The sequence below is a fragment of the Streptomyces brasiliensis genome (assembly GCF_014647875.1).
Classification (GTDB): domain Bacteria; phylum Actinomycetota; class Actinomycetes; order Streptomycetales; family Streptomycetaceae; genus Streptomyces; species Streptomyces brasiliensis.
In genome coordinates this window covers 227,869-283,909 of sequence record NZ_BMQA01000001.1, presented here as the reverse complement: position 1 = coordinate 283,909, position 56,041 = coordinate 227,869, and the positions used below count along the sequence as shown (strand labels likewise).

Genomic DNA, 56,041 nt, shown 5'->3' with positions numbered 1-56,041 from the left:
CGTTTCCTCAACTGCTGGACAGGGACCGCGACCAGGAGCGACGGATCGCGGGGAGAGCCGTGTGCGGGCCGCATCCGCCGTCGAACACGGCCGGACACGGTGCCGCGCTGCCTGAGGGGTGGGGCGGGAGACCAGGGTCCTGCCCGAGCACCAAGTGGACGCGTCCTCCGAGCTGTCGGCAGCCACCGACTCCCGGCCGTGCGGGCGGCGTGCTCCGGCCGTCTGGTCCGCGAGGCAGGACTCCAGCGCGCTCCGGCTCGGTCAACCCCGCACGCGCAGCACCAGCTTGGCGGTCGGCCGGTCCCGCTCCATGCGACGGTGGGCCTCGGCCGCCGCGCCGAGGGGCAGCTCCTCGACCGCGCGCGGCCTCAAGTGGCCAGCCGCCAGCAGGGAGTTGATATGGCGTGCGGCGCCGGCGAGCTGGACGGTGTCCGCGTGCGAGATGGCGAAACCGCGGATCGACCGGTCCCGTGTGTACAGCGCCCCCACGGGCAGTACCGGACGGCTGTCGAGACCGGACATCACGACGATCCGCCCCCGGTCCGCGAGGAGTTCTACCATCGTCCCGAGGTCGTTGCGCCCCGACGTGTCGACGAGTACGTCCACGCCCTCGGGAGCGGCGGCCCGGATCAGGCCGGGAGCGTCGGGGGAGCGGTAGTCGACGAACCCGGCCGCGCCGAGCAACCGTACGTACGTCTCGTCCCGATCCGAGGCGACGGCGATCACCCGGGCACCGGAGCGCGCCGCCATCACGACGAGTGCGCTGCCCACGTTGCCCGCCGCACCGAGCACGGCGACCGTCTCACCGGTGCGCAGCCCTCCGTGCGTGAACAGCGCGAGATGCGCCGTCGCCGCCGAGTGGGCCAGGGCCACCGCGTCGACGGCCGACACCCCCTCGGGCAGGCGGTAGAGCCGGTCCGCGGGTACGACCGCCCGCTCGGCGGCCGCGCCCTGCCGTCCCGCGTGCCCCAGGCTGTTGCACCAGACCCGGTCCCCGGGCCGGAAGCAGCCGCCCGCCGGACCGGCTTCGGCGACGGTGCCGACGAGGTCGCGGCCGATGACGAAGGGGAACGGCAGCGGGGTGCGGTACGCCCCCGAGCGGACGAATCCGTCGACAGGATTGACGGCGCTGACCTCGACGTCGACCAGGACGTCATGGGGGCCGGGCCGCGGCGACGGCAGTTCGCCGCACCGGATGACATCGGGTCCACCGAGCTCGGTGATGTAGGCGGCGCGCATGGACACGACCCTGGCACGGAGCCGGCCCGCCCGCTCCCGGGCACGCGCACCGGTGCGGCACGGTACGCCGGAACGGCTCCGCCGCAGAGTCCATGGCAGAGCCGTTCCGGCACCCTGCCACCGCTACGGCGCGATGCCGATGCCGTCGACGCGGCTCCAGGCCTTCTCCTGCCGCGCGCTCATCGCGGGCCACCCGACCGTCCTGATCGCGGCCCTGTTGCTGGAGGTCGTCGCAGCGGTGCTGTTCCTGGCCGCGCCCGCACTGCCGGTGCTCGTCGTCGCGCGGCTGGTCACGGGCTTCGGAGTCGGCATGCTCACCGCGACCGCCACCGCGCATCTGCACGATCTGCACACGGCCCACCGGCCCGGCGGCTCGTCGCAGCGCTTCGAGATCGTCTCGACCGCGGCGAACATCGGCGGCGGCCTGGGCGTCGGCCCGCTGGCCGCGGGCCTGCTGGCGCAGTACTTCGGAGCGGCGGTGACGAACACCGCCGCGATGGTCCAGAACCCGGCTCCGTACCGGCGGGCGGACCGCCGCTCCTGCGGCACCGGTGCCTCGGCGGCCGAGGCGCCGTGTGCGATCGACGACATGGACATGGAGACACTCCGAAATCCCGTGACGGTTGGATCGGCGGCCCCGTCGCCGCACATGCTGCCCAACCGCGTCCGCCGCCCCCTGCTTCCCGCTTCCGGCAGATGAGAAACGATGACGGTAATCTCGATGGGAGATGAGCGGCGGAGTCGGAGGGCGGCATGGAACTGCGGCAGATGGAGGTCGTCGTGGCGGTCGCCGAGGAGGGCGGCTTCAGCGCGGCGGCACGCAGACTGTACGTGGTGCAGTCCGCGGTCTCCGGAACCGTGCGCGCGCTGGAGCGGGAGCTGGACACGCGTCTCTTCCACCGCACCACCCACCGCGTGTCACTGACCCCGGCCGGCGAGGCGTTCGTGTCGGCCGCCCGGGCCACCCTGCGGGCGGCGGGCCAGGCCCGGCTGGCCGTCGAACGCGCCAAGGGGGAACTGGGCGGCGAGATCACGGTCGGCGTGATGCAGGGCCTCTACACCGGTGTCGCCGCCGCGCTGGCCGGCTTCCACCGCGAGCACCCGGCCGTCGTGGTCCGCCTTCGGCAGGCACCGACCGGCGGGATCCCGCAGGCGCTCCGCGACGGCACGGTGGACCTGGCCGTGGGCGCTCTCGACGCACCCCAGACACGGGGCCTCGCCTCGCATCTGCTCGCACGGGAGGAGATGGTCCTCGTCACGCCAGCCACAGGTCCGCTGCGCGAGGAGGGACCCGTGACCCTCGCCGAGACCGCCCGGATGCCGCTGGTCGAGTTCGTCCTGGGCTGGGCGGTCCGTCATTCGGTGGACAGGGCGTTCCGCGCGGCGTCCGTCGAGCACACGGCGGCCTTCGAGGTGAACGAGGTGATGGGAGCCGCCGACCTGGTCCGCCACGGCCTGGGTGTCTGCATCCTGCCCCCGTCCCTGGCAGCCCACTTCCCCGACCTGCGGCTGCGCTCCTTCGCCGGGAACGCGCCCACCTGGACGGTGCGGATCGTCCACCTCAGGGGCGAGCATCCGCCGGCCGCGGCGGCCCTGCTGAGGCACATGATCGCGCAACGGGCCTGATGTGTCGTGCAGTTCACAAGGAGCGGTAGAACTCCGGATGGCGGCGGGCGCGGGTCCCAGGTGTGGGTGGACACCGGGTCGCGGCCGGCCCCACGGCGGGTCGGGTCGTCGGTTTCGATCACTGCCGTGAGTTCCGTGGCCGGGTCCGAACGGGTCGTGGCGAAGCGGGCCGCTCCGGCGAAAGACCTCGCGCGGCACCGGCAGGTCGCGGACGACCAGGGGGACGCCGGCGTCCAGGGCCTCCATGGCGGCGAGGCCGAAGCCCTCCTTGAGGGACGGGAGGGCGAAGGCGGTCGCGGACGAGACCAGGGACGGCAGAGTCTCGTCCGGGACCGGGCCGAGGCGAGCGGATTCGACACCGAGTTCCGTGGCCCGGACCTCCCAGCGGGCCCGGTGGTCGCGGTGGTCGAACGCCGTACGTCGGGGCGCGCGGCGCGCAGCAGCGCGTACGCCACCGGCTGGTCCGGTGAACCCTTGCGGGGTTCGATGCCGCCGACCGTGAGGACATGGCGGCCCGGCCGGGCACGCCACTTCGCGGCCTCGGCCGCATCCGTCGTCGCGAAACGGGCGTACGCCACCCCGTTCGGGATGACCTTCGCCGACGGGCCTCATTCGTCGCGGAGTTCGTCCGCCGGGAGGCGGACCTTTGCGGTGGGCGGCCGAGGATGCCGTCGCCGCTGACGCACACGCGGTGTAGCGTTCCGTGCCGCCGTCCTCACACGCTACGGGAATCGGTGCTGTTCAGGGCCGCAGTGGCGTGCCAGGGCCCTCGTGCTCGGCGCGGGCCGCGAGATGGCGCCACAGCGATGCCACGTTGAACGCCGGGCCCAGGTCCGGCAGCTCGGCGAGATCCTCGGCCGGGATCGGGCGCAGCGGGGCGCCGGTGGCGGCCGCGGCGAGGGTGATGCGGGCCAGTGAGTCCACGGCGAGGGCGCGGGTGACGGCTTCGGCGACGGCGTGGGCCGGCTCGCCGCTGCCCACGGCGACGAGGCCGTGTCCGCGCAGCACGACGACGGGGCGGTGACCGAGCGCGGACACCATCTGTTCTGCCAGGTCGCGGCGCCGGATCAGGGCGGAGCGGGGCCAGACGGGGATGCCGTCGTGGGCGAGCCGGGCCGCCGGGATGTCGTACGAGCCCACGAGCGGGAGCCACGGAAGGTCCGCGACCGACGCGGCGACGACCGCGGGCGGATGCGCGTGCACCACGGCCGTGACATCGGAGCGTGCGCGCAGGACCTCGGTGTGGATGGGCAGTTCGCCCGGCGCGCTCCAGTCGGCCGGAACCTCGCCCGAGCCGTCGAGACGGACTTCCTGTACGTCGTCGACGACGGTGAAGGCCAGTCCCCGCTCGACGGGTCCCCGCCCGCGCACCAGGAGCGAGTCGGGCCCGGTCCGGGCGCTGACGTGGCCGAGGATGTGCTCGACGAGACCGGTGACGGCCAGGACACGGCAGGCGAGAGCGATCCGCTCGCGCAGGCCCTCGACGTCCGGAAGTCCCACGACGGCGGTCCTCCTCGAAGAGTCGACGGCGACTTTGGTCTGTTGGTATGACTTTAAGCCATTGTGAGAGTGCACGTCAACGAAGCCCCTGACCATGGGAGAATGCGGTTATGTCATCGCGACCCAACCGGTCCCCGCGTACCGAGACCGGAGACGAGACCTCCGCAAAGCGTCCCGCCGCGCCCGAGGGCCTGTTCAAGACGGTCTCCTCGAGCCGTGTCTCGCAGCTGATCGTGGATCAGATCCGCCTCCTGCTGAAGGAGGAACGGCTGCAGCCGGGCGACCGGCTGCCCAGCGAGCGTGAGCTGTGTGTGCAGTTCGGCGTGAGCCGTGTCACCGTGCGCGAGGCGCTGCGCAGCCTGGAGGCCAGCGGGCTCGTCGAGATCCGGGTCGGTGCCCGCGGCGGCGCGTTCGTGACGGCGCCGTCCTCGCGCCGGGTCGGCGAGGGCCTCGCCGATCTGCTGTCCCTCTCGCCCGTGACGGCGTCCGAGGTGACCGAGGCCCGGCTGGTCTTCGAGCTGGGCATCGTGCCCCTCATCGTCGAGCGCGCCACGGAGGAGGACCTGGACGCACTGCGCGCGCTGTGCGACGAGCACGCCGAGGCAGTGAAGCAGGGCACCTACGACATGGAGATGTCCGCGGACTTCCACACCCGGGTCGCCGCGTGTACGCACAACGCCGCCGTCGAGATGCTCGTTCAGTCCTTCCACGGCCCCCTGCTGATGAGCCTGCGCGAGGCGCAGAGCGTCTCGCCGCAGATGGGGCAGCGCGGATCGAAGGAGCACCGGCAGTTCGTGGAGGCGATCGCGGCGCGCGACGCGGAGGCCGCGGCGGAGATCATGCGCACGCACCTGAGGCGGACGGCCTCCCGGGTGAAGACCGACGGCCCGGCCAAGTAGTCCGCGCCGGCGGTGACATGCGAGTCCCGGGTCCTGCTGGGCCCGGGACTCTTTTGTGCCCGCGCTGAAGGCATTATGGTTAGACCATCAGGTGATCAGAGAGGGCTTCGGCCATCACAGGAGGCACCATGGGCAAGAAGGGGCGAGTCTTCGTCCGCGGCCTGACCTCGGAAACGTACGGACTCGGCGAGTTCCGCCGCAGGCAGCTGGCGGTCAAGCGGGTGCGTGACGACTCCGTGGTCGTCGACGACGCGAAGGTGGCCCACTCCGGCGACAGCGAGAAGTCCCGGACGTGGTGGCGGGTGGGCCCGGGGGACGAGGACTTCCTCACCCAGACCATCCAGGTCCACTTCGTCGAGCTGCCGCCGCAGTCCAGCAACCACGGCCACGGCCACCAGAACGAAGCGGCCTTCTACATCCTCGAGGGCCGCGGCTACGAGATCCACGACGACCAGCGGTACGACTGGACCAAGGACGACCTCGTCTTCGTCCACACCGACTCCGTGCACCGCCACTTCAACCCGTACGACGAGACCGCCACCGCCCTCGTCGTGAAGGCCAAGAGCACCTGGATGTTCATGGGCCTGTGGCAGCAGGGACGCAGCGGCCCGGTCGAGCGCGAGACCGAGTTCGGGCCCCGCGAGGACTGGTCCCGGATCTGGACGCCCGGTGTGCAGGACCGCAAGAAGGTCATCAGCCTCGCTGACACCACCTGGGAGAACACCCCGCTCGGGCGGGTCCGTGTGATGTCCTCGCCGGAGCGCACCGATGCCCGTATCTTCTCCATCGACGCCTTCGAACTGGACATCCCGGCGGGCAGCCGTTCGGGCAAGTACTGGAAGATGGCGGACGAGGTCTTCTACGTCCTCGAGGGCAGCGGCTACGCCCTCCAGTGGGAGGTCGAGGCGGAGATCGCCGAGAAGTACTACGCGCGCGTGGCGCTGGAGCCGACCCGGCACGAGATCACCAAGGGCGACACGCTGTACGTGCCGCAGAACCACGTGTGCCAGCTGTTCTCGTACGACGGCACACCCCTGCGCCTGCTGTCCGCGCAGAACCGCGTCTTCAAGCACCTCGGCTACGACACGGTGCACTTCCTCGAGGACGCGCCCGAGTACGAGGCGCCGCAGCCGTCCTGACCGTACGACACCGCATGAACGGCTTCGGCCCCGCACCTTTGCCGACGGGTGCGGGGCCGAAGTCATGTGCGGAGCACGCTTCACGGGCGGTCCGGGGCTGCCTCCTCCGCCGCCGTGACCAGGTCGTCGGCGCTCAGCAGTCCCGGCTCGCGCGCCGTCTCCAGGCGCAGGGCCAGAGCGCCGTGAACGGTCTTGCGGATCCGGCGGCCGTCGAGGCCGGCCAGCAGTTTGCCCATCCGCTGGTGCAGCGCCGAGTCCTCCGCCAACGGCCGCAGTTCGGGCCACTGGGCGGCGAGTCCGTACAGCGAGTCGGCGACGATCCTCGGCACCACCGACTCGTCGGGCAGCTCGGTGTGCACCACGAGGTCGGCGCGGGACAGGAACGCGTCGTCGACGGCCTCGGCGAAGTTCGTCGTCACGACCAGCAGCGTGCCGGGGCGCTGGGCCCGCAGCACGTCGAGCCCGCTGAGCACGGCGTCCGTCGCCCGGTGCACATCGACCGGGTTGGTGTCGAAGGACGCCGAGTGCCGACGTACGGCGAGCGCCTCGACCTCGTCGACGAGGACCAGGGTGTGCGGCCGGCGGGCGGCCAGCTCCGGCAGGGTCTCGCGGAACAGCCGGGAGACGGCCCGCTGGCTCTCGCCGAGCATCTCGCTGGGGAAGGCGTGCGGATCGACCTCGACGAGGGTCGTCGCCCCGTGCGGGGCCAGGGTCCGGGCGGCGGCCTGGGCCAGCCCCTGCGCCAGGGTCGTCTTGCCGGTACCCGGTGGTCCGGCGAGGACGACCAGCCCGTGCGGGGCCACGGGCGAGCCCGCGAGCCGCCGCCCGTGCCGGAGCACGAGGACGGCGGTCGCGAGCAGTCGCTCCTTCACGCGCGGATCCACGATCACCGAGTCCCACGGGCCGTCATGGTGGTCGGCGGGCAGGGCGTGGATCCCGGCCACGCCCTGCGGCAGTGCGCTGCTCACCGCGTACGTCCCCCGTTCACGGCCAGGTGGGGCGCGTCAGCGCCGGCCACTCGATCGTCGACGGGTCGCCGGCCTGCGCGTCACGGATGTGGTCCGGCGGCTCCTCGAACAGCACCAGCGGATCGCACAGCGCCCGCATCGTCTCCAGCAGGCTGTCGAACATATGGATGCGGACCACCTTGGCGGTGTGTTCCGGGTGCGTGTTGATGTGCTGGTGCCACAGGAAGTGATCGACGACGATGATGTCGCCCTTCTTCCACGGGTGCCGCTCGCCGCCTTCCGGCTCGGTGCCCAGATAGCTCTCGCCGCTGCCCTCGACGACGTACAGCCACGCCTCGCCCGGATGCCTGTGCATCGACTGCGCGCGTCCGGGGCCGATCTCGAACATGGCCATCGTGATGCCGGACGCCTGATAGCCGATGGCACGGTCCAGCAGGAACGTCGTACGGGTGCCGCGCGGGGTGTTGCGCAGCTCCAGCTCGTCCCAGCTGGTGTGCAGCCGGCCCGAGCGGCGGGCCTCCTGGTCGCGACCCAGGCGCCGCAGTCGCGTGGCATACGGGTCGGCGCCGTCGCGGCCGGGGGAGAACGGCGGGCGGGGTGCCAGCTCGGCGACCGGGGTGTGGCCCGCGTCCTCCAGGACGGCCATGCCCATCGTCTCCAGGAGCGGCCCGCTGGAGAAGGTGAGGTAACGGGCCGTCTCCTGCCCCTCGTTGCCGCTGCGGTGCCAGGACCAGGACGGCAGGTGCAGCGAGTCGCCGGGCCCCCAGTCGATGCGCTTGCCGTCGATCTCGGTCCAGCCCCAGCCGGCCACGACGAACACCATGGCGTCCCACGAGTGCCGGTGGACGGTCGTCGTCACTCCGGGGTCCAGTTCGTGGGCCAGCGCGTCCATGGTGCGCGTCGGGCGGTCGCCGTCGGCGCCGACGTACACGCCGACCCGGCTGCCGCGTTCGGTCGGGTGCATGACGACGTCCTCCAGCTCGACCACCGTGCGCTGGTTCTTGCGCCACTCCTCGATGAAGGCGGCACGCCGTCGTTTCTGCACGTGATAGTGGGTGACCCCGGTCGTGGTGTGCGTACTCAATGTGTCTCCCAACAGCAGGACATACGGGGGAGGTGGAGATTCAGGAGGTGGCGGGCTCCGCCTTGGACACGCTGTACTCGCGCACCGTGCGGCTGCGCACCGCGCTCGCCGCGGAGACCGCCGTCGGCACCAGCCCGCCCAGCGTGAGCGCGACGACCGGGCCGAGGGCACCCGCCGCCACACCCATCAGGGAGTCGCCGATCGCGGGACCGCCCCGCGAGCACATCTGGTAGATCGCCGAGACCCGCCCGCGCAGCTCATCCGGCGTCTCCACCTGGACGGCGGCGTGCCGCACGGTCGTCGCGACCGCGTCCGCGGCGCCCAGGGCGAGGGCCATGACGATCGCCACGGGGAACGTCCGCGACTGCGCGAGGCCGACCACGGCCAGGCCGTACGCGGCCGTGCCCCACAGCACGATCCGCCCGGCGCGTGCCGTGCGCACCAGCCGGAACACCCACACCGAGCCGATCAGCGCGCCCGCCGAGGGGGCCGCGGACAGCAGGCCGTAGCCGGTCGGGCCGACGTGCAGGATCTGCGCGGCGAAGGCGGGCAGCAGCACCCGGTAGGCGCCGAACACCGTGGCGGTCATGTCCAGACCCATCAGCTGCCAGACGACGGGCCGTTCGGCGACGTACCGCACACCCTGGCGCATGCTGTGCCACAGCGACCGCCGCTCGCCGTCGACCTTGAGCGGCGGCACCCGCACCAGGGCGAGGACGACGACGAGCGCGCCGTAGGTCACCGCGTCGAAGACGTACACCGCGCCGGGCCCGCCGACGGCGATCAGTACACCCGCGAACGCGGGACCCACCAGCACGGCGAGTTCACGCGACGGGTTGAGCAGGGCGAACGCCTCGACGAGCCGTTCGCGCGGCACCATCGCCGGGATCAGCGCCTGCCGCGCGGGCTGGTCGAAGGTCGCCGCCGCCGTCGCCAGCAGCGAGGAGACCACGACCGCCCACACGGTGGCGGCGCCCGCCAGCGTGATGGCCGCGAGCGCCACCGACACCGCCAGGGCCACGCACTGCGTGACCTGGAGCAGCCGGCGCCGGTCCAGCCGGTCGGCGTAGATCCCGCCGATCGGCGAGAGCACCAGCAGGGCCACCGCCTGGGCGAGGCCCACCAGTCCCACCTGGGCGGTGGAACCGGTGAGCTGGTACACCTGGTAGAGGTTGGCGGCGACGGCGCCCCGGGTCCCGATCTGGGAGAGCACGACGCCGCCCCAGTAGAGGGCGAAATCTCGATTGCGCAGTACCTGAGGAAGCGCCATCGGTCAGTCGACCGGGACGAGCGTCACCTTGTCCGGGGCGACGGAGAAGTGCACCTCGGTGCCCGGCGGGATCGACAGCGTCGGGTTGGACCGGTTGCGGATCTCCAGGTTGCCCACCCCCACGATGTGGTCGACCACGTCCCCCATGAAGGCGCGGGTCAGGACCGTGCCCGACCACTCGTTGGGGACGTCGCCGCGCCGCTCGCGGGTCAGGTCCACGCACTCGGGCCGGATCGAGATCAGCACCGTGTCCCCGACCAGCGGCACCTTCTCCACCTTGTGGGCGAGGAGCCGGCCCTGCGGGGTGTCGACCTCCACCTCGTCACCGCGCACCGACGTCACCTTGGCCTCCACGAAGTTGGAGGTGCCGATGAACTCGGCGACGAACCGGGTCGCGGGCCTGGTGTAGATCTCGCGGGGCTTGCCGATCTGCTCGATGCGGCCCTGGTTCATCACGGCGATCCGGCTCGACATCACCAGCGCCTCGGCCTGGTCGTGCGTCACATAGATCGCCGTGAGGTTCAACTCGCGCTGCAGTCGCTTGAGTTCGAAGCGCATGTTCTCGCGCAGCTTGGCGTCGAGGTTGGACAGCGGCTCGTCGAGCAGCATCAGCTCGGGACGCGTCACCAGGGCGCGGGCGAGAGCCAGGCGCTGCTGCTGGCCGCCGGAGAGCTTGGTGGCGGGCCGGGACGCGTAGGCGCCCAGCTCGATCACCTCCAGGACCTGCTCCACACGCTCCTCTATCTCCTTGCGGCCGGGGCGCTTGGCGCGGGGCATCACCTCCAGTGGGAACGACACGTTCTTGAACACCGACATGTGCGGCCAGATCGCGTACGACTGGAACACCATGCCGAGGCCGCGCCGGTTGGCCCCTATGTTGATGCCCTGCTTGTCGTCGAACAGCACCCGACCGCCGAGCGTGACCCGGCCGCCGGTGGGCCGTTCCAGGCCCGCCACCGAGCGCAGGGTGGTGGTCTTGCCGCAGCCCGATGGGCCCAGCAGCGTGAACAGTTCGCCGTCGTGGACCTCGAAGTCGACCCCGCCGACGGCGAACACGCGGCTGCCGTCGTCGGAGCGGCGCTTCGACCTGCGCACGGCCGTGTCGTCGTAGCTCTTCTTGAGGGATTCGACCGTCAACATCGCTGAGGGTCCCTTCGATCAGTTCGCGGAGTCGTTCTGCAGCCCGAAGCGGGCGCCGAAGCGGTAGGCAACGGAGACGAGGAGGAAGAGCAGGACGACCATGCAGACGCCCAGGGCGGCGAGCGTGGTGAACTGGCCGTTCTCGAACTGCTCCCAGATCAGCACCGACAACACCTCCTTGCCGGGGCTGTACAGCAGGATCGTGCTGGACAGCTCGCGGAAGGACACGACGAGGATGTAGACCCAGCCGGCCAGGATGCCGCCGCTCATCAGCGGCAGCAGCACCCGGCGGAAGGTCTGGAACCACGAGGCGCCGTTCACCGCGGCCGACTCCTCCAGCTCCGGGGACATCTGCGCCATCGCCGACGAGGCGTAGCGCATGCCGTACGGCAGATAGCGGGTGCAGTACGAGATCAGCAGGATCAGCAGCGTGCCGTAGATCGGCAGCGGGGTGCGCAGATAGACGAAGGACAGCGCGAGGCCGAGGACCAGCCCGGGGATCACGATCGGGGTGAACGCGAGCAGGTCGAGGAGCCGCCGCCCGCGTGCCCTGGTGCGCAGCACGACCCAGGAGACGATCGAGGTCAGGACCATCACCGCGGTCGCCGCGCCGATGCCGACGATGAGGGAGTTCTTCAGCGCGGTGAACGCCAAAGGCTGGTGCCACACCGTGCGGTAGTTGGCGAACGTCATCTGGCTGAGCGTCTTGCTGCTGGGCGCCGCGTAGTACTTGAGCAGGGACGCGTAGACCAGGACGGCGACCGGCAGCACCACCGTGATCAGGAAGTAGAGGATCACGCCGGCGCCGACGAACGGCCGGGCCCGGCCGAGCTCGACCGGACGCGGCCGGAACGCCTTTCCGGTCACCGTCTGGAAGTTGCGCGAGGAGCGCTGCAGCCAGCTGGAGAACAGCACGCCCGCCGCCGCGATCAGCAGCAGCCCGATGGCGTAGGCGCCGGCCGCGCCGTAGTCGATCGGGTAGGCCCGCAGCACGAAGTAGATCCGGCTGGTGAACACGTAGATGCCGTTCTGCAGCCCGAGCAGGCCCGGCACCTCGAAGCTCTCCAGCGACTGCACGAACATCAGCAATGCCCCGGAGATCATCGCCGGGCGCAGCAGTGGGACGGTCACCCGGCGCAGCACGGTCAGCCGGGACGCGCCCGACATGGCGGCGGACTCCTCGAGGGAGGGGTCCATCGCGCGGAACGCGGCCACCATGAGCAGGAAGGCGACCGGGGCCAGATGCAGCCCCTGCACCCAGATCATGCCCCAGACGCTGTAGATGTTGACCGGACTGGAGCCGAACAGGGGCTTGAACACGAGGGAGTTGAGAATCCCGCTGGACGGGTCGCCGAGGAAGATCCACGAGGTGGCGTAGAGGATGCCCGGCACGATCAGCGGCACCAGCGACGCAGCGAAGAACAGGCCCTTGAACGGCGTGTCCGTGCGCACCTGGATGTACGCCAGACTCGTGCCGAGGACCAGTGCGAGCGCGGCGGAACCCAGGGCGAACCACAGGGAGTTGAGCAGCATCTCGCCGGACTGCGAGTTGCCGCCGTAGGCCCGGGAGAACGCGGCGAAGGAGACGCCCCGGCCGTCGGCGCTCAGGAACGTGTCGTGGATCAGATAGCCGAGCGGCACCACGGCCAGATAACCCACGACGACGACCGCGCCGCCGACGAGGAGGCCCTGGAGGGACAGTGGCCGGCGCAGCAGCCGCAGGAGCCGGGCGCCCGCCGCGGCGCCGCGGGGCGGTGGCGCGACGCCGTGCCCGGAGCCGGGCCCGTCGTCACGGGAGGTGGTGGGAGCGGGTACGACGGTCATGGGCGGTCACTTCTCCACGTCGGCGACACCGCGCAGCAGCGCGTCGTACTTCTTGTCCCAGGCGTCGCCGTTCTTGCTGAGGCCCGCCACGTCGAAGGGGACGAGGGTGATGCCCTTGAGGCTCTTGTCGCCGGGGACCTTCGTCGACGGGGTGAGCCCGAGCTTGACCAGTTCCTGCTGGCCGTCGGTGAGCAGCCAGTCGTAGAACAGCCAGGCGGCGGCCGGGTGCTGGGCGCCCTTGATCATGCCGACGCCGTTGGGGCGCGGGAAGGCGGGGATCTTCGAGACGCCGTCCGGGGGCAGGTGGGTGACGGGGGCGCCCTGCTGGGCGGCCCGGTCGGTGATGTAGGTGTAGTTCATCGCCTCCATCGGGGTCTGGCCGGCGGTGAGGAACTGCATCATCGTCGTGTGGCCCTTGGCGACCTTGGCGTTGGCGACGATGCCCTTCCACAGCTGGTCCACCTCGGACTGGCTCTTGCCGTGGCTCAGCCAGTACTTGGTGACGTTCTCGAACCAGTCGCTGTCGCTGACCTCCAGGGTCAGCTTGCCCTTGTACTTGGGCAGGGCCAGGTCCTCCCAGCTGTGCGGCTCGTCGCCCGCCTTGATCAGATCGGTGTTCCAGGCGGGCTGGAACACGTTGAGCCGACTGGCGGTCCAGTCCTGGAACTTGGCGGCCGGCTCGACCTCGTCGACGGCCGAGCCGTTGAACGGCACCAGGTAGTGGTTGTCGGACAGGGCCGTCATCTCGAGGAAGTTGGTCTCCACCGCGTCGGCGCCCGCCTTCCCGGCCTGCTCTTCCTGGAGGGCGCGCTGGAGCACCGTCTCGGAGTTGCCGCGGAAGACGCTGACGTGGATGCCGTACTTCTTCTCGAAGGCCTGTGCGACCGGCGTCGCGATGTCCGCGGTCATCGACGTGTAGAGGGAGAGGGTTCTGCCCTCCTTCTTGGCCAGCTCCTCGGCCTTCGCACGCTGCTGGTCCTTGGGGAGGTCGGCGATCTGCTGGTAGACGCCGTCCGCCTTGCCGTTGCTGCCGCTGGACGCGGTGGTGACCGCACCCCCGCAGCCGGCGGTGACGGCCGTGACCAGCAGTCCGGCCAGGGCGAGGGTGGTGTTACGGGTCCTCATGCGGTGCTCTCCTGGAAGAGATGCGAAAAGGGGGTCGTGCTCAGCCCGCTGCCGGGACGCCGCGCAGCAGGGCGTCGTAGGCGGCGTTCCACTTCTTGGTGTCGGTCTCGGCCGACTTGGAGAGGGCGTAGGTGGTCGTGCCCGGCGGGATCGGGTCCTTGAAGCCGGGCACGCTCTTGGCCGCCGGGATCCGCAGGGACTCGGCGATGACCTTCTGCCCTGCGGTGAGGACCCAGTCGGTCCACAGCAGCGCAGCCGCGGGATGGCGCGGACGGGCCATCAGGGCGATGCCGTTGGGGCGCAGGATCACCGGCCCGACCGCGGGCCGCCAGGCCACGGGCGCGCCCTTCTTCGCCGCCTTGTCGACGGTGTGGCTGTAGACCGACAGGGCCACGGCGAACTGGCCCGCGCTGAGCAGTTCTCCTTGCACGGTGTGGCCCTTGGTGACCTTGACGTTGCGGGCGATCTTCGCGAAGAGCGCGTCGACGTCCGCCGCGCTCATGCCCTTCTCGTCGGTGAGGTACGTGTGCATCGACGCGTACCAGTCCCAGTCGCCGACCTCGACGGAGAGCTTGCCCTTCCACTTGGGGTCGGCGAAGTCCGCGAAGTCCTTGGGCTCCTGGCCCTTCTTGACCTGGTTGGTGTTCCAGCCGACGACGAAGGCGTTGAACCGCTCCGCCGTCCAGCCGCCCAGGCCCTTGGCCGCGTCCTTCAGGCCGTCGAGCGCGGAGCCCTGGTAGGCGTGCAGCAGGTGCTGGGAGTCGAGGGCCCGCAGTTCGAGGTCGTTGGTGTCGATGACGTCGTTCTGCGGCTTGTTCGCCTGGTTCTCCTGGAGAGCGCGCTGGAGGACGGTCTCCGAATTGGCCCGGAAGGCCTGGACCTTGATGCCGGGGTAGGCCTTCTCGAAGCCGTCGACGAGGTCCTGGATGTCGGTGTTCGAGGTGTAGAGGTCGAGCGTGCCGCCCTCCTTCTTGGCGTCGGCCAGCAGCTTGTCGGTGCGGTCCTGGCCGGTGAGGGACTCGTAGGCGGCGTAGGGGTTCTTGTCGGGAGCGGATCCGGCCGTGCCCGCCGTGGTGGGCGAGCCGCCGCAGGCGGTGAGGAGAAGACCGCCGGCCAGCAGGCCGGCGGGGAGAGCACCTTGACGCATCGCACACTCCTTGGACGAGGCGGATGGCTCGCGGGGCGGACGGAAGGGCACGGAGCGTGGGGGAGGGTGCGATCCCGCCGACGAGGGGGGAGGGGAGCCGTCGGCGGGTCGACGAGCGGGTGCGGTTCGCGTCCGTCCGTGTGCCGGGGTTCCTGCATGAAACAGCAGGTTCGGTCTTATGGTCTAACCATCGGACGAGAGATTTACCCTATCGTTACCGGCCAGGGGCGCCACGGTTCACACCTGTGACGCGGGTGCCGTGTACGGGGACGGTGCACCGTGGCCGGGGTCGGGTCCGAAGACGAGGGACTTGATCGTCACCGGCACCGTGTTCGACGGGAAGCGCACCCGGCCGATGTCGACATAGTCGAAGTCGTGCAGCGCGATCCCGTCGACGACGAGCAGGTCCGCGGTGACGTCCAGCTCCTCGCGCAGCAGCCGGCCGAGCGTGAGCGCCACGTCCCCGTCGAGCACGACGTACAACGGCCGCCCACGCGCGGTCCGCTCGGCGAGCGCGTCCCGGACACCACGGGCGAACGGCAGCAGCCGCGCATGGCTCGGCGGGCCGCTCCACGTGAGGGCCAGCACGACGTCCGTGTCGCTCGCCGCCACGTCGAGCGCGACCAGCCGTCGGCGGATCGCCTCCTCGACCGCCCGAGCGTCCACCGTCGCGCCCAGCTCGTAGACCGGTCTCACGACCTGGAGGCTGCGGCGCGGCAGCAGGGCACCGGGATCGGTGATGCAGCCCGTGTTCCCGCTGAGCTGCACGCTGTACTCGGAGGCGCCCAGCGCCGTCGCGCGGATGCACTCGCCCGCCGGCAGCAGCCGGAAGGGCAGCGCACCGCCGTCCAGCCGCCGCCGCAGCGTCCGGCCGAGCCGGCGGCCCAGGTCTCCGAAGTCGGCCTCCTCGCGCCCGTACACGTACTCCGCGACCCCGCCCGAGAACATCACCCCGTCGATCCCGCTCAGGTCCGGCAAGGGCTCGGTGAGGTACAACGCGCGGACGTGCGCGGGGAGCGGATCGGCGGTGAGCGCTGCCACGATCACGTCCGCCATCGACTCCGCAACCCGGTCCAGTTCTGACCCGAGGACCGTGTCCCCTGCCCTCCAGGTGAACCCGGCGCGTGCCGCGTGCGCGCCGCCCGCCGGATCGAGCCGCACGATGCGCCCGCCGTCGTCGACCACCTGCAGCCGGCCGCCGACGTGCAGCGCGGCCGTCGCCGTGACCCGGCCCGCGTCCAGCACGGCGAACTTCGTGGTCCCACCGCCGATGTCGACGGTGAGGACGCGCCGCCCGGTGTCGTACGACGTCTTCGCCGCGCCCGAGCCGTAGGCCGCGAGCATGGCCTCCATGTGGTGGCCGGCGGTGGCGGTGACCAACTCGCCCCCGCGTTCGGCCAGGACGCCCGCGATCGCCTCCGCGTTGCGGCGACGCAGCGCCTCGCCGGTGAGGATGACGACACCGGTGTCCACGTCGGCCGGGTCCACCGCCGCCTCGCGGTACGCGGTGTCGATGATCGTGCCGAGCGCGGCCGCGTCGATGAACTCGTCGCTCGTGTACGGCGTGAGCTCGACCGGTGAGCGGTGCAGCGTCTCCCTGCGCACCACCAGATAGCGGCTCGTCAGATCCTCACCGATGCGCCGCAGATGCAGGCGCGAGAAGACGACCTGGGTGCCGGAGGAGCCGATGTCCATCCCGACGCTGTGCAGCGTGACGTTGTCCTGCCGCCAGATCGGGTTGTCCTCCAGCGCCCCCGGCGCCTCGTCGTCGTGTACGTGGTCGTGGTCCGGGGTGTACGCCGAGTACACCGTGCGCACCCCGTGGTCGTGACTGTCTGTGCCGGCGTGCCGCACGGTCCCGCTCCTTACGGACGTCGACTCGGTCAGGCGGTGGCGGACTGGTCCGGCTTCGGCGGGAGCGTGGCCAGCTCTGCCTCGTAGACGGCGTCCATCTGCGGCTGCATCCCGTGCTTGGCCAGGGCCTCGCGGAACGTCTCGCGCACGTACGGCGACTCGTCGGCGTAGTCGATCTGGTCGCCGCCGATGCGCCGGCTGATCCAGGCCTTCGGCACGCCCTGTGCGTTGCGGACCGACACGACCTCGTGCTTGAAGGCGAGGTAACGGCCTGGCTCGGTACCGGTGTTGAAGTGCTGGTGGAACCACATGTTCGGCGGCACGATCAGGGTGCCCGGACCCCACTCGTAGCGGCGCGGCTCCTCGCCCTCCGGCCACATCAGGCTGTAGCCCTCGCCGGAGAGGATGATGACGTGGGCGCCGGGGCCGTGCCGGTGGCCCTTCTTGTACGTGGCGGTCGGGAACTGTGAGATGTGGCTGTTCATCGAGCCCTTGGCCATCGCGAAGCGGATGTGCCCGCCGCCCGCGCCGCGCTCCTTCGCCTCGATCAGCGGCAGGTTGACCGCGTCCGCGACGAAGTTGGTGTCGAGGAGCAGGCCCTTCTGCTCGCCCCGGGGCGCGAAGTAGTCGGGCTCGCCGTCGAAACGGTCCGGGAAGTCGTGTGGGGTGTTGAAGACGAACTCCGGGTCGTCGTACAGGTTGATCACAGGCGGCATGTTCGTCGAGGAGACGAACCGCGCCGCCTTTCGGCCGGAGCCGTTGAAGTGCTGGTGGTGGGCGTTGAGCGGGATCGCGAACATCGATCCGGCCTGCCACTCGAAGGTGACCGACGCGCCGGCGTCGTTCCAGACCCTCGTCGAGCCCTGGCCTTCGAGGATGAGCACCATCTCCTCGAACAGCTGCCGCTGCGGGGCGAGCGTGCCGCCCGCCGGAATCTCGCAGACGTAGCAGTCGTTGGACGTGCGGGTGGCCTCGTGGTTGATGAACACCCCCCGGCCGCCGCGCCGTTCCCAGGGCTTCAGCTCGACGGTGCGCAGGTCGGGCACATAGTGGGCGGCGATGATGTCGAGCCCTTCGGCCGCGACCCAGCGGGTGTAGGGGGAGTCCTTCTCCGTGGCGAACTTCGCCGCCAGGGAGTCGTTGACGATCGCATCCTTGGCCATATGACGGCCCTTCCTGGTCGGCTGTGGCGACACGACCTGCGCTGACATGGCGTAGGGGGTGGATTGGTAGAACCATAAGTCCACCACTTGAGGGCGTCAACGAGTCGAACGCGATGATCGGTGACCTTCGTCCGCCACCTCTGCCGCGGCCGCGGCGGCGGCCCCCGGGTCCAGGTACCGGCCGCCCCGGACGAGCGGCCTCAGCTGTTCGTCGAGGTCGTAGCGCAGCGGCATGGCCGTGGGGATGTTCAGGTCCAGCAGCTCCTTCGGGTCGAGCCCGTCGAGGTGGGCGACCAGTGCCCGCAGCGAGTTGCTGTGCGCGACCACCAGTGTGGTCCGGCCTGCGCGCAGGCCGGGCGCGATGTGGTCGTGCCAGTACGGCAGCAGCCGCGCGGTGACGTCGGCCAGGGACTCGGTGCGGGGCAGCGCCGGATCGTCGGCGGAGCCGGAGCCCGGGGCGGAGGCGGGCGGCGTGGCCGGAGCGTGCGCGGCACCGGTCGCGGGCGGCGGGGCCGCGTCGTACGAACGCCGCCACAGCCGGAACCGCTCCTCCCCGTACTCCCGCAGCACATCGCTCTTGTCCCGGCCCTGGAGGGCGCCGTAGTGCCGCTCGTTGAGCCGCCAGTCCCGGGTCAGCGGGATCCCGGACCGGCCGGCCGCCTCCAGGGCGAGGGTGGCGCTGCGCACGGCCCGGGTGAGGACCGAGGTGTGCGCGGCGGCGGGCAGCAGCCCGGCGGCGCGCAGCAACCGGCCGCTGTCGCGGGCCTGTTCCTCGCCCCGGGGCGTGAGGCCGACGTCGGCCCAGCCGGTGAACAGGTTGCGGGCGTTCCACGCGCTCTCACCGTGGCGCAGCAGGATCAGCGTTCGCATACGGCCGATTGTGGCCCCCGCGTCCGATCTCTTGTTCCCCCTTCCAGGATTCTGGTCTAATGGACAGACCACCGAACGGATGGAGCCCGACGGCGTACCCGTTCGCAGTGGATTCCGCCGATCGCGAGAGGAAACAGGGACCTTGCCCAAGGTGATCTTCGTCGGCAGTGACGGTCCCGAATACACCGTCGATGCGACGGTCGGGGACTCGGTCATGGCGGCCGCCGTGAAGAACGGCGTGCCCGGGATCGTCGCGGAGTGCGGCGGCAACCAGTCCTGCGCCACCTGCCACGTCTGGGTGCGCGAGGAGTTCGTGCCGCTCGTCGGCCCGCCCGGCGACATGGAGGACGACCTGCTCGACCTGGCCGTCGCCGAGCGGCGCGACACCAGCCGGCTGTCCTGCCAGATCCGCGTCACGCAGGAACTCGGCGGGCTCACCGTCGACATCCCGCCGGAGCAGCCCTGACCGGCCGCCCGGCCGGCCCGCTCCGTGCCCACCGACCGGCACCGAAGCCCATGACCCGCGGGCGGGTCAGTACCTGAAAGGGAAACGGCTGTGCTCAGAAAAGACATCAACGAGCTGCTCACCCAGACCGGTCCGGGATCGCCGATGGGTGAACTGTTCCGGCAGTACTGGATCCCCGCGCTGCTCGCCGAGGAACTCCCCGAGAACGACTGCCCGCCCGTCCGCGTCAAGCTGCTCTCCGAGCGCATGGTCGCCTTCCGCGACAGCGAGGGGCGCTACGGCCTGATCGACGAGTTCTGCGCCCACCGCGGCGCCTCCCTGTGGTTCGGCCGCAACGAGGGCTCCGGTCTGCGCTGCCCGTACCACGGCTGGAAGTACGACGTCAGCGGTCAGTGCGTCGAGGTCCCCTCGGAGGCCGACAACAGCAGCTTCTGCCAGAACGTGCAGCTCACGTCGTACCCGCTGGTGAAGATAGGCGACCTGCTGTGGACCTACATGGGCGACCGGGCCACCCAGCCCCCGCTGCCCGAGTTCGAGTGGATCCACGTCCCGGCGGAGCAGACCTACACCTCCAAGCGCTGGCAGCAGTGCAACTGGCTGCAGGCCTTCGAGGGCGGCATCGACTCCAGCCACGTCACCTTCCTGCACTCCGGCGGCCTCAAGACCGACCCGCTGTTCAAGGGCGCGAAGGGCAACGAGTACAACATGAACGACACCAAGCCCTTCTTCGAGGTCGCCGACAGCGACGGCGGACTGTTCGTCGGCGCCCGGCGCAACGCCGAGGAGGGCACGTACTACTGGCGGATCACACCCTGGGTGATGCCCGCGTTCACCATGGTCCCGCCGCGCGGCGACCACCCGGTGCACGGCCACTTCTGGGTACCGATCGACGACGAGAACTGCTGGACGTACTCCTTCGACTACCACCCGGTTCGCGCCCTCACCGACACCGAGCGGCAGGCCATGATCGACGGCCACGGGGTGCACAGCAAGAACATCCCCGGCACCTACCGGCCGATGGCCAACATGGACAACGACTATCTGATCGACCGTGCGGCGCAGAAGCGCGGCGAGACCTACTCCGGCGTGGCCGGCATCGCCATGCAGGACGCCTCGCTCCAGGAGAGCATGGGCCCGATCGTCGACCGCTCCAAGGAACGGCTCGTGCCCGCCGACAGCGGGATCATCAAGGCCCGCCAGAAGCTCCGCAAGGCGGCGATCGCACTGCGCGACGAGGGCGTGACCCCGCCCGGGGTGGACCCGGAGCACCACAGGGTGCGGTCGGCGGCGGTGGTGCTGCCGCGGGCCGAGTCCTTCCTGGACTCCTGCCGCGACGCGGTCAGGGTCACCCCCGGCGTCCCGCAGTCGTCGGTGTGACATGACGACAGCGACCAGACAGCTGAGCGAGAGCGCCCGCGCGGCCTCGGCGAGCGAGTCCCGGTACCGGATCGACGTACCGATCGCCCCGGCCCGCGCGGCGCGGGTGATCGCCCTGGACGAGCGGGCGGCCGCGGTCGCCCGCCACCTGGCCGAACGGCCGTGGGCCCACGCCCGGTTCTTCACCGCGGACCGCCCCTTCGGCCCCGAGGGCCGGCTGCGCCGGCTCGCCGGCGGAGGAGCGGCCGGGGGCCGGCCGGGAGCCGGCGGATCCGAGCCGCCGTCCGAGAGCGGGGCCATGGCTCCCGGCGAGATGCCGGCGGCGCCCCCGGGCTGGGTGGCGGCCGCGCCGCCGGACACGGTGCCGGACGTGCCGCTCGACGAAGCGCTCACCGGCAGTGACGTGGTCGTCGTCCTCGCCACCGAGGACGGCGGCCGGGACGTGGCGGCCGCCATCGGGCGGTTCTGCGGCCGGCGCGGGATCACCACCGCGGGCGTGGTCCTCGGCGACGGCTTCGAGGCCGACGACGCGGTGGCCGCGCTACGGCCGTACGCCCGTGTCCTGTTGCTGTCGGCCGACGAGAGCGACGCCTTCGAACTGCTCACCGCGCTCAGGGTTTAGCGCACCGTTTCAGCGCACCGTTTAGGAGGACCGGATGTCCGAGAAGGTCACGCTGCGCGGCCTGCGGCGGATGAAGGACGAAGGACGCAAGATCGTCGGTGTCGTGGCCTGGGACTACCAGATCGCCCGCATCGCGGACCGGGCGGGCGCCGACCTCGTCTCCGTCGGCGATACGGTCGGCGTCAACCTCTGGGGGCAGGCCAACCCCTTCGAGGTGACGATGGACCAGATGCTCGTCGTCGCCCAGGCGGTACGGCGCGGAGTCCGGCGCGCGCTGGTCAGCGTCGACTTCCCGTTCGGCCCGCTCCAGGAGGGCACCGACAGCGCCGTCCGCGCCGCGATCCGGTTCGTCAAGGAGGCCGGCGCCGACCTGGTCAAGCTGGACGCGGCCGCCGACTTCCCCGAGGCCGTCGAGGCCATCACCCGCGCGGGCATCCCGGTGTTCGCGCAGTTCGGGATCACGCCGCAGACCGCGCTGCGCTTCGGCGTGGAGTACAGCGCGGTTCCCACGGCCGCCGACCAGGTGCCGGTGGAGATGCGGGACGCCATGGTGGCGGAGGCCAAGCGCCTGGAGGAGGCGGGCGCCGCCCTGCTGAACTTCACCAACTCCGGCCCGGTCGTGGGCGCCGCTGTCGCCGAGGCGGTCTCCGTCCCGGTGGTCGGCGGCTTCGGCGGCGGTCCCTGGCTCGACGGGCGGATACGCATGGCCCACGCGGCCATCGGCTACGCCGCCTCCGCCATCGACGACCCGCCGGACACCTACGCCAACGTGGCCCGCATCACGCTCGACGCCCTCACGGCCTACGCCGCGGACGTACGAGCGGCCCGCCAGGTCGCCGGCGGTGTCCCCGTCCCGCCGGCGACCTGACATCCGGCCGGAAGTCCGGCGACCGGCATCCGGCCCCAAGAACCGTAAGAAAGGAGCGACGTCCATGCCCACGGCAGTCATCGACGGGATCCCCACGCGCTACGAGCTGTCCGGCTCGGGGCCGCCGCTGCTCATGTTCTCGCCGGGCGGCTTCGACTCCAGCCTGGAGGGCTGGCGGACCGTGGGTGTCTACCGGCGCCTGCGGCTGCTCGACCACCTCGATGAGAAGTTCACCTGCGTCACCTTCGACCGGCGCGAGTCCGGTCGATCCGGCGGGCGGCTCGAGCGGATCTCCTGGGCCGACTACGTCCGCCAGGGCGTCGGGCTGCTCGACCACCTCGGCATCGACCGCGCCCATCTGATGGGCGGCTGCGTCGGCTGCTCCACCGTGGCCGCCGTCGCGGTCGCCCACCCCGAGCGCGTGCTGAGCATGGTGCTGTACTCGCCGGCGGGTGGCGTGAAGTACCGGATGAAGCAGCACGACCGCTTCCGGCACCACCTCGTGTACGCCGACGAGCAGGGCCTGGACCAGGTCGTCGCCCTTGCGCGCGGTACGGACGCGGGCTTCACCAAGGACCCGCGCGTCGGGCCCTGGGCCCAAGTCATCCGCAGCGACGCCGAGTTCGCCGCCGACTACGCACAGACCGACCCCGAGCGCTACCGGGCGACGGTGACCGGCATGGCACGGCTCCTGTTCGACCGGGACACGGTGCCCGGTCCGGAGCCGGAGGACCTGCTGCGGCTCGACGTACCGGCGCTGATCGTCCCCGGGCAGGACACCTCGCACGCGCCGTCGGCCGCACGGTATCTGCAGGAGTGCCTTCCGCGCGCCGAGTACTGGGACGTCCCGGTGGCCGAGCAGACGGAGGAGACCGCGCCGGCCCGGGTGCTGGAGTTCCTCACCTAGGGCTGTGGCCGGCAAACCTTTCCGGTCACAGCACTGGGCAGGGCAGAGGGGTGCGACCGTGCGGGGAAGCACGGTCGCGCCCCTGGCTCATACACGTGACGAGACCCCGGCAGGGGTCACATCCGTGCCGCCTTCTCCTCCAGCTCGGCGATCTGCCGCAGCCGCCGGGCGTGCACGCCTCCCTTGAACGGGGTCGTCAGCCACGTCTCGACGATCTCCTCCGCCCGCTCGGGCGCGAGCACCTTCGCGGCGAGCACGAGCACGTTGGAGTCGTTGTTGCCGCGCGAGATCTCGGTGCTCCACAAGTCGTGGCAGAGCCCCGCCCGGATCCCGCGCATCTTGTTGCAGGCGATGGTCTCGCCGAGCCCGCTTCCGCCGAGCACGATCCCGCGGTCGACGGCCCTTTCGGCGACCTGCCGGCAGACGTCGGCGCACAGGGGCGGATAGTCGATGATCTCCTCGGTGTGGCTGCCGCGGTCGTCGACGGTGTGGCCGTGCTCCGAAAGCCAGCCGATGAGCCGGGACTTGAGGGCGAAGCCGTTGTGGTCGGCGGCGATGGCGATGTGCATACGGGGTCCTTCGCTTGCCCGGGCCAAGAGGGGAGGTAGGTCAGGCGGTGAGTGTGCGCGTGGTCTCGGCGAACAACTCGTCCACGGACGGCGGCTGTTCGATGATCCGCTGGTCCACCGCGTGCCGCAGCAGCAGTTCCAGCACGGCACGGTTCGGCTCGATGCCGTACGGCAGCGGATCGGCGCCCGTGGTCTCCATGACCCGCCGGTACATGGTGTCGGTGGCGGTGGGGGAGTCGATGCTCCCGGCGCGCAGCCGCTCCACGTAGAGCCGCTTGGCGCGGGCGAAGACGTCGAAGACGTCGGCCGCCAACTCCGGGCGTTCTTCGAGAAGTTCGTTGCGTATGACGACCAGATGGTTGATCGGGTAGAGCCCGCGCTCGCGCAGAGCGGTGAAGCCCGCCTCCACCGCGTCGGGGATCAGCGGGACCAGCCCCGGCGACTTGGGCGCGGGGCCGATCGTCGCGGCGAGTTCACCGGCAGCGACCATCTCCTCCAGCGAGCTGCCGGGCGGCGCCGACTCGACGTTCGACGGTGCGCGGAACCCGGCCACGTGCTCGTCACCGGACAGCACCCAGGTGACCTTGCCGAGATCGACGCCGTACTCGTCCTGGAGCACGGCCCGCGCCCAGACGCCCGTCGTCACCGTGTAGCCGCGGCTCACGCCGACCCGGCGTCCCTCCAGGTCCTTGGGCTCACGCACCTCCGACGCCGGGTCGTGGAAGACCGCGCCGTGGTGGAAACCCCGTACCAGGAAGGCCGGTACGGCGGTGAACCGCGCGCCGTGGGCCTTGGCGACCACGTACGTGGTCAGCGCCATCTCGCTCACGTCGAACTCGAGTCCCCGCACCATGCGCCGGAACGCGTGGACGAGGACGGGGACTTCCTCGAACTCGAAGCGGAAGCCGTGGGGTGTCACCTCCCCGGTCTTCAGCGCCTCGTTGTCGCCCTGTGTGCGGGTCACGGTCCGGAGTCGAGGTATGACCATGCTCGAAAGGTAGCATGGTTAGTCCATAAGTCCATACACTGCGCTTCGGCGGGACAGGCCCCGACGGCCCCCGACGGTCCCCAACGTGAGGAGACGACGCCATGGCGGAGCACGTGCTGGCAGCGGTGAGAACGGCGCCGGGCCGGACCGAGCTACGGGAGTTCCCGATGCCGGACATACCCGACGACGGAGCCCTGCTGAAGGTGGAGGTCGCCGGGATCTGTGGCACGGACGTGAAGATGTACGGCAAGCCGCCCTTCACCGATCCGGTGATCATGGGACACGAGAACGTCGGTGTCATCGCGAAGGCAGGGCGTGCCTTCACCGAGCGCAAGGGCCTCGCCGAGGGTGACCGTGTCTTCGTGGAGCACTATGTCGGCTGCTACCGCTGCGAGTGGTGCCACCAGGGCGAGTACCGCCACTGCGAGGCCACCGACTGGCGCACCAACCCGGACGCCCGGCGCTACGGCTACACCTCCGCGAACAACCCGTACCACCTGTGGGGCGGCTTCGCGCAGTACCTCTTCCTGCCCTGGAACTCGGTGACCCACCGGGTGCCCGACGGTGTCTCGGCCGAACTCGCCGGCCTGGTCACGCCGTTGTCGAACGGCATCGAGTGGGCGCTGGTCACGGCCGGCGTCGGGTACGCCACCACGGTCCTGATCCAGGGCCCCGGCCAGCAGGGCCTGTCCCAGGTGGTCGCCTGCAAACAGGCCGGCGCCTCGAAGATCATCGTCACGGGTACGACCCGGGACGCCGCCCGGCTGTCCCTGGCCCAGGAGCTGGGCGCCGACCACGTGATCGACGTGACCCGGGAGGACGCCCCCACCCGCGTCCTGGACCTCACCGGCGGACGCGGCGTCGACGTCGTCCTCGACTGCACGGCCGGGGCCGGCACCGCGCCCGTTCTGCTCGGCATCGACGCCCTCAAGCGGCGCGAGGGCACCATGGTCGTCCAGGGCGAACTCGCCGCCTTCCCCGACTTCCCGCTGAAGAAGCTCACCGAGAAGTCCATCGCCCTCAAGAGCGCCCGCGGCCACAGCTACCGGTCCTGCGAACTCGCCCTGGAACAGCTGGCGTCGGGCCGCTTCCCGCTGGAGAAGCTCAGCACCCACAGCTTCCCGCTCGCCGAGGCCGACCGCGCCATCCGCACCGTCGGCGGCGAGACCGGCGAGGACGCCGTCCACGTCTCCCTGCTGCCCTGGGCGGCCGCATGAGCATCGTCGTCCGCAACTCCCGCCGCGCCGAGCGCGCGACCGTCGACGCCCTTGCCGGATTCGGCGTCGCCACTGTCCATGAGGCCCAGGGCCGCACCGGTCTCATCGACCCCGCGCTGCGCCCGGTCTGGGCCGGCGCGCACATCGCCGGCACGGCCGTCACCGTCAGCGTGCCGCCCGGCGACAACTGGATGCTGCACGTCGCGGTGGAGCAGTGCCGCGAGGGGGACGTCCTGGTCGTCGCCCCCACATCCCCGTCCGAGGCCGGGTACTTCGGCGACCTCATCGCCACCGCCGTCGCCGCGCGCGGTGTGCGCGGCCTGGTCATCGACGCCGGCTGCCGCGACGTGGCCGAACTCCAGCGCATGGGCTTCCCCGTCTGGGCCCGGCACATCAGCGCGTTCGGCACCGTCAAGGAGACCCTCGGCGACGTCAACACCCCTATCGTGTGTGGCGGCCAGCGGATCGAGGCCGGCGATGTGATCGTGGCCGACGACGACGGCGCGGTGGCCGTGCCGCGCGCCACCGCGGCCACCGTGCTCGCGGCGGCCCGCGCCCGCGAGGAGAAGGAGGCCGCGAGCCGCAAGCGCTACGCGAGCGGCGAACTCAGCCTCGACGTCAATGCGATGCGTGAGCGGCTCGCTCGCAAGGGCCTGACCTATGTCGATCAGGAGCCGACCCGGTGATCATTGACATCCACGGCCACTACACGACCACCCCGCCCGGCCACCAGGCCTTCCGCGACGCCCAGTTGGTCCGTCTGGACGACCCGTCCCGGCCCGCGCCGCCGCCCGCCGCCATCAGCGACGACGCGATCCGCGAGAGCGTCCAGAACAACCAGCTCAAACTGCTCCGCGAGCGCGGCGGCGACCTCATGCTCTTCTCGCCGAAGGCGTCCGGCATGGAACACCATGTGCCGGACGCCGCCACCGCACGCGACTGGGCCCGCGCGAGCAACGACCTCGTCCACCGCGTCGTCGGGCTGTTCCCGCGACACTTCGCCGGGGTCTGCCAGTTGCCGCAGACCCCGGGCGGCGGACTGGACGACGTGGTCGCCGAGCTGCACCGGTGCGTCGAGACGCTCGGCTTCGTCGGCTGCAACCTCAACCCCGACCCGTCCGGCGGCCACTGGACCTCACCGCCGCTGACCCACCCGTACTGGTTCCCGCTCTACGAGGCGATGACCGAGCTGGACGTCCCCGCGATGGTCCATGTCTCGACATCCTGCAACCCGAGCTTCCACACCCTCGGCGCCCACTACCTCAACGCGGACACCTCGGTGTTCATGCAGTTCGTCGAGGGCGATCTGTTCGACCGGTTCCCGGCCCTGCGCTTCGTGATCCCGCACGGGGGCGGCGCGGTCCCGTACCACTGGGGCCGCTACCGGGGCCTGGCCATGCGCATGGGCCGCCCCGACCCGGCGGAACACCTCGCGGACAACGTCTTCTTCGACACCTGCGTCTACCACCAGCCCGGCATCGACCTGCTGCACCGGGTCGTCGGCGCCGACAACATCCTCTTCGCCTCGGAGATGCTGGGCGCGGTGCGCGGAGTCGACCCGGCGACCGGCATCGCCTGGGACGACACCAAGCAGTACCTCGACCGGGCCGGACTCACCGACGCCGAGCGGCACCACGTCTTCGAGGCCAACGCCCGCCGCGTGTACCCCCGTCTGGACGCCCGACTGACCGCGGAAGGCAGGTAGCCGCACCATGGCCCGACTCCCCCTCACCTTCGCCTGCGGCGACTACGACCGCACCCGCGCCCTGGCGGAGGACACCGTCCGCCCCGACGGCATCGACCTCACCTATCTGCGGCTGCCCGTCGAGGAGACGTTCTTCCGGATGATGCGCCACCAGGAGTTCGAGGTGGCGGAGCTGTCGCTGTCCTCGTACGTCCTGTCGCTGCGCACCGACCCCTCACCCTTCGTCGCCCTGCCGGTCTTCACCTCGCGCATGTTCCGCCACGGCTCGCTCTACTGCCACGCCGACGCCGGCATCACCGAGCCCGAGGACCTGCGCGGCAAGCGCATCGGCACGCCCGAGTTCCAGCTGACGGCGTGTGTGTGGATGCGCGGCATCCTGGCCGACCGGCACGACGTGCCCGTCGACTCCGTCAGCTACTTCACCGGCGGGCAGGAGACCCCGGGGCGCGTCGAGAAGGCGGGCGTCGACCTGCCGGACTCGCTGAGCGTCGCACGGATCCCCGAGGACCGCACCCTCGCCGCGATGCTCGCCGAGGGCGAGATCGACGCCCTGTGCACGCCCCGGGTGCCGAGCCCGTTCGTCGCCGGGGACCCGCGCGTGCGCCGCGTCTTCCCGGACGTGGTCGTCGCCGAGAAGGAGTACTACGCGGCGACCGGCATCTTCCCGATCATGCACGTCGTGGTGATCCGGCGGGACGTGTACGACCGCCACCCCTGGGTCGCGCAGTCTCTCTACAAGGCCCTGCTGACGGCGCGGGACCTGGCGTACGAGAACCTGTACGACACCTCGGCCCTGCGCTTCATGCTGCCCTGGCTCACCCCCCAACTGGAGGAGGCGAGGGCTCTGTTGGGCCGCGACTACTGGTCCTACGGCGTGGCGGGGAACCGCGAGCCGCTGACGACGTTCCTGCGTTACCACCACGAACAGGGGCTGTCCGAGCGGCTGTGGCAGCCGGAGGAACTGTTCGCCCCCGAGTCCCTCGAAGCGGCCGTCATCTGACCGGCCGCGCCCGGCATTTCCACGGCCGGCGGCCTCAACTTCCCTTCCGCATCAGGGACCAGGCGGCCGTCCCGAAGGCCGCGACGAGCGGCGAGGGCCGGGCGTCGTCCCGGGTGAGGCCGACCCGGCCGGGGGGCACGTCGGCGACGGGGACGCAGGTGATGTCGTCCCGCGGGAAGACGGCCGCCACCGGGGCCGGGACGAGCACCACGCCCTGGCCCCCCCGGACGTACACGAGGATCTCCTCCATGTCGTGCACGTCCGGGCCGTGCGGGAGCCGGGTGCCGTCGGGCCGGGGGGCGGCGTTCCACACGGCGTTCCAGCCGGCGCCCGCGTCGCCGTCGTGGGGCGCTCGCGGCGCGGTGAGGCCAGGCGAAGGCGATGGGCGCCGAGTTGTCCGTCGCCACCCAGGAGTCCGACCCGGCCGAGGCCCTGAAGGCCTGGGACGGGGGCGCCGACCTGATCCTCAACGCGGCCCGTCGACCGGGGCGGCCGCCGTCACCCTCGGCGGTCTCGCGCCCGACGGCACGCTGATGCTGCTGGGCTACGGCCCCGAACCGATCACACTGCCCACCCAGCCCATGATCCTCAATCGGCTGCACGTGGCGGCGAACCCCTCCGGCTCCCCGCACGACCTGCGCGGCACCCTCGCCTTCTCCGCGGCGCACGACATGCTGCCCGACGTCACCGCGATCACGCTGGACCAGGCCGCCCTCGGCCCCGCGGACTGCCGGTTCGCGGGGCCGCCGTGCCGTCAGCTGGAGGGCACCGCGTCCCGGCGGGGGGCGGCCAGCAGGGTCTTGAGGGGCACGGAGGTGTCGCCGGCCGTGGCCGCCGGGACGGTCGCCCCGTCGGTGAGGGCCTTGCGTACGGCCATGTAGTCGGCGGGGCTGTTGACGGCGTCGATCGCCAGCAGCCGGCCCTGCCGGTAGTACAGGACGGAGAACCGCTCGCTGTCCGGTTCGCCCCGCACCACGTGCTCGTCGTAACCGGTCGACAGCCCCGCGATCTGCAGCTTCAGGTCGCCCTGGAACGACCAGAACCAGGGCACCGCCGCCGCCCGGGCGGGTCTGCCGAGCAGGGCCGCGGCGGCGGCCGTGGCCTGGGCGACGGCGTTCTGCACGGACTCGAGACGCACCCGGCCGACCCCTGTCAGCGGATGCGGCTGGACGGTGCAGTCCCCGGCGGCGGTCACGTGCGGATTGCTCGTGCGGGCCCGCTCGTCGACGACGATGCCCCCGTCGCACACCAGCCCCATCCGTTCGGCCAGTTCGGTGCGCGGGACCACGCCGACCCCGACGAGCACCAGGTCGGCCGGCAGCGCGGAGCCGTCGGCCAGGCGCACCGCGGTGACCTTCCCGTCGGCGCCGTCGAATCCCGTGACGGCGGCCGACAGCTGGACCGTCGTGCCCCGGCGGCGATGGGCCTGCCGGTAGAACTCCGAGACGACCGGGGCGACCGCCCGGGACAGGAGCCGCTGCGCCGCCTCCATGACGGTGACGTCCTTGCCGAGCGAGCGGGCCACCGCCGCCGCCTCGAGGCCGATGAATCCACCGCCCACCACCACGACCTTGGAGGCGGCGTCCAGCCGCACTCGCAGGTCCAGCGCGTCCTCGCGGTCGCGGAGATAGCAGATGCCGTCGAGGTCCGCGCCCGGGGCGGACAGTCGCCGGGGGCCGGCGCCGACGGTCAGCGCCAGCCGGTCGAAGGCGAGGGCGCGCCCGCCGGCGGTCGTCGCGACCCCGGCGCCGGGGCGGCCGCCGGGGGAGAGGGCGACGTCGGTGACGCGCTCACCGCTGACGAGGTCGATGCCGTTGTCGGCGTAGTAGGAGGGGGCGCGGAAGGCCAGCGACTCGAGATCGGCCTTCCCGGCGAGGAACTCCTTGGACAAGGGCGGCCGCTGATACGGCGGGAACTGCTCCTCGCCCACCAGCGTGATCGGTTCGGTGTCCCCCAACTGTCGTAGGGAGACAGCCAGTTGGAGTCCGGCCTGGCTGGCGCCGACGATGAGCGTTCCGCCCGTCATTGCGTGACCCCTCTCGACCCTTCATTAATGTCATACCATTATACCAAGGCTCCACGGCGTTAATCGGTCACCTCGCGCTCTCGTTCGCTCTCCGTGAGTGTCGACACTTTGTGAAGCGGGGGAGTGATGGAACTTGACGGACCCATGGAAGTAATCATCTGGACATGACCACGGGGCGCTGCTTGAATCCGAATGTCGACACTTTGTGTCGGCGGTGCTGATCGTTCCCCGTTCCGGAGGAGGTATCCGTGCACCCCTCACGACGAAAACTGGTCGTCGAAGACCTCAGGCTCGGCCACTGGTCACGCCGTTCCGGCTCGTTCTCGCTCGCCTGCGAGGTCATGGACTTCACGGGGCTGCCCGCCGCTGCGAACGCCTACACCGTCAAGTCCGACTACCTCGACGTCAACCGCAAGGCCGTGACCGCGTTCGTGAAGTCAGAGGCCGAATGCCTCGCCCTGCTCCACAACGACAAGGCCGCCGCCCTCCAGAGCATCATGAAGCACAGCGGCGTCAGCAGCCCTGCCCTCGCCGAGTACTCGTACGACTTCTTCGACCCGATGTGGGCGAAGACACCCCGCGTCGACCCCGCCCTGGTCCACGACGCGTTCGCCGCCACCGTCGCCAAGGGCATCGGGACGATGCCGAAGGACACCGGCGCCTTCATCGACAACTCCTATGTGGACCGGCTGCAGAAGTCCGGCTTCATCGACTCGCTCTACCGGACGGGAGGTGAGTGACATGACGTCGCTCGACGACATCGACGACCTGCGCGGCTGGCTGGATCTGGCCGACAGACTCGGCGAGGTCAGAAGGATCTCCGGCGCCCACTGGGACAAGGAGATAGGGGCCGCCTCAGAGGTCAACTACAAGCGCCCCTCACCGCCCGCGCTGCTCTTCGACGACGTCGTCGGCCACCGGCCCGGACAGCGCGTCCTGACCGCGTCCATGGGCAACGCCCGCCGCCTGGGCATGACCCTGCGCCTCGGCACCGGCCTCGACGACCGCGCCCTCGTCGAGACCCTGCGCAGCAAACCGGGGGAGTGGGCGGAGAACGCCTCCCGCTACCCGGTGCGCGAGGTGGAGACCGGGCCGGTGTTCGAGAACGTCGTGCGCGACGACGACGTGAACCTCCTCGACTTCCCCGTGCCGAAGTGGCACGAGGGTGACGGCGGCCGGTACATCGGCACCGGCTGCGCCGTCTTCACCACCGACCCCGACACCGGCGTCCTCAATGCGGGCGCCTACCGGATGCAGGTGCAGAACGACGGGCGTGCCGCCAGCATCAACATGGAGGCCGGCAAGCACGGCGCCGCCCATGTGCGCGCCTGGTTCGCCCGCGAGGGCCGCGCCCCGGTGACCGTCTCCCTCGGCCACGACCCACTTCTCCTCGTCGTCGCCGGGACCGAAGTGCCCGGCGGAATCTCCGAGTTGGAGTACGCGGGCGTGGTGCTCGGCCGCCCCGTCGACGTCGTACGCGGCGAGCTGACCGGACTGCCGGTCCCGGCCACGTCCGAACTCGCCGTAGAGGGCTGGCTCTACCCGGACCGGCGGGAGCAGGAGGGCCCGTTCGGCGAGTGGACCGGCTACTACAGCGGCGGCACCGAACCCGTCCTCACCCTCGACGTGCGGCGCGTCTACCATCGCGACGACCCGATCCAGCTCGGCGCGCCGCCCGGCAAACCGCCGCACGACTACTCGTACATGCGCAGCGTCATGAAGTCCGCGATGATCCAGGACGCCCTGGTCCGCACGGGCCTGCCCGGCGTCGAGGGCGTCTGGGCCCACGAGGCGGGCGGCGGACGCCAGTTGCTCGCTGTCGCGATCAGGCAGCAGTACGCCGGTCACGCCCGGCAGGCCGGATATCTCGCCGCCCAGCTGCCGTCGGCCGCGTACATGAACAAGTTCGTGGTCGTCGTGGACCCCGATGTCGACCCGCGCAGCCTCAATGACGTCGTCTGGGCGATGTGCACCCGCACCGACCCGGCCGACGACATCGAGACCATGCGGCAGACCTGGGGCAGCCGCGTCGACCCGCTGCGCGAACAGGGCGCTCCGCCCTTCAACACCCGCGCCGTCATCGACGCCTGCCGGCCCTGGACCCGGCTCGAGACCTTCCCGAAGGTCGCCGAGGCCAGCCGTGAACTCCTCGACCACGTCACCCGGCGCTGGCCCGACGTCCTGGGCGGCGCATGGTGACGGCGGACACGGCACCCCCCCACACCGCCTGTCCGGATGCCGGTGGGTGAGGCGGCCCGGCAGCTCGAACTCAGCCGCACCTTCGGCCGCGGCGCCGCCGTGCCGAGCATCGCCGACGAGATCGCCCTCGCCGTCGCGACCGAGATCATCGAGGGCCGCCTCTCGCCGGGTGACGACCTCAGCTCCGTCGACCTGGCACGGTCGTTCAGCAGCAGCCGCACCCCGGTGCGCGAGGCCCTGCTCGTCCTGGAGCGGGAAGGGTTCGTCGAGATCACCGCCCGCCGCAGGCCCCGCGTGGCCCGGCTGCTGCTGCGCGAGGTCAGGGAGCTGTACAACCTGCGGGCCGAGCTGTACGCCCTGGTCAGCCGGGCCGTCGTCCAGAAGGCCGGCGAGGCCGACCTGGAGACCCTGCGCGGTCACCAGCGCGCCCTGGAGGCCGCGGCCGCGGACGACGACGTGGACCGCTACTTCTGGATCAACGTGCAGTTCCGCAACACCGAGGCGGACATCGCCCGCGACGCCACCCTGCGCCGCGTGCTCGACTCGCTGGGACTGCGCGCCCTGCAATTGCGCCACCTCAGCCTCGCCCAGCCCGGCCGGCTCGAACCGTCCGTGCGCGACCACGCCCGCCTCCTGCAGGCGTACGAGGACCGGGACGCCGAACTCGCCTCCGCGCTCACCCAGTCACTGGTCCGCGCCGGTCACACGGCGATCGAACGCTCGGGATGGACCGGAGAAGAACCATGACCGACCCCTTGATCCCGTTCAGCCCCCACGACACACACGCAAGCGAACCCGAGGCAAGGAAGGTCATGTCCCTACCCCTGCGATTCCGTCTCAACCAGGAGGACGTGGAGATCCACGTCCAGGACCCGACCGTGCCCCTGCTCGACGTCCTGCGGGGCGACCTCGGCCTGACCGGTACCAAGTCGGGCTGTGCGATCGGCTACTGCGGAGCCTGCACGGTCGTCGTCGACGGCGAGGCCGTGCCCTCCTGTGTCCAGATGGCCGGCCTCGTCGAAGGACGCGATGTCCGCACCGTCGAGGGACTCGGCGGACCCGACGGCCTCGACCCCGTGCAGAACGCCTTCGTCAAGTGCTCGGGACTCCAGTGCGGCTTCTGCACCCCCGGCCATGTGATGGCCCTGCGCGCCCTGCTCGACGAGGACCCCGACCCCGGCGAGGAACGCCTGCGGGAGACGGTCGACGGCAACTACTGCCGCTGCACCGGCTACGTGAAGATCCTCGACTCGGCCCGCGAGGCCGTCGAGCTGGAGCGGGCGGCCCGCGTCGCCAGGGAGGCGCGCTGATGTCCACCGCCGAACTCCCCGTCACCGCGACCGACTTGGACCGGACCGTGCTGCCGCCCGTCATCGGCAGTCCCGTAGAGCGCATCGACGCCGTCGAGAAGGTCACCGGACGCGCGGTGTACGCCGGCGACAACTGGGCGCCCCGCATGCTGCACGGCGCCGTAGTCCGCTCCCCGTACGCCTCGGCCCGCATCCTGAACGTCGACACCTCACGTGCGGAGCGGCTGCCCGGCGTGCACGCCGTCGTCACCGGCGCCGACACCGCCGGAGTGAAGTGGGGCGCCTTCCGCCCCGACCTCTACCCCCTCGCCGTCGACCGCGTCCGGTACGTCGGTGACGAGGTCGCCGCGGTCGCCGCCCGCGACCCCGAGACCGCCCGCCTGGCCGCAGGCCTCATCCGCGTCGAGTACGAGGTGCTGCCCGCCGTCCTCTCTCTGGACGAGGCGCTCGCCGAGGGCGCGCCCCTGGTCCACGGCGACGCTCCCGGCAACGTCGCCCATGAGTTCGGCTTCGACCGCGGCGGCGCGGACGCCTGGTTCGACCGCAGCGACGTGATCGTGGAGGGCACCTGGCAGACCACCCGGCAGTGGCACGGCTCCCTCGAGACCATCGGCTGCACGGCCGAGTGGTCCCAGGACCGGGTCAGCCTGTGGGTCAACACCCAGACCCCGTTCCTGGCCCGCCAGCGGTACGCCACCGCGCTCGGGCTGCCGCTGCGCGCCGTACGGGTCGTACAGACCGAGATCGGCGGCGGCTTCGGCGGCAAGTCCGGCGACGACAACACCTCCGTCATCTGCGCGCTGCTCGCCCGCAGGGCCGGTCGGCCGGTGCAGCTCGTGAACACCCGCGAGGAGGAGTTCCTCGCCAGCCGCCCGCGCATCCCGATGCGCTACACCGTCCGGCTTGGCTTCACCAAGGACGGCCTGGTCACCGCAAAGGACATCGAGGTGATCGCCGACAACGGCGCCTACACCGGCAAGGCGCAGGCCGTCCTCGGTGCGGCGACCGTCCGGCACGACGCCCTGTTCAACTACCGGGCCGTACGTGCCCGTTCGCGACTCGTGTACACCAACCTCGAACCCACGGGCGCCTTGCGCGGCTTCGGTAACCCGTCGGCGGACTGGGCGGTCGGACAGGCCTGGGACCTGGCCGCCGAGAAGCTCGGCATCGACGTACCGGACCTGTTCCTGCTCAACGCCGTCGAGTCCGGCAGTGTCTCCCCGCACAACCACCGGATCAGCAGCTGCGAGCTGAAGCAGTGCATCAGCAAGGCCGCCAAGGCCATCGACTGGGAGGCGAAGCGCGCCGCGCGCAAGCCCAACCGGGGCCTGGCGATGGGCGTGAGCGTCCATGTCTCGGGCCGGCGCAGCTTCGGCGACTATGACGGCAGCTCCGCGATCGTCCGGCTCACGGAGGACGGACGCGCCACGGTCATCGTCGGCGAGGGCGAGATCGGCACCGGCGCGCACCACCCTCGCGCAGATCGCCGCCGCCGAACTCGGCCTGCCCGTCGCGGACGTCTCCGTGACCCGCCCCGACACCGACCTCGCCACGCACGCACTCGGCGCGCTCGCGAGTCGGGTCACCTATGTCGCGGGCAACGCGGTCAAGCGGGCGGCAGAACAGGCCTGCCAAGGTCTGCTGGAGTCGGCCGCCCGCCAACTCGGTCGGCCCGCCGCCCAGTTGTGGGTGGAGAACGGCACTGTGCACGCACCGGCCGGGGCCGACGGAGAGGGCCCGGTGAGCGCACCGGTGGGCAGGATCGTGCGTGCCGAGCTGTACCGGCCGAACGGCCGGCCGATCGTCGGCATCGGCTCGTTCGACAACCCCTCCGAGTTCCCCGACGGGAACCGGTACGGCAATGAGTCCGGCGCCTACAACTTCGTCGCCGAGGCCGCCGAGGTGGAGGTCGATCCGGCGACCGGCGCGGTGACCGTCCTGGAGTTGGCCGCGGTGGTCGACTGCGGGACGGTGCTCAATCCACCGCTGGCCGAGGGCCAGGTCGAGGGCGCGATCGCCCAGGGCCTCGGCATGGCGCTGACGGAACGCTTCGACTGGCGGGACGGTGCCCCGACCCGCCCCAACTTCTCCGACTACAAACTGCCCACGGCGGGCGTCATGCCCCAGCTGCACGTGGAGTTCGCCGACTCGTACGAGCCGACCGGACCCTTCGGCGCCAAGGGCGTCGGCGAGATCGCCCTCGATCCCGTCCCCTCGATCATCGCGAGCGCGGTGGCCGACGCGGTGGGCGTCCGGGTCCATGAACTCCCCATCACCGCCGAGAAGATCTACTGGGGGATGCGGGACGAAGACTCGGTACGGACCACCTCCGACACCGGCGAGGAGGGCGACGGACGATGACGATCCTTGACGTCCACCGCCCCGGCGGCATCGAGGGAGGCGACGAGCGATGACGATCCTCGACATCCACCGCCCCGGCGGCCGAGGGAGGCGACGGACGATGACGATCCTCGACATCCAACGCCCCCGGTGCCACCCCCGGAGGCGAAGAGCGTCGACGACCCTCGGCTTCCACCGCCCCCTACGTCGCGCCACCCAGGAAGGCCGTCCGCGATGACCACCCTCGGCTTTGGGTCCCTGCCCGTCGACACGACCACGACCGCCCCCGCCGCCCTGCTCACCCCCCGCACCCTCGACGAGGCCCTGCGGATGCTCGCCGGCGGTGACGCCGCGCCCGTCGGCGGCGGTGTGGCGCACGTGCTGCGGCGGCATGACCACCTCGCTCCGGCCGCCGCCAAGCTGGTGTCCGTCGCGGGACTGCCCGGGTTCGGCGACATCACCGTGCACGCCGAGCACGTCACCATCGGCGCCGGCGTCCGGCTCGGTGCCCTCGCCGCCGACGAACGGCTCGCCCGGCTCTGGCCCGTCGTGACCGAGGCGGCGGGCTCCGTCGCCACCGGTCGTATCCGCCGCCTGGTCACCCTCGGCGGCAACATCGCCGCCCGCGACGAGAGCCACGACCCACCCGTGGCGCTCACCGCCGTCGGCGCCGCACTCGCCGTACGCGGCGCGACCGGCGCCCGCACCCTCGCCGTCACGGAAGCGGACCGGCTGCGCCCCGACGAACTGATCGAGCACGTACGGCTCCCGCTGCCCACCGCCCGCACGGGTTCGGCCTACGAGAAGTTCCTGGTGCGCGGCGTCTGGGAATACGCCTGCGTCAACGTCGCCGCGGCCGTAGCCCTCGCCGAGGACGGCACCGTACGGCAGCTGGCCCTCGCGGTCGGCTCGGTGGCCGGTGGCCCGGTCGCCGTCGACCTCATGGGACTGACCGGTGTTCGCCCCGATCGGCACCTCGTGGCGGCAGCCGCCGATCGCGCGGCGGCCGGCACCACCCCGTACAGCGACGTCACGGGCTCCGCCGCCTACAAGACCCGGATGATCGCCGAGTTCTCGCGGCGCGCCCTGATCAGCGCGATCCGTCGCGCCGAAGCCCCTGAGGGAGAAGACCGATGACCGCCACGACCCGCGACGGTCAGGCCCGGACCCGGGACGGCGTCACCCTCTCGTACACCCTGCATCCGGCTCCCGCCGGAGCACCCCGCATCGCCTTCGTCCACAGCCTGGCCCTCGACCGCTCCCTGTGGTCCGGGGTCACGGCCGCGCTCGCGGGACGCGTGGAGATGGTGACGTACGACTGCCGCGGCCACGGCAGGTCCGGGCGCCCCAACGGCCCCTACACCACAGGGCGGTTCGCCGACGACCTCGTCGACCTCCTCGACCACCTGGGCTGGCCGGACACCGCCGTCGCGGGCTGCTCCATGGGCGGCTGCGTCGCCCAGGCGTTCGCCGCCGCCCACCCCGCCCGTACCCAGGCCGCGCTCTTCGTCGACACCACCGCCTGGTACGGGCCGACCGCACCGGAGGACTGGGCCGCCCGCGCCACGGCGGCCCGCGACAAGGGACTGGCCTCATTGATTCCCTTCCAGCTCACCCGCTGGTTCGGCGACGCCTTCCGCGCCGCCGAACCCGAGCTGATGGCCCGGCTGACCGAGGTGTTCACCGCCAACGACGTGGACTGCTACGAGGCCACCTGCGCCATGCTCGGCCGGGCCGATCTGCGCGACTCGGCCCCGGCCATCCCGAATCCGGCGGCCGTCCTGGTCGGAGAGGACGACGGCGCGACACCGCCGGAGATGGCCAGGGTGCTCGCCCGGCTCATCGGCGACGGCCCCGCAACGGTCGTCCCCGGCACCCGGCACCTCACCCCCCTGGAGAACCCCGCCGTCGTGGTCGACGCGCTCACCGCGCTGCTCGACCGGGCGGCGGGCGAGACGGTCGGAGAACGCGCATGACCACGACGCACGTCGTCGACATCCACGCCCACCACGTCGGCACGTACGCCGTCGAACGGATCAGGGAGGAGGGAGCGGCTCACCACGTCCGCCTCGTCACGGGTGAGGTGGCCGGGAAGCCGGTCACCCGTGTCGAGGTCGCGGGCCGTCCGAGCGGACTGCCCCTTCTGCCCCAACTCACGGACGTGTCCACCCGGTTGGCCTGGATGGACGCGGCCGGAGTCGACGTCCAGCTCGTGGCCCCGTGGATGGACCTCGCAGGATACGAACTCGACCCCGAGGACGGCCTCTGGCTGGCCCGTGTCCAGAACGACTCGGCGGCCCGACTCCTCACCGGCCACGACCGTTTCCTCGCCGCCGCGGCCGTCCCGCTCCAGCATCCCGGCTACGCGGCCGCCGAACTCCGGCGCGCCGTCACCGAACTCGGCCACTCGGCCGTGCAGATCGGCGCCCGGATCGGTGAACTCGGCCTCGACGACCCCTCGTTGGACCCCTTCTGGGACACCGCCCAGGATCTCGGCGTCCCGGTGATCGTGCACCCCGCCGAACTCGACGTGCCCGACCGGCACCGGCGCCTGTTCCTGCACATCCTCGTCGGCAACCCGGCCGAGACGACCTTCGCGGCGGCCGCGCTGCTGCTCGGCGGCGTCCTGGAACGGCGGCCCGGCCTCAGGGTGCTGCTCGTGCACGGCGGCGGTTTCGTGCCGTACCAGATCGGCCGCCTCCAGCGGGGCTACACCGCGGCGCCCCCGCAGTTCCGCGCCCGGGGCGTCCGCAGCCCCCGCGACCTGCTCGGACAGCTCTTCTACGACACCGTCCTGCACGACGACGACGCGCTGCGGCACCTGCTGGACTTCGCGGGCCCGGAGCGTGTGCTGCTCGGCAGCGACTATCCGTTCCCGATGCGGACGGACGGCCCGGCCGACGCCCTGGACGCGCTGAAAATCGACGGCGAGGAGCGGGCGACCCTGTTCGGAGCCGGGCGCTTCCTCGGCGCCGAGGGGGTCAGTCCGGGAAGCCCGTCCAGCCCGAGCGTTCCACCGCGGCCAGGCCCCGGCGCACGATGGACCGAGTGAGCGCCGCCGCCAGCTCGGCCTCCCGGTCGGCGTACGCCTGCATCAGCCGGCGGTGGTCGGCCAGGGAGGTGTCCAGGCGACCCGGCAGCGACAGGCTCAGATGCCGCAGCTGGAGGGTCCTGATCCCGACGGAGTCGAGCACGCCCCGCACGATGTCGTTCGCCGCGAGCCGGGCCTCGGTGTTGCGGAACTCGACGTTGTGCCAGAAGTACCGGTCGAGGTCTCCGGCCGCGGCCGCCTCCTCCAACCGGGCCTGCACGGCGGCCAGTTCTTCGAGCTGGGTGTCCGTGCAGTGCTCGACGATCCGCCGGCTCACCAGACCGTACAGCTCGCCGCGCAGCTCGTATATGTCGCGGACCTCCTCGATGCCGAGGCGCCGTACCCGGGGCCGCTTCCGGGCGACGATCTCCACGAGGCCCTCCCGCTCCAGGACGGCGAGGGCCTCGCGCACCGGGGTACGGCTGCTGTGGAACCGGCGGGCCAGCTCGACAGAGTTGAGATCGTCGCCCGGCTGGAGCCGGCCCTCGATGATCGCGGCGCCGATCGAGACCAGGATCTCGTCACCGACGCTGTCCAGGTCCTGCGAGCGGCCGAGCACCCGCAGGATCTCCCGCTCGCCGGCCGTCAGCTCGCCGTGCTCGCGCGCCGGCCACGTCGCCGATCCGTCCACCGCCACTCCCGAGCACCGCCTCGCTGCCGCTTGGTGAGACGCCCGTCATGAAAGGCCCCGCCATGGATCACCAGCCAACCACACCCAGGACCCCGTGGGTCGTGGGCATCACAGGGGCGAGCGGCACGCCGTACGCGGCGGCCGTCCTGCGCGGCCTGCTCGACGCGGGCGAGGCGGTGGACCTCGTGGTCAGCAGAGCGGCCCGGCTGCCCCTGCTCGACGAGACCGGACTGACCTTCCGCGAGGCGCGGTGGCACATGGACGTCAAGGAGTTCATCGGGCGGGACGTCGGTGACATGCGCGTCTGGAAGGAGAACGACTTCACCGCCGGACCGGCCAGCGGCAGCTATCCGACCCGGGGCATGATCGTGGTGCCGGCGACCACGGCCGCCGTCGCGGGCATCGCCACCGGTATGAGCAAGGACCTGATCCAGCGCGCGGCCGACGTCACCCTGAAGGAGCGCCGGATGCTGGTCCTCGTCGTACGGGAGACACCCCTGCGTCGCGTCACGCTCCAGCAGATGGCCGACCTGTCCGGCGAGGGAGCGGTCGTGCTGCCCGCCTCACCCGGCTTCTACGCGGGCTCCCACGACGTACGGCAGATGACGGACTTCGTGGCGGGCAAGGTCCTGGACGTCGTCGGTGTACCCCACACCCTCTATACCCGCTGGCGGGGACAGCTCGGCGCGGCCCGGGCCGAGGAGGCGGCGGCCGGTGCGTGAGATCCTGCCGCAGCTGCGCGAACTGGCGGCCGCGGGAACGCCGTTCGCCCTCGCCACCGTCGTCGCGGTGCGCGGCAGCGCACCCCGGCAGCCGGGCGCGGCGCTGGCGGTGACCCCGGACGGGCGGGTGATCGGCAGCGTGTCCGGCGGCTGTGTCGAGGGCGCGGTGTACGAGGCCGCCGCCGAGGCGCTGGCGACGGGCAAGGCCGGGCTGCACACGTACGGCATCGCCGACGACGACGCGTTCGCGGTCGGTCTGACCTGCGGCGGCACCTTGGAGGTCCTGGTCCGGGCACAGGACCCGCACGACACGGGCCTGAACCGTCTGTTGGACCGCCTCGACCGGGACGAGCCCGTCGCCGTCGCCACCGTGATCGGCGGTGCCGCGCCGCCGGCCGCCCGGCTCACCGTCACGGAGGACGGGACGTACGGCTCGCTCGGCCACCCGGATCTGGACCGCGCCGCCGCCGAGGAGGCCCGGGGGCTGCTCGCCCGGGGCCGCACGGCCGTACGGCACATCGGCGCCGAGGGACAGCGGCGCATGGACCAAGTCGCCCTGTTCGTCGAGTCGTTCCGCCCGCCCGCGCGCATGCTCGTCTTCGGGGCCATCGACCACGCGGCCGCCACTGCCGGGATGGGCGCCTTCCTGGGCTACCGGGTGACGGTCTGCGACGCCCGCCCGGTCTTCGCCACGCCCGAGCGCTTCCCCGGCGCCGACGAGGTGGTGTGCGCCTGGCCCCACGAGTACCTCGCCCGGACGGACGTGGACGAGCGGACCGTCGTGTGCGTCCTCACCCATGACCCGAAGTTCGACATCCCGCTGCTGCTCGCGGCGCTGCGCACCCGCGCCGGGTACATCGGCGTGATGGGCAGCCGCCGTACCCACGGCGACCGGACACGCCGCCCGCGCGAGGCGGGCGTCACCGACGCCGACCTGTCCCGCCTGAGGTCCCCGATCGGCCTGGACCTCGGCGCCCGCACACCGCAGGAGACGGCCGTCTCGATCGCGGGGGAGATCATCGCGACGCGGTGGGACGGCACGGGGCGACCGCTGTCGCGGCTGACCGGTGACATCCACCGTGGGGTGGGCGAACCGGCAGCCCCTTGAGCCGGGCTGCCGGGTGCCGAACCCGTCACGCCTCGCCCAGCACCGCCCGGATCACGTGCCGGGCGGTGTCCGCCATCGTCGGGTTGGTCGTCCGGTAGTACGGCAGCGCGATCAGCGCCTGCGAGAGCGTGCGGGCCCGGCCGCGCGTCCAGGTGGCGTCGTCCACGCCGAGCGCCTCGCGGAAGACCTCCCGTGCACCGGCCGGCAGCAGATTCCACGCCGGGAACAGATCGCAGGCGGGGTCGCCCACGCCCATGCACCCGAAGTCGATCACCGACGTCAGCCTGCCGTTCGCGTCCACCAGCAGATTGCCCGGCATGAGGTCGGCGTGCAGCCACACCGGCGGCCCGTCCCAGCCAGGTGCCCCCAGCGCCTCCTCCCATACGGCGGCCACCGCGTCGCAGTCGACGCCTTCCCCGGGGATCCCGCGCAGTTCCGCGATCGCCGCCCGGGTCGACGCGTCGAGCGCGGCGAGCGGGCCGCCGCGGTAGGCCTGCGGCGCCCCGGGCAGGGTGACGCTCCGCATCGCCGCCACGAAGTCGGCCAAGTCCTCGGCCAGCAGCGCCGGTTCGGCCGGCGCACCCGCCCGCGGGTTCTCCCCGGCCAGCCAGCGGTACACCGACCACCGCCAGGGATAGCCTTCGGCGGGCTCCCCGGCGCCGAGCACCTCCGGTACGGCCGTGGGCAGCAGGGGCGCGAGCCGGGGCAGCCACTCCCGCTCCAGCGACATGTCCTCGGCTCCGCCGGCCAGCAGCGGCAGCCGTACGACCATGCCCTCGCCCAGCCGGAACACCGCGTTGACCGTGCCACCGGACGGAAACCGCTCCAGCGGCAGCTCCGCCCACCGGGGGAACCGCCCGGCGACGAGCCGCCGTACGAGGTCGTCGTCGACGGGGTACAGGCCGGGCCGCGTCTGTGCTGTGGTCATGGGGCGCCATCCGACCGTCGGAGGCGGACGGGCGTCAACCCCTTTTCCGGCGCACCCCTTGGCGTGCGCATCTTTCCGCGCGCTTCCCTTCCGCCCGGCACACGTACGTGCGTCAGGCGTGCGGCCGCAGGCCCTGGAACAGCAGGTCGATCATGCGTGCCGCCTGCTCGCGCTGCTGCGGATCGCCCGCGACCATGGCGATGCCGCTGAGGGACATCACCACGTCGTCCGCGTCGACCTCGGGACGGGTCAGCCCCGCCGCAGCCGTCGCGGCGAGCAGGGCCCCGAGCGCCGTGTCCAGGCGCTCCCGGCTGTGCGCGAAGGGATTGCCGCCGGCGGCCACCACGGCGCGGATCGCGTCACCGAGCCCGATCTTCGTGGTCATGTAGTCGATGAACCGGTCCATCCACGCGCGCAGTGCCCGGTCCGGCGGAAGGGTCTCGAGCAGTTCCGCGGCGGCTTCGCAGACGGCGTCGAGTGTCCAACGACGTGGCCGGGCGGGCACGCCGGTCGACGGAGCCCCGGCTCCCGCGCCGGCCGGGATCCGCCGGAGGTGGGCGTCGACCGCTCGGCCTGTGACCGCTCAGCTCGTGGTGGCGGCGGCTTCCCCGAGCGCCTCACGGGCGGCTTCCAGCGCGGCGGTACGGTCGTCCGGCACCAGGCCGATGCGGGTGCGCCGGTCGAGGAGGTCGGCCTCGTCGAGCGCGCCCTCGTGCGAAGCGGCCCACACCAGCTCGGCGCGGGTGACGGGATGGCCGGGCAGGACGGGTTCGGCGAGGCGGGGGTCGTTCGCGGCGGGCGCCTGGACGACGGGTGCCTCGGTGCCGTAGCGCTGGATCAGGCGCGCGGGCGCGGACACCCGGCCGAGCCGTTCCGGTGACGCCGCGCCGACGAGCGGTACGGACGCGGTGGTGGACGGACCGGCGGGCAGGCCCCGGGCGGCGACGGCCGCGTCGACGGCGTCCTCGGCCATGCGCCGGTAGGTGGTGAGCTTGCCGCCGACCACGGTGATCACGCCGTCCGGCGAGGTCAGCACGGCGTGGCGGCGCGAGATGTCGGAGGTCCGGGCGGGGGCGCCGGAGTCCGCGCCGGTCGTGTCGAGCAGCGGGCGCAGTCCCGCGAAGGCGCCCACGACGTCCTCGCGCCGGACGTGCGTGTCCAGGGCGGATCCGAGCACGTCGAGCAGGAAGCCGATGTCCGTCTCGGGGACCTCCGGCACGTCGGGGATCTCGCCGTCCACCGGTTCGTCCGTGAGTCCGACGTACACGCGACCGTCGTCCTGGGGGAGGACCAGGACGAAGCGGTTGCTCTCGCCGGGGATCGGGATGTGCAGGCCCGCCGGCAGCGGGCCGAAGAGGTCGGCGCGCAGCACCAGGTGCGTGCCGCGCGAGGGCCGGATCCGGATGCCGTCGACCAGGTCGCCCGCCCATACCCCGGAGGCGTTGATCACCGCGCGGGCCCTGATCTCGCCCTCCTCGCCGGTGAGTTCGTCACGGACACGGGCGCCCGTCCCGGTGAGCTCGAGCACCCGGACCCGGGTCAGGATGCGTGCGCCGCGGGCGGCGGCGGTGCGGGCGAGGGCGGTCACCAGCCGGGCGTCGTCGGTCACCTTGCCGTCCCAGGACAGCAGACCTCCGCGCAGCCCGTCGCCGCGCACGGACGGCGCCAGATGACGGGCCTCCACCGCGGACAGACGGCGCGGCGCGGGCAGGGTGGCCCGGGCCGTACGGGCCGCGAGCCGCAGGGCGTCCCCGGCGCGCAGCCCGGCCCAGGCCAGCGACGCCTGCCCCCGCGACACCATGGGAGTCAGCGGCAGCACGAACGGCTGGGCGCGCACGAGATGAGGGGCGGTGCGTTCCATCAGCAGCCCGCGCTCGACCGCGCTCTCGTGGGCGACATCGAACTGTCCGGACGCAAGATAACGCAGCCCGCCGTGGATGAGCTTGGAGCTCCAGCGTGACGTACCGAAGGCCAGGTCGTGCGCGTCGACGGCGACCACGCCCAGCCCACGTGCGGCCGCGTCCAGCGCGGTACCGGCACCGGTCGCGCCGAAGCCGACGACCAGGACGTCGGCCGTGAACCCCCCGACCACCTCGGTGAGTTCACGCCGACGGCGGGCCGCGGAGAGGGACGATCCGGGCGCGGGCGCGGTCGCGTCGGCCGTGCTGCTGGTGCGGCTCATGGCGTGAGAGTCCTCTCCAGAAGGGTGCGCAGTTCGCCGAGGAAGGCCTCGGAGGTCAGGTCGGGGTCGTCCTCGTCGGTCATGGTCCGCAGCGACAACGTGAAGGACTGGACGACCAACAGCAGGGAACGCGCCTGCAGTCCGACGGGTGCCGGGCGCACGGAGCCGTCGGCGTGCCCCTCGCGCAGACCGTCGGACAGCAGCTCCAAGAGGGCCTCCTGGCTCGCCCCGCGCCGGTCGAGCACATAGGGGAGCAGCAGTTCGGGATCGACGTCGACGATCTTGGTGATGAGCGGATGGGCCCGGAACGCGGCCACCCCGGCCACCAGCCCGTCGACGATCAGCTCGCGCGCCGACCGGTCCGGCCGGCGCTCCGGCATGGCCCCGGTGGCCACGCCGATCCACTCACGGGTCATCAAGTCGCCCACCAGGGAGCGCACATCGGGCCAGCGGCGGTACAACGTCATCCGCGAGACACCGGCGCGCCGGGCCACGTCGGTCAGGGTGGTGCGCCGGACTCCGACGGCCAGCACACAGTCGCGCACCGCGTCGAGCACGGGATCGCTGTCCGAGTCCTTGTGACGAATAGGCGTCATGTGTCACAGTGTAACGCCCCGTGGAGCCGCACGGGAGACATGGATTCGCGGGCCAGTAACCGGACGATGGGGGCAACCGTTCATGGACATGCTGTGGAACGGCTGGGGCGACCCGGCCAAGGCGGCGCCGCTGCCCGACGCGGTGACCGGGGTGCTGCGCGATCTGCTCGGCGTCAAGCCGCACAGCACCGGCGCGCCGGCCCTCGAGGACATCTCCGTCCCCGAACCGGCCCTGGAGCCTGCCGTGTTCGGGGCGCTGGCGGACGCCGTCGCCGGCGAGGCCCAGGTGCGTACGGACGCCGAGAGCCGCGTCCGGCACACGCGTGGCAAGTCCACGCCGGACCTGCTGCTGATCCGCGCCGGTGACGTCACGGACGTACCCGAGGCCGTCGTCCTGCCCGCGACCCACGACGAGGTGCTCGCCGTCCTGCGGGCCTGCGCCCGACACGGCCTGGCCGTGGTCCCGTTCGGGGGCGGAACCTCCGTCGTCGGCGGCCTCGCGCCGCAGCGGCGCGCCTTCGTCGCCCTCGACCTGCGGCGCATGGACGGCCTGCTCGACCTCGACCCGGTCTCCCGCACCGCCACCCTGCAACCCGGCCTGCGGGCCCCGCACGCCGAGGCGCTCCTGGCCGAACACGGCTTCACGCTCGGCCACTTCCCGCAGTCCTACGAGTGGGCCACCATCGGCGGGTTCGCCGCCGCGCGCTCCAGCGGACAGGCCTCCGCCGGATACGGCCGCTTCGACGACATGGTCCTCGGCCTCACCCTCGCCACATCCCGCGGCACCCTGGAGATCGGCCGCGCACCGCGCTCGGCGGCCGGCCCCGACCTGCGCCATCTCGTCCTCGGCTCCGAGGGCGCCTTCGGCGTCATCACCTCGGTCACCGTTCGGATCCGGCCCGTCCCGCAGGTCCGCGTCTACGAGGGCTGGCGCTTCGCCTCGTTCGAGGAGGGCGCCGTCGCCCTGCGCCGCCTCGCCCAGGACGGGCCGCGACCCACCGTGCTGCGTCTGTCCGACGAGACCGAGACCCTCATCGGACTCGCCCAGCCCGACGCCATCGGCTCCGCCGACGCACGGCAGGGTGCCGGATGCCAGGCGATCGTCGGCTACGAGGGCACCGAGGAGGACACCTCCCACCGACGTGAGCGCGCCGCCGCCGTCCTGCGCGAGAGCGGCGGCGTCTGCCTGGGGGCCGAACCGGGCGAACGCTGGGCGCACGGCCGCTACTCGGCCCCCTACCTGCGCGACGCGCTGCTCGACGTCGGCGCCTTCGCCGAGACGCTGGAGACCGCGACCTTCTGGTCCCGCGTCCCAGCCCTCTACTCGGCCGTGCGCACGGCACTCACCGACACCCTCACCCGGGCCGGCACCCCGCCACTGGTGATGTGCCACATCTCCCACGTGTACGAGAACGGCGCCTCCCTGTACTTCACCGTGGTCTCCGCCCAGGGCGAGGACCCGGTCGCCCACTGGACGCCGGCCAAGCACGCCGCCAACGAGGCCGTCATCGCCGCCGGCGGCACGATCAGCCACCACCACGGGGTGGGCACGGACCACCGGGACTGGTATGTCAGGGAGGCCGGAGTCCTGGGCGTCGAGGCGCTTCGCGCGGTCAAGGACCGCCTGGACCCGGACGGCCTGCTGAACCCCGGCATCCTGCTCCCGCTCGACTGACCCGTCCCGACCGCTCGCCTGCCCGGCGGCCTCGCCCACCCCGACCGTCCGACCGCTTGCCCACCCCGACCGCCTTGCCCGCTCCGCCCGGCACCGCCGCCGGGCCGCCACCCGTCATCGCCCGGAGGCCCACCGATGCGCCAGTTCACCGCCGTCGTCAACCCCACCGCGGGCGGCTCCACCGGGGCGGCGGCGCTGCTGCACATCGGCCGGCTGCTGCGGGAGGCCGGGGCGGAACTGGAGACCGAGTACAGCCGCAGCCTGGCTCACGCCCAGGAGATCGCCCGCGAGGCCGGTGAGCGCGGCCGGGTGGTGCTCGCGGTCGGCGGCGACGGCATCGCCGGCGGGATCGGCGGCGCCCTCAGCGGCACCGGCACCGTCCTCGGCCTGGTCCCCGCGGGGCGCGGCAACGACTTCGCCCGCGCCCTCGGCCTGCCCGCCGACCCTGCCGAGCTGGCCCGGATCCTGCTCCACAACGAGCCCCGGCGGGTCGACACCATCGAGGTGGAGTCGGCCGTCCACCCGCGCACCGTGGTGCTGGGCAGCGTGTACGCGGGCGTCGACGCGCTCGCCAACCGCCACGCCAACAACGCGCGGCTGCTGCGCGGAGCCGCCTCCTACTACGCGGGCGGACTGCGCGCGGTGACCACGTGGCGTACGGCGACGTACCGCGTCACGGTCGACGGACAGGAGCACGACCACCGCGGTTACACCGTCGTGGCCGCCAACTCCCCCTACTACGGCTCCGGTCGGGCCATCGCCCCGGACGCCAGCGTCGACGACGGGCTGCTCGACATCGTGCTGATCCGCGAGGCCCCGCGCCGCCTCTTCTTCGCCCTCATGAACGAGCTGAGCACCGGCGCCCACATCAACAGGCCCGAGGTGGAGGTCCTGCGCGGGCGGGAGATCCGTATCGAGGCCGACCGTCCCGTCCCTTACGGCGCGGACGGCGAGGTCGAGGCCACGCTGCCGGTCACGGCGCGGGTGCGTCCGGGGGACCTCGCCGTTCTGTACTGAACTGCCGACGACTGCTCGAACCGACCGGCGACTACTCGAAGAGATGCTTGACGACCCGCTCGGCGGCCTCGTGCTCGGCGGCGGGCGGGGAGAGTTCGCTCAGCGTGTCGAGGTCCGTGTCCTGCTGAAGCTCCACCTCCCAGGCGGCGGCGAGCCGCTCCTGCTCCCCGCGCGGCATCCCCTCGACTCGCTCACGGTCGTGCGGACTCAGGGCGGTCAGAAAGCGCGCGACGGTCTCGATCGGCATCCGGTCCTCCTCGCTGACGGAACATGCCCCGACAGGGCCACGCCCCCAGCGTGATCGCCACGGCCCCCCACTGCGCCCGGCACAGGGCCGAATGGCGGAACACCGGGCCCCCGACGAGCAGTTGGCCCAAGTCGCAGAGCGGACCGCAGGGGATGCACGGCCGACGGGCCGTCGCAGCCGTCAGCAGCTCCCGTCCGGCCCCACGCAAGGATCGCTCTCGGGCAAGTGCTTCTTCGCCCACTCACCGAGTTCCTTGAGCGCCGGTTCCAGTGCCGCGCCCGTCTCCGTCAGGCGGTACGAGACCCGCAGGGGCGGGCCCTCGTCGACCTCGCGCACCACCAGGCCCGCCGCGCCGAGTTCCGCCAGGCGGTCGGAGAGCATCCGCTCGCTGATGCCGGGGACCGCTCGCCGCAGGTCGGCGAAGTGCGCCGGCTGTTCGAGCAGCACGGACACGATCGGGCCGCTCCACCGCTTTCCGAGCAGTTGGAAGACGCGCGTGATGCCGACGTCGACCTTCTTGCACGCCCCCACGTCGTGGGTCTGTTCCACCGCCATGCGCCCATGCTACTACCACGCCGTAGGGGGGTAAAAAAAAGTAAGTCCATGTGTTAGACATAGCTGCATACGAAACACCAGCCCGTGACGTTTCCCGTCCCGGGCGCGTTCCCCTGGAGACACGCATGGCCACCCTGCTCCACATCGACTCGTCCGTCTTCCCGAGCGCGGCGTCCGCGTCCCGCGCCGTGACGGACACCTTCCGCAAGACGTGGGAGGCGCAGCACCCCGAGGGCACGGTGATCTACCGCGACCTGTCCGCGAGCCCCGTCCCGCACATCACCGCCGACGCCCACACCGCGGCCTTCGTCGACCCCGCCACCCACACGCCCGGGCAGGCCGCCGCGTTCGCCGAGCGTGTGCGACTGATCGAGGAGCTGGAGCAGGCGGATGCCGTGCTCGTCGGGGCGCCGATGTACAACTTCACGATTCCCTCGACGCTCAAGGCGTGGCTGGACAACGTGATCCTGTTCGGCCGCACCGCGGGCGACACCCCGAGTGCCAAGGGCACCCCGGTCACTGTCGTGGCCAGCCGCGGCGGCTCCTACGCGCCTGGCACGCCGCGGGAGGGCTTCGAGTACGTGCAGAACTACCTGGCGGCGGTCTTCGTCGACATGCTCGGACTCGAACTCGACTACATCGTCCCCGAGCTGACGATGGCCCCGCAGAACCCGGCCATGGCCGAGCTGGTGCCGCTGTTCGAGTCGTCCCGCGACCGCGCCCTCGAGGACGCGGCCGTCAAGGCCAAGGCCCTCGCCGAGCGCCTCGCCGCGTAAGCGCCGGCTGGAAGAGCGGTTGACGAACCCGCGGGCCGGTGGGGGCTGGAGTTCGTCCAGGACCGCCCAGTGGTCGGATCCGTCCGAGAGGACGTCGTGCCACGTCCCCGTACCACCGGGGTACGACGCGGCGCCCTGGTCTCCGAGGCGGCCGCGCAGGCCGCCACCAGCACGGACCTGACCTCGTTCTGGACCGGACACCGTATCGAGGGCTGATCCGGCACGGGCCGCCGCGGGTGATGTATTTCGCCCCCCCTCGGCAGCCCCCTTCCGTCAGCGGTGGCGCCGGTCCCGGTACGGGATCCGGGCCAGGTCGTGGACCTCGCCCATCGTGCCCCACTCGTTGCCGCCCAGGCGGGCCAGCGGACGCAGCAGCCGGATGTCGGGCCGGCCGTCCACCAGGACGTCCTCGCTGACGGCGGCGTGCACGACACGGCCGAACACCACCGTGGAGTCGCCCAGCCCCAGCGTGGAGTGCAGCGTGCACTCCAGCGCGACGGGAGAGGCGGCCACCCGCGGCGGCTTCACGCGCAGCGACGGCTCCCGCTCGATACCGACCACGTCGAACTCGCCCTCCTCCCGGGGGAAGTCCGTCCCGGTCGCGTTGATCTGCTCGAAGAGCGGCTCGGGAGTGAAGTTGACGACGAACTCGCGCGTCTCCTCGACGTTGTGCAGCGAGTCCTTCCGCCCCACAGAGGTGAACTGCACGATCGGCGGGTCGACGCAGGCGACGGTGAAGAACGAGTGTGGTGCGAGATTGGCCGTCCTGCCGTCCGCGGAGAGGGTGGAGACCCAGGCGATCGGCCGGGGCACGATCACGGCGGTCAGCAGCCGGTAGAAGGAGCCGGCACCGAGGGTGTCCGGTGAATAGTCGACGCGCATGGCAGCACGCTATGCGCCGGGCCGTACGGACGCACGACCCGCCTCCTCGTCGGGCCCCTTCGGCCCGTCGGGCAGGAGGGAGACGGTGAGGGCGGCGGTGTCGTCGTGCAGACGGTTGTGGCTGTAGACGACGAGGTCGTCGTGGAGGCGTTCCAGGAGCTCTCGAGGCGACAGCGGCCCCCAGGAACCGATGCGCTCGAGGAGGGGGTAGAAGGCGCCGGACGGATCGCGGGTCTCCGTGACGCCGTCCGTGTAGAGCAGGAACTGGTCGCCGGGCAGGAACTCGTAGGTGTCGACGTGATAGGGCTCGCGGACGAGTACCCCGAGGTTCAGCGGGGGAGCGGACCGCCCCGAGTCCAGCTCGCGCGCCTCGCCGCGGCGGATGAGCAGCGGGGGCGGGTGGCCGCAGTTGACGACGCGCACGATCCGGCCGTCCGTGCGGATCTCCGCTAAGACGGCCGTGGTGAACCGCTCGGCCACCTCGCTGCCGCTGCCGGGCAGCCGTTCCGCGTGGCGCGCCATGCTGGTCTCCACCCGGCCCACGAGGGCGGGCAGGTCCGGTTCGTCGTGCGCGGCCTCGCGGAACGCGCCGAGCAGGGTGGCCGCCGTCTCCACCGCCTGCAGCCCCTTGCCCCGGACGTCGCCGATGAGCAGCCGTACGCCGTGCACGGTGGGCACCGCCTCGAAGAGGTCGCCGCCGATGCGCGCCTCCGCTGCGGCCGACAGATAGAAGCTCTCCAGCACGAGGTCCCCGATACGGTGCGGGACCGGTCTGAGCAGCACGCGTTGGGCCATGTCGGCCACGAACCGCACGTCCGCCAGTATGCGTTCCCGCCGTGTGCGGTGGGCGGCCAGGATGGTGCCGAGCGTGCCGACCAGCGCGGTGCAGACGTACGCGGCCACGTAGTACCGCTCCCACACATGGTCGACCGGGCGGCCCGCACAGCACGGGGTGCCGGCCAGGACCCCCTCGAAGACGACGGCGAAGACGGTCACGCCGGCGACGACGACGGGCCCGTGCGCGAAGGCGGCCACCAGCGGCAGTGCGATCAGTACGAAGCTCACCGGCCACTGCACGGGCGTGATCGGCTCGAGCGCCAGAAGGACAGCGACGTAGAGGACCGGGAGCCAGCGCATCCACGCCGGGCGAGCCGGCAGCTGTGGCCGCGCACCGACCTCCGCCCAGTGCTCACGATCCGTCCGACGGCCCGACCGACGCAGCCTGAACACACCGAACTCCCCGCACAAGATCCCGACAAGAGGTCCAGCCTGCTGTTCCCGGCCGGGGAACGGCGGCCATTGCTCCGGTCGGCGGCATGTCCGGCCCCGGCCGTGACCGGACATGCCGCGGTCCCGGCGTCGCATGCGATGTCACGGCATTCGGCGCCCGCGACGCAGCAGTTCGGTGTCAGAGCATGCGGCGCCTGCGCCCGAGCCACGTCTGCGCCACCACCACCACCACGACGGCGACGCAGGCACCGCTGACGGCCTGCTGATACGCGAAGTCGAGCGAGCCGATCCGGTTGATGACGTTTTGGATCACCTTCAGCAGCGGCACCCCCACCAGCGAGCCGCTGACGAAGCCGAAGCCGCCGGTGAGCAGAGTGCCGCCGATCACGACCGCCGAGATCGCCTCCAGTTCCATGCCGGAGCCGAGGAAGGTCACACCCGACACCGGCCATGCCGCGTTCAGTGCGCCCGCGAGCCCCGCGCACAGTCCGGACAGGGTGTAGACCGCGATCTTCGTCCGGGCCACCGGCGCCCATGAGGGCCGCCGCGTCCTCGTTGCCGCCCACCGCGTACACGTACTGCCCGGACCGGGTGCGCCGCGGCACGACCGCCCCCAGCGCCGGGGCTCGCCGTTCGGGACTCCCGTGGAGCCCACGCCACTCCGTCGCCGTACCGCCGGAGAGCGCTCACGGGGGTTCGGCACTTGCGGTCAACACGGCGTGCACGTCGTTCAGGGGAGATTTTGACATCGTTGGAAGGAGGCCGTGAACCCTTCCGTCCGAAATCTCGGCCGGAAGGGCCCCGTGGAGTTCACCGCCGTCCGAGGGTGCTCTCGCGCTCCATCAGCCGGAATTCCGCGGTGAGTTCACGTCCGCCGATTTCCTGACGGCCCGACAGGCTGCGCAGCAGCGAGGCCACCGCCATGCGCGCGATCGCCTGCTTGTCCGGCGAGATCGTCGTCAGCGACACGGCTCCGAACCGGCACTCCGCGATGTCGTCGAAGCCGACCACGGCGACGTCCCACGGCACCCTGAGCCCCCGCTCGTGCAGCACCCGCATGGCACCGATCGCGATCAGGTCGTTGTACGCGAACACCGCGTCCGGCCGCACCCCCGCGTCGAGCAGCTGGGCCATCGCGCGGGCCCCGTCGTCCCGGTCCCAGCCGCCGACGGGCACCACCAGTTCGTCCGGGGCGGGCACCCCGGCCGCCGTCAACTCCGCCCGCCAGCCGTCCAGTCGCAGATGGGCGGGCCGGTTGGCGGAGTCCGTACGGGCGCCGAGATAGGCGATCCGGGTCCGGCCACGGCCCAGCAGATGCCGTACGGCGGTGCGCGCGGCGGCCACGTTGTCGATCGCGATGTGGTCGAACGGCAGGTCGTACTCGCGCTCGCCGAGCAGCACCAGCGGCACGTCGTCGGTCCGGCGGCGCAGGTCCTCGGCCTCCAGCTCCAGCGGGCTGAGGATCAGCCCGTCGATCACCCGGGCCCGGAAGCCCTGGCTGACCAGGAGCTCCTGCTCGTGGTCGCCGCGCGTGTGGTCGAGCAGGACCGTGAACTCGTGCTCGGCGGCTGCGTCGATCACGGCGCCGGCCAGCTCCGCGAAGTAGGGGTTGCCCAGTTCGGGGACGGCGAGCGCGATGATGCCCGTGCGGCCCTTGCGCAGATGGCGCGCGGTGAGGTTCGGCCGGTAGCCCAGCTCGTCGATGGCCGCCTGCACCCGGGCCCGCATCGCCGGGGTGACGTGCGGATAGTTGTTCACGACGTTGGAAACGGTCTTGATCGAGACGCCGGCCCGCGCGGCCACGTCCTTCAGGCTGACCCGCAAGGGATCTCCTCGGCATCGTCGGGTGCTCCGGAACGGGAGCTTCTGTCAGGGAACTGGACAGCGGCCGGGAGCCGTGTTCTCATGCCAACTGCCTCTGCTTCCAACGTTGTACAGACTGAAGCACCGAGCCGCCACCCTTCCTCAGTCAAGGAGGATTCGTGCGCATCAGATCGTTCGGACAGATCCGGAATCTGCTCGCCCTGCTGGTCGCGGCAGTGCTGGGTGCCGCGGGACTGGCCGCCGCACCTGCCGCCACTGCCGCGGAGGATCTCCCCGAGATCCACGGCCTCAAGGGCGAGTACTACACCCAGTCCGCACCCGGTGCCTTCGACTTCCACGAGCTCAAGGCGACCGGATTCGACCCGCGACTGGACTTCGACAACCTGGAGTCCCGGCTGAGTTCCGCGACCGGGCAGGCGGACGACGTCAGCGTCCGCTGGACCGGCCGGATCGTGCCCGAGAAGACCGGCCCCACGACCTTCTCGATCATCGGCGACAACGGCTTCCGCCTGTGGGTCGGCGGCAAGCTCGTCATCGACCACTGGGTCGACGACTGGGACCGCGAACAGGTGGGTGAGCCCGTCGAGTTGACCGCGGGCACCGCCTACGACATCAAGGTCGAGTACTTCGAGCACTACGGAGGCTCCAACCTCCATGTGCGCTGGACACCGCCCGGCGGCACCAAGGCCGCCGTCCCGCAGTCTGCGTTCCTGCTGCCCGAGGGCTACGACTACAACGGCGCCATCGCCACCACGGTCCTCAAGGACGGCCGTACGCTCCAGCTGGACTTCGCCCAGGCCCTCGCCGCACCCGCGGCCGGCCTCGCCGGCCACCTGAACGCGGTGATCGGCGGCGCCACCTGGCTGCTCGGCAAGGTCCGCCCTGACCCGGCCGATCCCAGGTCGCTGCTCGTCGCTCTGGACGAGCCGGTCGTCGGCAACAAGACCGGCACCGCACGCGGCACCGCCGACGTCCGCTACGACGGAGCGGGGGGCCTGGCCGACACGGCAGGCAACGTGGTCAAGCCGTTCTGGAGCAGCGGCGCCAATCACTCGACGTACGAACTGCGCACCAAGTGGGCCGATGACGTCACCCCGGCCAACGCCCACCGCGAGTACCCGCGGCCCCAGTTGACCCGGGACGCCTGGCAGAACCTCAACGGCACCTGGCAGTTCGCCGCCGCGCAGGCGGGGGAACAGCCGCCGGTGGGCCGCGATCTCGCCGAGAAGATCCTCGTGCCCTACCCCGTCGAGTCCCGGCTGTCGGGCCTGGAACGGCACGAGGACCGCATGTGGTACCGGCGCACCTTCAGCGTGCCGCCCGGCTGGAAGGTCGGCTCGGGCAAGCGGCTCCAGCTGAACTTCGGGGCCGTCGACTGGCGCGCGGAGGTGTACGTCAACGGCACGAAGGTCACCGAACACCAGGGCGGCTACGACAAGTTCAGTGCCGACATCACCGACGCGCTCAAGCCGGGCCGTACCCAGGAGCTGATCGTCGGGGTCTACGACCCGACGGACGCCGCGAGCGGCGAGAACCCGCCGATCGGCAAGCAGCGCCTCGACCCGAGCGGCATCTGGTACACCCCGACCTCCGGGATCTGGCAGACGGTGTGGCTGGAACCGGTCGCCGCCGACCACGTCGACTCGCTCAAACTCACCCCGGACGCGGGCGCGGGCACGCTGACGGTCGAGCCGCAGGGCGTGCGCGACGGACTCCCGGTCACGGCGACGGCGTACGACGGCGACGAGCGCGTCGCCACCGTCACCGGACACACCGGTACCCCGCTCACCCTGAAGATCAGTAAGCCGCACCTGTGGTCGCCGGACGACCCGTTCCTGTACGACCTGAAGGCGAGCGTCGGATCCGACCGGGTCGGCAGCTACTTCGGCCTGCGCTCCATCGCCGTCGAGAACGTGAACGGCACCCCGCGCACCGTCCTCAACGGCAAGCCGGTGTTCATGATGGCCACCCTCGACCAGGGCTTCTGGCCCGACGGCCTGTACACCGCACCGAGCGACGAGGCCCTCGCCCACGACCTCACGATGCACAAGGCGATGGGCTTCAACGCGGTCCGCAAGCACATCAAGGTCGAACCGGACCGCTGGTTCTACTGGGCGGACAAGCTGGGCCTGCTC

53 protein-coding genes and 3 pseudogenes (1 of these 56 cut by a window edge) are annotated in these 56,041 nt (G+C 71.8%); 28 read left to right on the top strand and 28 right to left on the bottom strand.

The annotated features are described in order from the left end of the window. Positions 1-261: 261 nt before the first annotated feature. Entirely contained in the window at positions 262-1,239 is a 978-nt protein-coding gene (locus IEZ19_RS01325) for an NADPH:quinone reductase (protein ID WP_189309073.1), read from the bottom strand. On the opposite strand from IEZ19_RS01325, the gene IEZ19_RS50305 reads away from it, so the two are divergent. Both IEZ19_RS50305 and IEZ19_RS01315 read left to right on the top strand, forming a co-directional pair. Then, positions 1,238-1,939, top strand: coding sequence for an MFS transporter (locus tag IEZ19_RS50305; protein WP_229839850.1), 702 nt, complete (start codon positions 1,238-1,240; stop codon positions 1,937-1,939). The genes IEZ19_RS01325 and IEZ19_RS50305 overlap by 2 nt on opposite strands. 53 nt (positions 1,940-1,992) lie before the next feature. Then, positions 1,993-2,865: a LysR family transcriptional regulator gene (locus tag IEZ19_RS01315; protein WP_189309072.1), complete on the top strand. Its 873-nt coding sequence runs from the start codon at positions 1,993-1,995 to the stop codon at positions 2,863-2,865. Between the two features lie 237 nt (positions 2,866-3,102). Here the strand turns inward: IEZ19_RS01315 and IEZ19_RS50300 are convergent. Then, positions 3,103-3,477, bottom strand: a pseudogene (locus IEZ19_RS50300) (glycosyltransferase); the annotation flags it as partial. Positions 3,478-3,606: 129 nt separating this feature from the next. Continuing rightward, a complete protein-coding gene (gene phtC, locus IEZ19_RS01305; RefSeq protein WP_268248600.1) occupies positions 3,607-4,365 on the bottom strand; it encodes a 3,4-dihydroxyphthalate decarboxylase in 759 nt (252 codons plus the stop codon). 110 nt (positions 4,366-4,475) lie between these two features. Here phtC and IEZ19_RS01300 point away from each other — a divergent pair, with 110 nt between their 5' ends. Continuing rightward, on the top strand, positions 4,476-5,264 hold the full coding sequence (locus tag IEZ19_RS01300) for a FadR/GntR family transcriptional regulator (RefSeq protein WP_189309070.1): 789 nt from the start codon (positions 4,476-4,478) through the stop codon (positions 5,262-5,264). A 128-nt stretch (positions 5,265-5,392) separates the two neighbouring features. Further along, the gene (locus IEZ19_RS01295) at positions 5,393-6,403 is read left to right on the top strand and encodes a cupin domain-containing protein (protein ID WP_189309069.1); all 1,011 of its coding nucleotides are present in this window, start codon (positions 5,393-5,395) and stop codon (positions 6,401-6,403) included. Between the two features lie 80 nt (positions 6,404-6,483). On the opposite strand, the gene IEZ19_RS01290 is transcribed toward IEZ19_RS01295, so the two are convergent. From IEZ19_RS01290 to IEZ19_RS01245, 10 genes are all read right to left on the bottom strand, one after another. Further along, on the bottom strand, positions 6,484-7,371 hold the full coding sequence (locus tag IEZ19_RS01290) for an AAA family ATPase (protein ID WP_189309068.1): 888 nt from the start codon (positions 7,369-7,371) through the stop codon (positions 6,484-6,486). Positions 7,372-7,387: 16 nt separating this feature from the next. After that, the gene (locus tag IEZ19_RS01285; protein WP_189309067.1) at positions 7,388-8,455 is read right to left on the bottom strand and encodes a cupin domain-containing protein; all 1,068 of its coding nucleotides are present in this window, start codon (positions 8,453-8,455) and stop codon (positions 7,388-7,390) included. A gap of 40 nt (positions 8,456-8,495) precedes the next feature. After that, entirely contained in the window at positions 8,496-9,725 is a 1,230-nt protein-coding gene (locus IEZ19_RS01280; protein WP_189309066.1) for an MFS transporter, read from the bottom strand. A 3-nt stretch (positions 9,726-9,728) separates the two neighbouring features. Then, positions 9,729-10,865, bottom strand: coding sequence for an ABC transporter ATP-binding protein (locus IEZ19_RS01275; RefSeq protein WP_189309065.1), 1,137 nt, complete (start codon positions 10,863-10,865; stop codon positions 9,729-9,731). Between the two features lie 18 nt (positions 10,866-10,883). Beyond that, positions 10,884-12,689: an ABC transporter permease gene (locus IEZ19_RS01270; RefSeq protein ID WP_189309064.1), complete on the bottom strand. Its 1,806-nt coding sequence runs from the start codon at positions 12,687-12,689 to the stop codon at positions 10,884-10,886. Between the two features lie 6 nt (positions 12,690-12,695). Further along, the gene (locus IEZ19_RS01265; RefSeq protein WP_189309063.1) at positions 12,696-13,814 is read right to left on the bottom strand and encodes an ABC transporter substrate-binding protein; all 1,119 of its coding nucleotides are present in this window, start codon (positions 13,812-13,814) and stop codon (positions 12,696-12,698) included. A gap of 40 nt (positions 13,815-13,854) precedes the next feature. Then, positions 13,855-14,961 (bottom strand): ABC transporter substrate-binding protein, encoded by a 1,107-nt coding sequence (locus IEZ19_RS01260; protein ID WP_189309062.1) that lies wholly within the window; start codon positions 14,959-14,961, stop codon positions 13,855-13,857. A 237-nt stretch (positions 14,962-15,198) separates the two neighbouring features. Further along, a complete protein-coding gene (locus tag IEZ19_RS01255; protein WP_189309061.1) occupies positions 15,199-16,815 on the bottom strand; it encodes an ethanolamine ammonia-lyase reactivating factor EutA in 1,617 nt (538 codons plus the stop codon). A 29-nt stretch (positions 16,816-16,844) separates the two neighbouring features. Beyond that, on the bottom strand, positions 16,845-17,978 hold the full coding sequence (locus IEZ19_RS01250; protein WP_189309060.1) for a cupin domain-containing protein: 1,134 nt from the start codon (positions 17,976-17,978) through the stop codon (positions 16,845-16,847). A 96-nt stretch (positions 17,979-18,074) separates the two neighbouring features. After that, positions 18,075-18,848: a 2,3-bisphosphoglycerate-dependent phosphoglycerate mutase gene (locus IEZ19_RS01245; protein ID WP_189309059.1), complete on the bottom strand. Its 774-nt coding sequence runs from the start codon at positions 18,846-18,848 to the stop codon at positions 18,075-18,077. A 151-nt stretch (positions 18,849-18,999) separates the two neighbouring features. Between IEZ19_RS01245 and IEZ19_RS01240 the strand changes: the two genes are divergently transcribed. From IEZ19_RS01240 to IEZ19_RS01220, 5 genes are all read left to right on the top strand, one after another. Then, positions 19,000-19,314, top strand: coding sequence for a 2Fe-2S iron-sulfur cluster-binding protein (locus tag IEZ19_RS01240; RefSeq protein WP_308428925.1), 315 nt, complete (start codon positions 19,000-19,002; stop codon positions 19,312-19,314). Positions 19,315-19,404: 90 nt separating this feature from the next. Then, complete coding sequence (locus IEZ19_RS01235; RefSeq protein ID WP_189309057.1) at positions 19,405-20,691, top strand: aromatic ring-hydroxylating dioxygenase subunit alpha; 1,287 nt, start codon at positions 19,405-19,407, stop codon at positions 20,689-20,691. A gap of 1 nt (position 20,692) precedes the next feature. Next, positions 20,693-21,313 carry a 3-methyl-2-oxobutanoate hydroxymethyltransferase gene (locus tag IEZ19_RS01230; protein ID WP_189309056.1) on the top strand — a complete coding sequence of 207 codons (621 nt, stop codon included), beginning with the start codon at positions 20,693-20,695 and terminating at the stop codon, positions 21,311-21,313. 34 nt (positions 21,314-21,347) lie between these two features. Then, positions 21,348-22,181 carry a 3-methyl-2-oxobutanoate hydroxymethyltransferase gene (locus IEZ19_RS01225; protein ID WP_189309055.1) on the top strand — a complete coding sequence of 278 codons (834 nt, stop codon included), beginning with the start codon at positions 21,348-21,350 and terminating at the stop codon, positions 22,179-22,181. Positions 22,182-22,245: 64 nt separating this feature from the next. After that, positions 22,246-23,088 carry an alpha/beta fold hydrolase gene (locus IEZ19_RS01220; protein ID WP_189309054.1) on the top strand — a complete coding sequence of 281 codons (843 nt, stop codon included), beginning with the start codon at positions 22,246-22,248 and terminating at the stop codon, positions 23,086-23,088. Between the two features lie 116 nt (positions 23,089-23,204). Here the strand turns inward: IEZ19_RS01220 and IEZ19_RS01215 are convergent, their stop codons facing one another. Beyond that, positions 23,205-23,657: an RpiB/LacA/LacB family sugar-phosphate isomerase gene (locus IEZ19_RS01215; RefSeq protein ID WP_189309053.1), complete on the bottom strand. Its 453-nt coding sequence runs from the start codon at positions 23,655-23,657 to the stop codon at positions 23,205-23,207. 40 nt (positions 23,658-23,697) lie between these two features. Continuing rightward, positions 23,698-24,621: a substrate-binding domain-containing protein gene (locus IEZ19_RS01210; protein WP_229839849.1), complete on the bottom strand. Its 924-nt coding sequence runs from the start codon at positions 24,619-24,621 to the stop codon at positions 23,698-23,700. Between the two features lie 125 nt (positions 24,622-24,746). On the opposite strand from IEZ19_RS01210, the gene IEZ19_RS01205 reads away from it, so the two are divergent. The 4 genes from IEZ19_RS01205 to IEZ19_RS01190 are packed head-to-tail and all read left to right on the top strand — an operon-like array spanning position 24,747 to position 28,567. Continuing rightward, positions 24,747-25,862 carry a zinc-dependent alcohol dehydrogenase gene (locus IEZ19_RS01205; RefSeq protein WP_189309051.1) on the top strand — a complete coding sequence of 372 codons (1,116 nt, stop codon included), beginning with the start codon at positions 24,747-24,749 and terminating at the stop codon, positions 25,860-25,862. Further along, positions 25,859-26,548, top strand: coding sequence for a 4-carboxy-4-hydroxy-2-oxoadipate aldolase/oxaloacetate decarboxylase (locus tag IEZ19_RS01200; RefSeq protein ID WP_189309050.1), 690 nt, complete (start codon positions 25,859-25,861; stop codon positions 26,546-26,548). The genes IEZ19_RS01205 and IEZ19_RS01200 overlap by 4 nt, the downstream gene beginning before the upstream one ends. After that, complete coding sequence (locus IEZ19_RS01195) at positions 26,545-27,567, top strand: amidohydrolase family protein (protein ID WP_189309049.1); 1,023 nt, start codon at positions 26,545-26,547, stop codon at positions 27,565-27,567. The genes IEZ19_RS01200 and IEZ19_RS01195 overlap by 4 nt, the downstream gene beginning before the upstream one ends. 7 nt (positions 27,568-27,574) lie before the next feature. Beyond that, positions 27,575-28,567 carry a substrate-binding domain-containing protein gene (locus tag IEZ19_RS01190; RefSeq protein WP_189309048.1) on the top strand — a complete coding sequence of 331 codons (993 nt, stop codon included), beginning with the start codon at positions 27,575-27,577 and terminating at the stop codon, positions 28,565-28,567. A 34-nt stretch (positions 28,568-28,601) separates the two neighbouring features. On the opposite strand, the gene IEZ19_RS01185 is transcribed toward IEZ19_RS01190, so the two are convergent. Further along, the gene (locus IEZ19_RS01185; RefSeq protein ID WP_189309047.1) at positions 28,602-28,880 is read right to left on the bottom strand and encodes a type 2 periplasmic-binding domain-containing protein; all 279 of its coding nucleotides are present in this window, start codon (positions 28,878-28,880) and stop codon (positions 28,602-28,604) included. A 68-nt stretch (positions 28,881-28,948) separates the two neighbouring features. Here IEZ19_RS01185 and IEZ19_RS01180 point away from each other — a divergent pair, with 68 nt between their 5' ends. Further along, positions 28,949-29,101 carry a hypothetical protein gene (locus tag IEZ19_RS01180; RefSeq protein WP_189309046.1) on the top strand — a complete coding sequence of 51 codons (153 nt, stop codon included), beginning with the start codon at positions 28,949-28,951 and terminating at the stop codon, positions 29,099-29,101. 220 nt (positions 29,102-29,321) lie between these two features. On the opposite strand, the gene IEZ19_RS01175 is transcribed toward IEZ19_RS01180, so the two are convergent. After that, on the bottom strand, positions 29,322-30,593 hold the full coding sequence (locus tag IEZ19_RS01175; RefSeq protein ID WP_189309045.1) for an NAD(P)/FAD-dependent oxidoreductase: 1,272 nt from the start codon (positions 30,591-30,593) through the stop codon (positions 29,322-29,324). 248 nt (positions 30,594-30,841) lie between these two features. On the opposite strand from IEZ19_RS01175, the gene IEZ19_RS01170 reads away from it, so the two are divergent. From IEZ19_RS01170 to IEZ19_RS01135, 8 genes and pseudogenes are all read left to right on the top strand, one after another. Beyond that, positions 30,842-31,333: a hypothetical protein gene (locus tag IEZ19_RS01170; RefSeq protein WP_189309044.1), complete on the top strand. Its 492-nt coding sequence runs from the start codon at positions 30,842-30,844 to the stop codon at positions 31,331-31,333. Between the two features lies 1 nt (position 31,334). Further along, positions 31,335-32,792, top strand: coding sequence for a UbiD family decarboxylase (locus IEZ19_RS01165; RefSeq protein ID WP_189309043.1), 1,458 nt, complete (start codon positions 31,335-31,337; stop codon positions 32,790-32,792). Between the two features lie 36 nt (positions 32,793-32,828). Then, a complete protein-coding gene (locus IEZ19_RS01160; protein ID WP_189309042.1) occupies positions 32,829-33,539 on the top strand; it encodes a GntR family transcriptional regulator in 711 nt (236 codons plus the stop codon). Positions 33,540-33,604: 65 nt separating this feature from the next. Beyond that, a complete protein-coding gene (locus tag IEZ19_RS01155; RefSeq protein ID WP_189309041.1) occupies positions 33,605-34,102 on the top strand; it encodes a (2Fe-2S)-binding protein in 498 nt (165 codons plus the stop codon). Then, positions 34,102-36,463, top strand: a pseudogene (locus tag IEZ19_RS53355) (xanthine dehydrogenase family protein molybdopterin-binding subunit). The gene IEZ19_RS01155 and the pseudogene IEZ19_RS53355 overlap by 1 nt, the downstream one beginning before the upstream one ends. Positions 36,464-36,676: 213 nt before the next feature. After that, positions 36,677-37,579, top strand: coding sequence for an FAD binding domain-containing protein (locus IEZ19_RS01145; RefSeq protein ID WP_189309039.1), 903 nt, complete (start codon positions 36,677-36,679; stop codon positions 37,577-37,579). Continuing rightward, positions 37,576-38,418, top strand: a complete 843-nt coding sequence (locus IEZ19_RS01140) for an alpha/beta fold hydrolase (protein WP_189309038.1) — start codon at positions 37,576-37,578, stop codon at positions 38,416-38,418. The genes IEZ19_RS01145 and IEZ19_RS01140 overlap by 4 nt, the downstream gene beginning before the upstream one ends. Beyond that, positions 38,415-39,494, top strand: a complete 1,080-nt coding sequence (locus IEZ19_RS01135) for an amidohydrolase family protein (RefSeq protein ID WP_189309037.1) — start codon at positions 38,415-38,417, stop codon at positions 39,492-39,494. Before IEZ19_RS01140 ends, IEZ19_RS01135 begins: the two co-directional genes overlap by 4 nt. On the opposite strand, the gene IEZ19_RS01130 is transcribed toward IEZ19_RS01135, so the two are convergent. Then, entirely contained in the window at positions 39,424-40,164 is a 741-nt protein-coding gene (locus IEZ19_RS01130; RefSeq protein ID WP_189309036.1) for a GntR family transcriptional regulator, read from the bottom strand. The genes IEZ19_RS01135 and IEZ19_RS01130 overlap by 71 nt on opposite strands. 62 nt (positions 40,165-40,226) lie before the next feature. On the opposite strand from IEZ19_RS01130, the gene IEZ19_RS01125 reads away from it, so the two are divergent. Beyond that, positions 40,227-40,886 carry a UbiX family flavin prenyltransferase gene (locus IEZ19_RS01125; RefSeq protein WP_189309035.1) on the top strand — a complete coding sequence of 220 codons (660 nt, stop codon included), beginning with the start codon at positions 40,227-40,229 and terminating at the stop codon, positions 40,884-40,886. Continuing rightward, positions 40,879-41,994, top strand: coding sequence for an XdhC family protein (locus IEZ19_RS01120; RefSeq protein WP_189309034.1), 1,116 nt, complete (start codon positions 40,879-40,881; stop codon positions 41,992-41,994). Before IEZ19_RS01125 ends, IEZ19_RS01120 begins: the two co-directional genes overlap by 8 nt. Before the next feature lie 25 nt (positions 41,995-42,019). On the opposite strand, the gene IEZ19_RS01115 is transcribed toward IEZ19_RS01120, so the two are convergent. The 4 genes from IEZ19_RS01115 to IEZ19_RS01100 all read right to left on the bottom strand — a co-directional run bounded on the left by IEZ19_RS01115 (position 42,020) and on the right by IEZ19_RS01100 (position 45,700). Next, entirely contained in the window at positions 42,020-42,922 is a 903-nt protein-coding gene (locus tag IEZ19_RS01115; protein WP_189309033.1) for an aminoglycoside phosphotransferase family protein, read from the bottom strand. Between the two features lie 112 nt (positions 42,923-43,034). Further along, positions 43,035-43,427, bottom strand: a complete 393-nt coding sequence (locus tag IEZ19_RS01110; protein ID WP_189309032.1) for an SbtR family transcriptional regulator — start codon at positions 43,425-43,427, stop codon at positions 43,035-43,037. Between the two features lie 78 nt (positions 43,428-43,505). Further along, entirely contained in the window at positions 43,506-45,104 is a 1,599-nt protein-coding gene (locus IEZ19_RS01105) for a glycerol-3-phosphate dehydrogenase/oxidase (protein ID WP_189309031.1), read from the bottom strand. Next, entirely contained in the window at positions 45,101-45,700 is a 600-nt protein-coding gene (locus IEZ19_RS01100) for a TetR/AcrR family transcriptional regulator (RefSeq protein ID WP_189309030.1), read from the bottom strand. Before IEZ19_RS01100 ends, IEZ19_RS01105 begins: the two co-directional genes overlap by 4 nt. A gap of 82 nt (positions 45,701-45,782) precedes the next feature. Here IEZ19_RS01100 and IEZ19_RS01095 point away from each other — a divergent pair, with 82 nt between their 5' ends. Further along, positions 45,783-47,375, top strand: a complete 1,593-nt coding sequence (locus IEZ19_RS01095) for an FAD-binding oxidoreductase (RefSeq protein WP_189309029.1) — start codon at positions 45,783-45,785, stop codon at positions 47,373-47,375. 135 nt (positions 47,376-47,510) lie between these two features. Beyond that, positions 47,511-48,392: a YegS/Rv2252/BmrU family lipid kinase gene (locus IEZ19_RS01090; RefSeq protein ID WP_189309028.1), complete on the top strand. Its 882-nt coding sequence runs from the start codon at positions 47,511-47,513 to the stop codon at positions 48,390-48,392. Positions 48,393-48,423: 31 nt separating this feature from the next. Here IEZ19_RS01090 and IEZ19_RS01085 read toward each other — a convergent pair whose 3' ends face one another. Then, positions 48,424-48,639 (bottom strand): hypothetical protein, encoded by a 216-nt coding sequence (locus tag IEZ19_RS01085; RefSeq protein WP_189309027.1) that lies wholly within the window; start codon positions 48,637-48,639, stop codon positions 48,424-48,426. Positions 48,640-48,819: 180 nt separating this feature from the next. Further along, entirely contained in the window at positions 48,820-49,194 is a 375-nt protein-coding gene (locus IEZ19_RS01080; protein ID WP_189309026.1) for a winged helix-turn-helix transcriptional regulator, read from the bottom strand. Positions 49,195-49,319: 125 nt separating this feature from the next. Between IEZ19_RS01080 and IEZ19_RS01075 the strand changes: the two genes are divergently transcribed. Next, positions 49,320-49,970, top strand: coding sequence for an FMN-dependent NADH-azoreductase (locus tag IEZ19_RS01075; protein ID WP_189309025.1), 651 nt, complete (start codon positions 49,320-49,322; stop codon positions 49,968-49,970). A 273-nt stretch (positions 49,971-50,243) separates the two neighbouring features. Here IEZ19_RS01075 and IEZ19_RS01070 read toward each other — a convergent pair whose 3' ends face one another. The 4 genes and pseudogenes from IEZ19_RS01070 to IEZ19_RS01055 form a co-directional block, all read right to left on the bottom strand. Then, positions 50,244-50,852, bottom strand: a complete 609-nt coding sequence (locus IEZ19_RS01070) for a flavin reductase family protein (protein ID WP_189309024.1) — start codon at positions 50,850-50,852, stop codon at positions 50,244-50,246. Positions 50,853-50,861: 9 nt separating this feature from the next. Beyond that, positions 50,862-51,989 (bottom strand): PP2C family protein-serine/threonine phosphatase, encoded by a 1,128-nt coding sequence (locus IEZ19_RS01065; RefSeq protein WP_189309023.1) that lies wholly within the window; start codon positions 51,987-51,989, stop codon positions 50,862-50,864. A gap of 271 nt (positions 51,990-52,260) precedes the next feature. Next, positions 52,261-52,696, bottom strand: a pseudogene (locus tag IEZ19_RS01060) (ABC transporter permease subunit); the annotation flags it as partial. Positions 52,697-52,892: 196 nt separating this feature from the next. Next, positions 52,893-53,906: a LacI family DNA-binding transcriptional regulator gene (locus IEZ19_RS01055; protein ID WP_189309022.1), complete on the bottom strand. Its 1,014-nt coding sequence runs from the start codon at positions 53,904-53,906 to the stop codon at positions 52,893-52,895. Between the two features lie 158 nt (positions 53,907-54,064). Between IEZ19_RS01055 and IEZ19_RS01050 the strand changes: the two genes are divergently transcribed. Further along, positions 54,065-56,041, top strand: the 5' portion of a protein-coding gene (locus IEZ19_RS01050) for a PA14 domain-containing protein (RefSeq protein ID WP_189309021.1). The gene runs 636 nt beyond the window's last position; the window shows 1,977 of its 2,613 coding nt (coding positions 1-1,977); its start codon is at positions 54,065-54,067; the stop codon falls past the right edge of the window.

Coding starts and splice junctions, on each gene's coding strand:
- IEZ19_RS01250 (WP_189309060.1), bottom strand. CDS start 17,978: ATGGCCAAGGATGCGATCGTCAACGACTCCCTGGCGGCGAAGTTCGCC.
- IEZ19_RS01100 (WP_189309030.1), bottom strand. CDS start 45,700: ATGACGCCTATTCGTCACAAGGACTCGGACAGCGATCCCGTGCTCGAC.
- IEZ19_RS01065 (WP_189309023.1), bottom strand. CDS start 51,989: ATGCGCTGGCTCCCGGTCCTCTACGTCGCTGTCCTTCTGGCGCTCGAG.
- IEZ19_RS01125 (WP_189309035.1), top strand. CDS start 40,227: ATGGATCACCAGCCAACCACACCCAGGACCCCGTGGGTCGTGGGCATC.
- IEZ19_RS50305 (WP_229839850.1), top strand. CDS start 1,238: ATGGACACGACCCTGGCACGGAGCCGGCCCGCCCGCTCCCGGGCACGC.
- IEZ19_RS01260 (WP_189309062.1), bottom strand. CDS start 14,961: ATGCGTCAAGGTGCTCTCCCCGCCGGCCTGCTGGCCGGCGGTCTTCTC.
- IEZ19_RS01070 (WP_189309024.1), bottom strand. CDS start 50,852: ATGCGCGTCGACTATTCACCGGACACCCTCGGTGCCGGCTCCTTCTAC.
- IEZ19_RS01180 (WP_189309046.1), top strand. CDS start 28,949: ATGGGCGCCGAGTTGTCCGTCGCCACCCAGGAGTCCGACCCGGCCGAG.
- IEZ19_RS01105 (WP_189309031.1), bottom strand. CDS start 45,104: ATGAGCCGCACCAGCAGCACGGCCGACGCGACCGCGCCCGCGCCCGGA.
- IEZ19_RS01115 (WP_189309033.1), bottom strand. CDS start 42,922: ATGACCACAGCACAGACGCGGCCCGGCCTGTACCCCGTCGACGACGAC.
- IEZ19_RS01325 (WP_189309073.1), bottom strand. CDS start 1,239: ATGCGCGCCGCCTACATCACCGAGCTCGGTGGACCCGATGTCATCCGG.
- IEZ19_RS01275 (WP_189309065.1), bottom strand. CDS start 10,865: ATGTTGACGGTCGAATCCCTCAAGAAGAGCTACGACGACACGGCCGTG.
- IEZ19_RS01135 (WP_189309037.1), top strand. CDS start 38,415: ATGACCACGACGCACGTCGTCGACATCCACGCCCACCACGTCGGCACG.
- IEZ19_RS01225 (WP_189309055.1), top strand. CDS start 21,348: ATGTCCGAGAAGGTCACGCTGCGCGGCCTGCGGCGGATGAAGGACGAA.
- IEZ19_RS01265 (WP_189309063.1), bottom strand. CDS start 13,814: ATGAGGACCCGTAACACCACCCTCGCCCTGGCCGGACTGCTGGTCACG.
- IEZ19_RS01075 (WP_189309025.1), top strand. CDS start 49,320: ATGGCCACCCTGCTCCACATCGACTCGTCCGTCTTCCCGAGCGCGGCG.
- IEZ19_RS01145 (WP_189309039.1), top strand. CDS start 36,677: ATGACCACCCTCGGCTTTGGGTCCCTGCCCGTCGACACGACCACGACC.
- IEZ19_RS01165 (WP_189309043.1), top strand. CDS start 31,335: ATGACGTCGCTCGACGACATCGACGACCTGCGCGGCTGGCTGGATCTG.
- IEZ19_RS01160 (WP_189309042.1), top strand. CDS start 32,829: ATGCCGGTGGGTGAGGCGGCCCGGCAGCTCGAACTCAGCCGCACCTTC.
- IEZ19_RS01095 (WP_189309029.1), top strand. CDS start 45,783: ATGGACATGCTGTGGAACGGCTGGGGCGACCCGGCCAAGGCGGCGCCG.
- IEZ19_RS01270 (WP_189309064.1), bottom strand. CDS start 12,689: ATGACCGTCGTACCCGCTCCCACCACCTCCCGTGACGACGGGCCCGGC.
- IEZ19_RS01315 (WP_189309072.1), top strand. CDS start 1,993: ATGGAACTGCGGCAGATGGAGGTCGTCGTGGCGGTCGCCGAGGAGGGC.
- IEZ19_RS01140 (WP_189309038.1), top strand. CDS start 37,576: ATGACCGCCACGACCCGCGACGGTCAGGCCCGGACCCGGGACGGCGTC.
- IEZ19_RS01295 (WP_189309069.1), top strand. CDS start 5,393: ATGGGCAAGAAGGGGCGAGTCTTCGTCCGCGGCCTGACCTCGGAAACG.
- IEZ19_RS01085 (WP_189309027.1), bottom strand. CDS start 48,639: ATGCCGATCGAGACCGTCGCGCGCTTTCTGACCGCCCTGAGTCCGCAC.
- IEZ19_RS01215 (WP_189309053.1), bottom strand. CDS start 23,657: ATGCACATCGCCATCGCCGCCGACCACAACGGCTTCGCCCTCAAGTCC.
- IEZ19_RS01230 (WP_189309056.1), top strand. CDS start 20,693: ATGACGACAGCGACCAGACAGCTGAGCGAGAGCGCCCGCGCGGCCTCG.
- IEZ19_RS01205 (WP_189309051.1), top strand. CDS start 24,747: ATGGCGGAGCACGTGCTGGCAGCGGTGAGAACGGCGCCGGGCCGGACC.
- IEZ19_RS01245 (WP_189309059.1), bottom strand. CDS start 18,848: ATGCGAACGCTGATCCTGCTGCGCCACGGTGAGAGCGCGTGGAACGCC.
- IEZ19_RS01155 (WP_189309041.1), top strand. CDS start 33,605: ATGTCCCTACCCCTGCGATTCCGTCTCAACCAGGAGGACGTGGAGATC.
- IEZ19_RS01200 (WP_189309050.1), top strand. CDS start 25,859: ATGAGCATCGTCGTCCGCAACTCCCGCCGCGCCGAGCGCGCGACCGTC.
- IEZ19_RS01220 (WP_189309054.1), top strand. CDS start 22,246: ATGCCCACGGCAGTCATCGACGGGATCCCCACGCGCTACGAGCTGTCC.
- IEZ19_RS01090 (WP_189309028.1), top strand. CDS start 47,511: ATGCGCCAGTTCACCGCCGTCGTCAACCCCACCGCGGGCGGCTCCACC.
- IEZ19_RS01080 (WP_189309026.1), bottom strand. CDS start 49,194: ATGGCGGTGGAACAGACCCACGACGTGGGGGCGTGCAAGAAGGTCGAC.
- IEZ19_RS01175 (WP_189309045.1), bottom strand. CDS start 30,593: ATGACGGGCGGAACGCTCATCGTCGGCGCCAGCCAGGCCGGACTCCAA.
- IEZ19_RS01300 (WP_189309070.1), top strand. CDS start 4,476: ATGTCATCGCGACCCAACCGGTCCCCGCGTACCGAGACCGGAGACGAG.
- IEZ19_RS01280 (WP_189309066.1), bottom strand. CDS start 9,725: ATGGCGCTTCCTCAGGTACTGCGCAATCGAGATTTCGCCCTCTACTGG.
- IEZ19_RS01190 (WP_189309048.1), top strand. CDS start 27,575: ATGGCCCGACTCCCCCTCACCTTCGCCTGCGGCGACTACGACCGCACC.